This window comes from Bacteroidota bacterium, assembly GCA_039111535.1.
GTDB lineage: Bacteria > Bacteroidota > Rhodothermia > Rhodothermales > JAHQVL01 > JBCCIM01.
This window is the reverse complement of record JBCCIM010000005.1, coordinates 1-57671: the sequence shown is the minus strand read 5'-3', so window position 1 is coordinate 57671 and position 57671 is coordinate 1. Positions and strand designations below refer to the sequence as shown.

Genomic DNA, 57671 nt, shown 5'->3' with positions numbered 1-57671 from the left:
GCACCCAAAAACCTGTCACGTACCCTTGAAGACGCCGGCACGATCACTTCGCCGCTTATTCCATGGAATACCTGTGGGGCCTTTATGGCTTCCACCCTGGGTGTTGCCACGGTGGCCTATCTTCCATTTGCCTTTTTCAATCTGATGAACCCCATTATCGCCATGATTTATGGCTATACCGGTTTCAGCATTGTCAAACTCGACGAAGAAGGCCAGGAAGTAGCTACCTCTTAACCCGTCAAAATTAAGCAATCAACAATCTTCAATCAGGCTGCGGATTGTTGATTGCTCATTTTTTGTTTATTCCTGCATAACAAAAAGCTAAACAACCAATCTTTGTTTTGTTGGTAGTACTACAGCAAGATCTGCGTGCAAACCCTCCTTTACCCACGTTTTCTTATTGTCAGATACATACCTATGTCAAAAACGAAGCAACTGAATCACATCACAACAGAGAATGGCGACTTTGAAGGCAACGGATCTTATGGCAGGTATGTCTTCCTGTCGGGTTCGGGTTCGCGCGCAAAACGGGTAGCTGAGCACCACTTTTCAAACCTTGTTGTGCGGAAAAGCGACCGTGGTCATGACCTGTATCTGGGCACCCTGAAATCAGAAGGCGAGTCCATCGATGTTGCCTCCATTTCAACAGGTATGGGCGTGAGCAGTATCGAGATCATTCTGAGTGAATTGATCTTTGCCGGCGCCCGCCGTTTCCTGCGTATTGGTACCTGTGGGTCGTTGCAACCAGAGAAAATTCGCGTGCCCAGTGCCGTTGTTGTTACTGCCGCAGTGCGAGACGAACGCGCGTCTGCTGACTATGCACCCATCGAAGTGCCGGCTGTTGCTACACCTGAGTACGTAGAGTATCTCAACAAGGCGGCCATTGCCTCTGATTGGGGCGAGAATACGTACTGTGGTATTGTTCACTGTAAATCAACCCTGTATGGCCGCGAGTTTGGCTACAGTCCGCTCAAAGAAGTCCACGACGCCTACATCCGTAATTTGACCAATCTGGGCGTTCTCGCAACTGAAATGGAATCGAGCCTCCTGTTTATCCTCGGGATGTGCCACAACAAAAACATCAAGCCAATATCTGCTATAGATACGCCAGAGGATGCTGCCCAGGATATCTCTGTTGGTACATTGCTCGCGGTTATCGGTGACGATCAGCCGTTTTCAGATGCGCAGGAGCTTAAAGGTAAATCTGTTGAGAAAATCATCGAGATCGCACTGAATTTCGTGCGACTCCACTACCGCTCCGTTTGTGTGCCCGTTTGAGTGGTATGCCCTGATGGGTAAGGAAGCGCTGGCAGCCAGGTGGATGCCAGCGCTTCTTTTGTAAAAAGAAAAATTCTCAACAAGGGGTAGGGGTGACGTCACGCAGCAGGTGTACTCAAGTCAAACACCCATCGTGATATATTATTGAAAAATAGTAGTTAAGCCATGAAAAAAATTAAAACAATAGTACTCGTTATGCTGGGGCTTTTTCTGTTTATGCCGGCCCCCGTTGATGCGCAGGTCGCCCGCGTGAAAATCCAGATTGGCAGCCCCAAAGTGCGCGCTTTTGCATACAAACCGGGGCACTTGACCATTCGCACCGTACCCAACGTTACTGTTGTGAGCCGGCGCGCTGTTAAAAACGGTCACGCCATCGTTTATCGTGACAGGCCAGATTTTATCCTTTCCAGTTACCACAACGATTTTGTGAAAGTTGGATTTACCCGCGTCTCTGTGCGCAAAACACGTCGCGCCACTACCGTTATCTATAAAAATGGCGATGAGCGCGTCCGCCTGGTCTTACGGCCACACCGGAAGCATTGGGAGGCGCAGATTGTTGCGATTTGACCGGTGGTTCTTATCGCGAGAAAAGTTACTCGAACGATCCGGGCCGGCTATACAACAAAGAAGCAATAACACATTTTCTGTATAGCCAGAATAAAAATTGCCTGACCGGAAGTCGCCGGATTCTTTAATGATCAATAAGAGGTAAACCGGCGACCTCTGGCAGGCATAAACAGGTCATCACGGTGACCTGTTTTTTTATACAAAAAAATCTGGATATAAGTCTACTCCAGGTGTTACCGCATAATGATCCAAATTGGTTACACCTGCTTTTGCCAGCACTTCATCGTCGATAAAGAAGTTGCTCGTGGTACTGCTGCTTTCCTGCGTAAGGATCCAATGGGCAGCATCTGCGATGATTTCCGGCTTGCGGCTGTGCTTCATCACGCGGTCGCCGCCGAGCAGGTTTTGGATTGCGGCAGTTGCAATGGTTGTGCGAGGCCAGAGGGCATTTACGGCGATACCTGTTGACTTCAATTCTTCAGCCATGCCCAGCACGCACATGCTCATCCCAAACTTCGCCATGGTATAGGCGACGTGTGGGGCAAACCAGCGTGCTTCCATATTAAGGGGAGGGGAGAGGTTTAAGATATGTGGATTGGCTGCCTCCTTAAGGTGTGGAATGCATTGTTGTGAGCAGAGATAGGTCCCGCGCACATTTACCTGGTGCATCAAGTCGAACCGTTTCATTGAGGTTTCAACGGTGCCGGCAAGGAAAATGGCGCTTGCATTGTTGATCAGAATGTCGATACCGCCAAAATGGTTTACCGCTTTGCTGACGGCGTCAGCAACAACGTCTTCATGACGAATATCAACCACAAGCGGTAAGGCCTGTCCCCCTGCAGCCTCAATTTCTTCTGCAGCCGTGTAGATTGTGCCGGGCAATTTGGGGTGCGGTTCTGCTGTTTTTGCGGCAATAACGATGTTGGCGCCATCTTTTGCTGCGCGCAAAGCCATGGCTTTGCCAATGCCTCTGCTGGCGCCGGTAATAAACAATGTTTTATCTTTTAAGGTCTGCATGCGAGAGTACCTCTTGTTGTGCTGTGTTTGTGCGATGCTGGGTTGCTGCGCCTTGTTCAACGAAGTGAAGGGTGTTATGAATAATAAGAATCAGATAACAATAAACAAGGCGTGGCTGGCTGGTGGTATCCGAATAAATCGTGGCGTAAATTAGCGGCGTTTATCATGTGCAAGTTCAACGCTCGGCCACGCCGGCAGGCATCCTGTGGTCTGGCATCAAATCTCCAAAGTTACCAGAGGTCATGATTAAATTTGGTGTAGTGCTCTTTCCTGGCTCAAATTCAGATTACGACGCATTCTATGTTGCCAATGACGTAGTTGCACAAGAGGCGCGCATGATTTGGCACAAAGAAACCAGCGTGGGAGATGTAGATGTGATCATCATTCCTGGTGGCTTTGCACACGGTGACTATTTGCGCTGTGGCGCTATTGCCCGCTTTTCTCCCATCATGAAGGATGTTGTGCGTTTTGCAAATGAAGGTGGGTTAGTGATCGGGTTTTGCAATGGCTTCCAGATTCTTTGTGAAAGCGGATTGCTGCCGGGTGCTTTGATGCGCAATGCTTCGCTCCGTTTTATCTGTCAGCAGACAAAGCTACGCGTTGAACACGTTGATACGCCGTTTACCTTTTCGCTACAACCCAAAGCGCTGCTTACTATCCCGATTGCCCACGGAGAAGGCAATTATTACGCAAGCGAAGAAGAGCTTGACGCCCTTGAGGCAAACAACCAGGTTGTTTTTCGATACGTAGATGACAATGGGGAAGCCAATGCTGCCGGCAATCCAAATGGCTCAGCCCGAAACATTGCCGGCATTATCAACGAACAAGGCAACGTGCTCGGTATGATGCCGCACCCCGAACGCTGTGCAGAAGGATTACTTACGGGGACGGGCGAAGGGGTTAAGATATTTGAATCCATGGTGGCATACCTGACCGCTGAAGAAGCTGCGGTTTAGCCGGCAATGCACCCCTTTTATGTTTGCTCCTTTTGTGCAGCTTGCGCTGTAAATTGCCTGCGCGCCTACCCATTTGGTGTACGCGCCGCAAGGTAATCCCGCACACACGCTATCTGTCTTGTATTAACGCTCTTAATTTGCATGGCTGATTTATCAGGTACTCCCGTCACGTTGATTCTACTTGTAATCAACGTTTTCATCTTTGGGTATGCGATGTTTGTTAACGCAAATATCGTTGGTCGCCTGGCCTTCAGGCCCCGGCAAATTCTCGACAAGAAAGAATATTACCGGTTTATATCAGCTGGGTTTGTGCATCAGGAGTTGTGGCATATTGCATTTAATATGCTCACCCTCTACTTCTTTGGCCCTTTATTGGAAGGCCGATTTATAGATATATTTGGGCCCTGGCTCGGGATGGGGATGTTTCTGGTCTTGTATTTTGGCTCAGAGCTTACTGCACACGCCCTCACCATGTATTACCACAAAGATGACCCGTACTACTCGGCCATCGGTGCTTCAGGGGCAATAAGTGGGATTGTATTTGCGTATTGTCTCTATCTGCCTTTCTCCATGCTGTACTTCATGTTTGCCATTCCTATTCCGGCCATTGTGTTTGCGTTTCTTTACGTGGCCGGGTCCATCTATGCAATGAAGCGCTCTCATAAGGGGGGCGGCGGCCGAATTGCTCATGAGGCGCACCTTGGCGGTGCGATAGGGGGGCTGTTGTTGACGATGTTGATTGATCCGGAGTCGATCGAAATTTTTATCAGGAGTGTGCAGAGGTTTCTGCAAAGCGTATTTTAAGCTTGTCTCAATCGTTTATCCGTTATTGATAGTTCTTGATATCTCAGGAATTAGGTGATCAGTGGCTCATATACCGTTATTGATGGTTGCTATCTCCACACTTTTCGCGTAGATTCTTCTACCTAATACCTCATGCTGCCTGGATGCTTATAGAAATCCTCGGTCGCAAATTGTACATGAGCAGTAACAAGCCCGACGCTTTGTGTCGGGCTTGTTACGTTTTAAAAGGTTTTTGTTTATTCACAAACGCCTGTGGAAAACGTGTGGGTTGTTTGTGGAAGTGCAATGTTGCATAGTGGGGTTATACCCCGTACAATTATTACAGTGCTTAACGGCACTGTTCCTTGACGCGACTGAGTCTCTAGGCAACATGAGGTTAACCCTCAAAACGGTAAATCCACCTTAATTGGCTTGATTTGCAGGTTTTTTGCCCATGCCGCAGTTACGGCTGCGCATGCTACCAGTTTTGCCGGCTTCTCTGGTTTTAGATATATGAACGCTTACTGCTTTCTATATCGTCGGGCAATCACGAGAAGAACTGTGCGTTTAATCAGGTAAATCCCACTGTGGATAACTTGAGGAAAAGTACAACAGGCTGCTGATTTGCTATGTGGTGAAGGCCCACGGAAGTGCCTGCACGATTTGTTCTGCAAATGGTGCGGGTTTTTGCAAGGTTTTAGGGATAGTTTTTCGCCAGATGGTTATTTGCGCAGACAGCTCATGCTGTGCAAATAAGGTGATGCAAATAGAGTATTTATGTGCAACTTGCTGCTTTTGTAGCTTCTTGCGATGTAAACACCCTTCGATGTGTAACCCGAAATACCATCGCCAGCGTGCCGGACATGGTTCCTGCACGTGAGACACTCCCTCCCCCCCGATGAATCGGGCCCTGCTTGCATGCTTTATGCTGTTGGTATGCTCTATTCAGGGGAGGCTGTCGCGCCGAGGTAGCAGAAAAATTGAAAGCCGTCTCTTTGGGGAGAGACGGCTTTTCTTTTTTGTAATATTACTGATTAAATCAGAAAACTGGTGACGTCATCCCAGTTTCGCGCGTGGTGCACATTTGCTGGCGCTTCTTCTGTTTGCGGGGCATACCAGATGACGGTCCAGCCGGCCTGCTGGCCGCCTTTCACATCTGAGTGCATCGAGTCTCCCACATATACAATATTCTCCGGTGGCGTTTCAGCCTGTTCAGCGGCGTAAGCAAACAGTTTTGGATGTGGTTTCATGTAGCCAAACTCTTCGCTCACTACAATACTCGCAAGCTTGTCTCGCATGGTAGCAAACTGTGCCAGCTTCTTATGCTGTGTTTTTGCAAACCCGTTGGTCAACACGCCGACAGGGTATTTTTCTGCAATCTGGAAAAACGCCTGCTCAGCACCTTCAATGTAATCCCAATAGTGGGTGTAGCGCTCAATGTAGTACGCCCCCATTTTATCCGGATTAACCCCTTTGATGGCAAGGCCATCGAGCAAGTACTCAAACCTTTTGCGTTGGAGCTGCGGTTTTGTGATTTCACCTGCACCATACTGGTGCCAGAGTTTTACATTCCCCTCGTGGTATACATCTTCAATCGTTTTTTTGTTGAAGGTACCCAGTATATCACTATGCTGAACACGGACGTCAGCAAGGGCGCGTTTTTCTGCTTTGCGGTGGTCTAGGATGGTGTCGTCCAGGTCGAAATAGACAAACCCTGGTTCTGGCAGGCGAGCAGGCATAACATTGGGCTAAGATTAGAAATACAGGAATGCGTGTCATCACAGGCAGGTAGCCTAGAGCGACTTCTCGAGCATAACGTATTCTTTTTCGTAAGTTCCCCCAAAATCGATCAGCGCGTTCAGCATTGGTTTGTTGCTGTCGAGTACCCAGCTCATTTCGCTGCCGTAATACCCATTCTTGGGGCCGCCTTCAATTATTGCAAGGTTAAGAATGGCGTCAAATCCTTTGCCTTGATGAGATTGCTTGATGCCCATGAGTAAGGTGCGCCCATCATGAATACCGCCAAACTTTGCACGGAAGAGGAGTTGGAAAAGGCCTGTTGGCAGGAGCCGGCCATTTTTAACGTGCCGCAATGCAAGGTTGATGTTGGGCAGCGTAATGGAGAAGCCAATCGGTACGCCTTTTTCTTCCAGAATGTAGATCACGTTCGGATCTATAATCTGTTTGAGGTCCTTGGCCAGCTGCGCAAATTCTGCATCAGTCATCGGCACATGGCCCCAATTGTTGCCCCAGGCATCGTTGTAGATGTCCAGGATATGCCGGGCATCTTCGTCAAAGCGCTTCATGTCGAGGGAGCGCAGGTTCAGGTCGGGATACCGGCGCATCAAGAGGCCGACGCCGCGTTTCAGCTTGTCGATCTTGGCGTATTTGTAGTGGATGTAGTAGGCCCACATCGTCATGGCTCTGTCAAACCCGTAGGTTGTCAGGTAATCCATGTAGTAGGATGGATTGTACGGCATCATGAACGAGGGTTCTCGCTCAAAGCCGGCGACAAGTAAGCCTGATATTTCGTTCAGGGAGGGATTGGCCGGCCCGCGGACATGCTGCATACCTTGCTCCTTGAGCCAATTTGCAGCGGTATCGAGCAATTGCTCAGCAATACTGTAATCCTCGGTACACTCGAAAAAGCCAAAGAAGCCCGTCTGGTCGTTGTACTTTTTCAGGTGCATGCCATTAATGATGGCAGCGATACGGCCTACGATGTTGCCGTTTTTATCCTCGGCCAAAAACGGCTGTATCTGCCCGTGCTCAAAGAACGCATTCTTCTTGGGGTTGAGGATCTTGGTCACTTCAGAGCGAAGTGGGGCGACGTAGTAGGGGTAGTCCTGATAAAAGGTATACTGGTAGTTGATAAACCGTTTATAGTCCGCACGGGACGTAACCGGCCGAATTACAACAGGTGTAGACACAGCGGCTGGGCTTAAGACCGACATAAATCTTTGTATATAAAGGAATGCAGCTTTGCCGGCTGGTATAGCCCGCAAAGCTGCAAATATAAGATTTCAAACTGCAATTACAGTTCTTTGGGCGTACCGTTGCTGGAAATTACGCCGTTTTTGAGGCCAACCTTACGAAAAGCTTCGAGAATAAAGTCAAGCTCTTCGTTTGTGTGGGTTGCCATATATGAGGTACGCATGAGCGACTGACCCTGTGGGACAGCTGGTGGTGCTACTGCGTTGGCAAATACGCCTTCATCCAATAGGTCTTTCCAGAACTTGAAGCAGGTCATAAGGTCACCTACAACAACTGGAATAATCGGCGTCTGGCTGGTCCATACGTTAAAGCCTGCGTTTCTGAAGCCTTCGCGCATGTAATCTGAGATTTCCCAGAGGCGTTCGAGGCGCTCAGGTTCTTGCTCGAGAATGTCGAGGCACTTCAATACCGTTGCTACGTTTGCCGGCGGCATGGAGGCACTGAAAATGTGCGCAGAACTGGTATGCCGGATAAACTCGATAACGTCACGGTCGCCAACGCAGAATCCGCCAAGCGACGTAAAGCTTTTTGAGAAGGTACCCGTAATCAGGTCTACCTGTTCTGTGAGTCCGAAGACCGCTGCGGATCCTTCCCCTTTTGGTCCGATGACGCCTACTGCGTGTGCATCGTCCAGCATGAGCGCAGCATTGTGCTGTTCTGCCAGTTCAACCAGCTCAGGAATTTTTGCAATGACGCCGTTCATAGAGAAGACGCCATCAGAAACGATGAGTTTGCCTGCGTTTGGCCGTTCTCGATCCGCTTTCTCGAGTTGCAGCTTGAGGTGTTTCAGGTCGTTGTGACGGTAGCGCCATGTTTCAGCGAGGCTAACTTGCTGGCCGGCAATAATACAGGCGTGGTTATCCTTGTCTGAAAAAATGATATCCCCTTTTGATGCAATAGACTGCAGCACGCCCTGGTTTGTCATGTATCCTGTTGAGTACAGAATACACCCTTCTTTACCCATAAACGCGGCAAGGCGTTCTTCGAGTTCGAGGTGTAGGTCGAGGGTGCCATTCAAGAACCGGCTGCCGGTACAACCAGTGCCGTATTGTTCGATGGCTTTGATAGCAGCTTCCTTTACCCGGGGATCTGCTGTGAGGCCCAGGTAATTGTTGGAGCCGGCCATAATGATTTCACGGCCGTCCAGGATTGCGCGCGTACCTTCGTTTCGTTCGATCGGGTGGAAGTACGGATACAGGTCAGCATTTTTAACCTGTGCGTAATCACCAGAGGGATCGAAGAAGCGGTGCGTCTTCTTAAATAGGGAGGGTTCTTCCTTCACAAGGGTCGTCACTTCTGCCGGCTGTGTTTTAGCCAGCGTGCGATTATTTGTTCTAAATTCAGGCATCTACAAAGCTTACTATCAAAAGTTCTGAATACAAGCGGAGTCAAAAGCCAATACGCAGGTGTGCCGTTGCGCCGTTGGGATGGGGAAGAAACTGGACCGTAAGGTCCTCGCCCACGTCAAAATCGAGCAAATGTGCACTTACAAAGGCGTCTATAATAGACAGACCATATATTAAGCCGATGCCAAACCGCGAAAGGTCACGGTTCCGTCTAAAATTATCTCGTATTTGTTCAAGTTCGTTTGCTGAGGCGGTGCAGGTACCCTCACATTGCTCTATCAACACCTGCTCATATTCATCCTCAAATTCGGGGAACGGGTGGGTTTCTGCCCTGCCGGCATCCACCTCATCTTGCCAATCTTTGTACTGAAATGCCCGTGTGTAGAGCTTGTGGTTTTGGTTTGCCTGGATGGAACGCCACGTCATCACCCCCAGGCCTGCGTACACAATGGGTAGCTTCCAGTATTGTCGATTGTACAATTGGCCGCCACCAGGCAACACGAGTGCACGCCTTAGGGCGCGGCTTGGGCTATGGTTTACGGGTAGCCTGGCGTTGGTAACACCTGTGTCCAAAGAATCGGCAGACTGCGCACGAGCAATAGCCGGATGGATGCTCAAAAAGCACAGCGCGCAAACAAGGCGCAAAACGGTCGATCTGACAGCAGGCATGTAGATAATTTGCGTTCTTTACTATCGCGTACTGAAGCGTTAAGGGTTGGGTATATACGCTTATCCGTAGTTTTGTGCCGCCATATGCCCGTATTTAGGCGCAGTAAATGGTTGAAACACCCCCCAAACACAAGCATTCACTCCTCACTCCTCACTCCTCACTCCTCACTCCTCACTCCTCACGGCCCTAATAATACCCATCGCTATCGCAGGTTACCTAATCAGCGGCTTCACCCCTTACTGCTGTCCGAGCAGTTCCATGAGCCGTTCGAGGTCGTCATTTGAGTAGTAGGCGATTTCAATTTTGCCGCCTTCACCGCCTTTTTTGTGTTTGATTTGTACCTGGGTGCTGAGTTGTGCCCTGAGGTGATCTGCAAAAGCACGAATCTGTAACTGGTCCCGGTCTGCGTCAGCGGTTTCGAGGTTTTCAACGAGGGTGGGGCCTTGTTTATCTGGCGTGTCGCCATCTTGCCAGGCGCGTACACGTCGTTCGACGTCGCGCACTGAGAGTCCGGATACTTCGATCTCAGTCAGAATATCCAGCTGTACTTTTTTGTCATCAACCGGAATTAGGGCGCGGGCGTGGCCCATGGAAATGGACTCATCGCGGAGGGCTGCCTGAACAGGGGCCGGCAGCTTGAGGAGGCGGAGGAAGTTAGCAACAGTTGCGCGCTTCTTGCCAACTTTCTTTGCAATTTTCTCCTGTGTGAGGTCGCACTCTTCAATCAGGCGCTGGTAGCCAATAGCAACCTCAATGGGGTTGAGCTGCTCGCGCTGGACATTCTCGACGATGGCCATTTCGAGCATTTCTTCCGTATCGGCCTCACGGACGTAGGCAGGGATTTTTTCAAGGCCGGCGCGACGCGACGCGCGGAGCCGGCGTTCACCCGAGATTAGTTCAAATTGCCCGTCACCCAGGGTGCGCACGGTGATCGGCTGGATAATACCAAGCTGTTGGATGGAGGCCGCTAATTCTTCCAGCGCTTCTTCTTCAAAGACCTGTCGGGGCTGATACGGATTGGGGCGCACATTGGCAACCTGAATTTCGGCTACTTTACCCTGCAGCCGGCTTTTTCGGCCATCCTGAAACTTGTACAGCTTCCCGCCTTTGTCATCTCCTTCGAGGCCTTCTTCGTCTGAGTCAATGGTTGGGATGAGGGCCTTTAAGCCTTTGCCCAATGCAACTTTCTTTGCCATGGATGATGCTAATAATATTGGAGATGTTACTGTTTGGGCATGCCGCTTAACGTAAAGCTGGGCTAGCGCATTGTAGCTTTTACTATAGCACTGTCGCTAGAGTGCAAACCCGTTGGCCTGCGAAGGGGATGCGCCTTCTTCGAGCTCTGCTGCATTCTCTTTCAAGTATGCTTTGTTGCTGTGCAGAATTTCACGCGCCAGTGATATGTAATTTTTTGCACCCATACTGGCGGCATCATAAAGTAATACCGGCTTCCCGAAACTTGGTGCCTCCGAAATACGGACATTGCGCTGAACGATGGTATTAAATACCTTTTCGCCAAAATAGCGCCTTACCTCTTCAGCAACCTGGTTTGATAGCCGCAACCGGGCGTCAAACATGGTCAGCAACACCCCTTCAATTTCCAGTTCCGGATTCAAATGTTGCCGGACAATTTTGATGGTGTTTAGCAGTTGCCCAAGCCCTTCTAGCGCAAAATACTCAGCCTGTACAGGGATGAGTACCGAGTCTGCGGCGGTCAGGGAGTTTAGCGTAAGCAAGCCGAGTGATGGGGGGCAATCGATGACAATAAAGTCATACTTCTTGCGTGCGCTGGCTACTGCTTTTTTCAGGATGCTTTCCCGTTCAATGACGTCAATCATCTCGATTTCAGCGCCCACCAGGTTTATGTGGCTGGGGATGATATCAAGAAACGGCATATCAGTAGGGCGTGCACCTTCTTCTGTGGTGACTTCACCGATGAGCAACTCGTACGTTGAAGCACTGGCTGTGCGGGGGTCGATGCCAACGCCGGAAGAACAGTTCGCCTGTGGATCAATGTCGATGAGCAACGTTGGGTGTTCTGTTGCGGCCAAAGACGAGGCTAGATTGATCGCTGTAGTTGTTTTCCCTACTCCACCTTTTTGGTTAGCAACCGCAATGACTTTACCCATGGTACATGTATCGCTTGGTACTGTGCTACAGCGCCTTAAAACAGGCACTGCCTAAAAACGGTTAGGTACTCAGTTTCGGGGGCATGAAGCGTGATGACAGCTTTTCACGTGGATCTGCAACAATAAAGCCCGAAGCCATGCTTCAGAAGGTATGAAGAATTGTTGCGGCATACCAGTATTCCAAATGAAGAAATTCTGGTGGATCAAAGTTTTGATGTTAGCCGTGTATTCTTGATCTTGCTGAATCAGGCATGCACAAAGAAGTGGAGCACGGGAGTGCAGGTGCATGGCCTAAACAGCCAAGTATAGCCTGAATAACCAAAGGTACGGTCCCAAATGGCGCGTCGCTTTGTACTCAAGACCGACAATACGCCGGCCCAATCACGGCTGACAATTGATTATGCTGCCGAGTTGAATACGCAGCAGCTGGCGGCGGTACAGGCTCCTGGTGGACCTGTTCTCGTAATCGCTGGCGCTGGCACTGGAAAAACGCGTACGCTGGTTTACCGGGTTGCTTACCTGGTAGAAACAGGCACACCTCCTGAACAAATTGTGCTCCTTACTTTCACGCGTCGGGCGTCACGCGAAATGCTGGCTCGAGCAAGTACGGTGCTCGATGGTCGTTGTAACCGGGTAAGAGGGGGAACGTTTCATTCCTTTTGCTTGAACATCCTCCGCGAACACGCGCCGGCAATTGGCTTTTCCAAAAAATTCAGCATCATGGATGCCGCTGATGATGCTGATGTAATTGATGTGTTGCGCACAGCCCGCGGCCTGCATAAATCACAGCAGCGATTCCCGCGAAAGCGTACCCTGCAGTCCATTTTCTCTGCCACCGTAAACCGTGAGATGCCCATCGAAGAGGTGCTGGCATACCAGTATCCGCAGTTTATGGGGCATCTGGACGTTATGACGACCCTCCAATCTGAATATGAGGCCTACAAGCGTACCCATGGTCTCATGAACTACGATGACCTGTTGCGCTACACGCTGGAGCTCCTGCAAACAAGCGATAAAGTGCGTGTGCAGGTGGGTACGGTTTGCCGGCATGTGCTCGTCGATGAATACCAGGACACCAACAAGCTGCAGGCCCAACTCGTCGAATGCCTGGCGAGCGTCCACAACAATGTCATGGTTGTTGGTGATGACGCCCAGAGTATTTACCGATTTCGGGGCGCTGATTTTCGGAATATCTTTGCTTTTCCTGAGCAGTTTACTGGCACCCAGGTGCTCAAACTTGAGCAGAATTACCGCTCCACGCAGCCTATCCTGAACCTCGCCAACCATATCATGGAAGAGGCGCGGCAGAAATACGACAAGTCGCTTTTTAGCCGCCGTGAAGGGGATGAACTGCCGGGCCTCGTGGCCGCACCCGATGACCGGTTCGAAAGCAGGTTTGTATCCCAAATGGTTTTGCAGCTACGCGAGCAGGGTATCCCGCTCAACAACATGGCTGTGCTTTTTCGAAGCAGCGCAAATTCTTTTGACCTCGAAGTAGAGCTCGGGCAGCGGGATATTCCTTACGTCAAATACGGAGGGATGAAGCTGAGCGAAGCGGCACACATCAAAGACGTGATTTCGCACCTGCGTGTGTTGGAAAATCCGCAAGACGCAGTAGCCTGGAATCGCGTTTTGCAGCTGCTGCCCGGCGTAGGCCCTAAAACTGCCCAAGAACTCATTGGGTGGATTACAGATGCCTCTGGTGATCCATTTGAATTGGAAAACCGGCCTTTTTCGCCTCGGTATGTAGAAGCGCTGAAAGCACTGTTTAAAGTGATGCGGCCGCTGGTGAATCCGCAGAAAAGCCTCAATGTGCAGTTGGAGGCGCTTGTTACGTACTACGAGCCGCTGTTGAAAAAGAAGTACTTCGAAGATTATCCCAAGCGGCTGCAGGACCTGGATCACTTTGTGGCACTGGCAGAAAATGTGCAAAACCGCACCGAATTCCTGTCTTCGTTGGCGCTGGACCCGATCGAGCTGTCAGCGCTCGACACAAACCCGGTAGACGACGATGAGGCCCCCCTTGTGCTGTCTACCATCCATTCCGCCAAAGGGCTTGAATTCCACACTGTTTTCCTGATCCATGCACTGGATGGGATCTTGCCGTCGGGTTATGCGCTGAAGGAAGACGCTGGCATCGACGAAGAACTACGGCTTCTGTATGTTGCGATTACCCGCGCTGAGGACAACCTGTTTATCACCTATCCGGTATTGCAGTACCGCCGGCATCAGGGAGAGTTTTTGTCGAACCCCAGCCGGTTTGTCGATGGCATTCCCGAAAGCCTGCTTGAGCCCTGGTCACTCATCGAAGATTCTGCTGTTCAGGCAACCGACACACCACCCCTTATTGAAGACGCCGGCGAAAGTGATAGTGATGCAGAAGATCCGGAGCTCCCTGTGTTGCCCTTTTAAGACATTAATGTATTTTACTACAAAGCATGTTAACCGGTAAGTTGCCCGCTGGCTTGATTCCCATGCAAGACGCCATCCGCATTCAACAAGTAGGCTTTGAGCACCTGGATATAATCCGGAAACTCAATGTCACAATTTTCGAGGAAGAACGGGTCATTAATACGTTCGATCGGGAAGACTTGCTCATGCTACTGGCGTACTTGAAAGATGAGCCCATTGGGTTTAAAATCGGCTATCGCCAGGACATGGAGACGTTTTACAGCGCCAAGGGCGGGGTGTTGTCCTCTTACCGCCGGCAAGGCATTGCACGTGTCATGTTGTACGATATGATTGCCCGGGTCAAACAAATGGGTTTTGCGCGGTTTACGTTTGATACCTTCCCCAACAAACACCCTGGTATGACCATCATGGGGTTAGAGGAAGGATTTCATGTGTCCAAAGCCGATTTTAACACAGTCTTTCAGGACTACCGCCTACAGTTTGAGAAGGCGATCTAGCACTTAACCCGCCGGTTGTATCCCGCAGGCGCAACCAGTTGCCCGGCCATGCGTACGTTTTAGGACCACCTAGTGTTAGTCTCGGTTAGCTTTAATCTACCAGAACCACGCACCCTGTGTACATTCTTCTAGAACTTTGGGAAGGCTTGCGAATTGCGCTCCGTGCCATTCGTGCCAACAAACTACGATCGATACTCACCACGTTGGGTATTATCATTGGTATTACCTCCGTCACCGCAATGGCGACGATCATCAACGGGGTAGAGCAAAACTTCGAAGAGCAGATGTCCGAACTCGGGACGGATGTGCTCTATATCGAAAAGTGGCCGTGGACCCGTGGCCCTGGTTTTAAATGGTGGGAATACATCAACCGTCCCGACATTAAGCCGGATCTGGCTGAGGTGATCTCTGAAAAGTCTCGTTTTGCCGTGGCAGCGGTACCCGTTGTTAACACTGGGCGCTCGGTCCGGTTTGGCGACAAGACTTTGTCGGGTGTTCGCGTTCAGGGGTCGTCTGGAGATTATCCGAGGGTCTTTTCCGTAGAAATTGAGTCAGGCCGTTTTTACAGCGACATCGAAGACCGGAGTGGGCGCAATGTGTGTGTGATTGGTGCTGCTGTGGCGGAACAGCTTTTTCCTCTTGAAGAGCCGATTGGAAAGCAAATACGAGTTTCCGGTATTCGGTTTCAGGTAATCGGTGTGCTTGCTAAAGAAGGGTCGAACGCAGAGGGACAAGGGTCCGGGGATTTGGAAATACAGGTACCCATCACGGCGTTTAAAAACAATTTTGGTATATCGAAGCGCAGTTCTTCTATCCGGGTCCGTATTGTAGATTCGGGGGTGATGGATGACGCAAAAGATGAGTTAACTGGTATTGTGCGTACGGCGCGCCGATTGGATGCAGCGGACAAAGACAATTTTGAGATCAACGAGCAGCGTTCTCTGCGCGAGCAGTTGGCGCCTATCAAACTGACCATCTACTCCATCGGTATTTTCCTGACGGCGCTTTCCTTGTTGGTTGGTGGAATCGGAGTGATGAACATCATGTTTGTATCAGTAAAGGAACGCACGCGAGAGATTGGTATCCGCAAGGCCATTGGTGCCAAGCGCCGAACCATTCTTATGCAATTTATCATCGAAGCCATCGTCGTGTGTGTGCTGGGCGGACTCATTGGTATTGGCATCTCGATCCTTATAACTGCATTGATCAATGCCTTCCTGACGGCTGTATTGCCGGCCTCTACGGTCGCCACGGCGTTTATTATTTGTATTCTTATTGGCCTGGTTTTCGGCCTTGCGCCGGCCTGGACGGCGGCAAAAGCCGAGCCCATCGAAGCGCTGCGGTACGAATAACAGCAGGCTTCTGATAGCAATTAAAACACGACCCCGAACCAACACGCGATATGGGATTTTTTGAAGCTTTTCGGATGGCAATGTCTGCGCTGCGCGCCAACATGATGCGTTCTGCGCTTACCCTGCTTGGTATGGTTATCGGGGTTTTTGCCATCATTGTATCCGTTACAGCGGTGGAAGTGATTGACGTGTATTTCAAGGAGTCGATGCAATTCCTTGGCTCCTCTACCTACTCTGTTACGCGGTATCCCCAGATTCAGGACGGTGGCCGTAACCGGAGTGACCGAAATCGCCCCAGCATTACGTACGAGCAGGTAACACGCCTCAAACGTAGCATGCAGACCCCCGTGATTGTCAGCATCGTGGAGGATTTTCACCTGGGTGCCGTGCGGTATGGGACTGAAGACACAGAGCCCAACCTGGTTTTGCTTGGGACCGACGAAAACTTTTTGGGCAATTTCAGCTACGAGCTTTCGCAGGGGCGCTTCCTGACCGAGCAGGATGTCCAGTATGCGCGCCCGGTTGCCGTCATCGGAGCAGAGCCGGCAGAAGAGCTTTTCCCGAACGAATCACCCCTTGGCAAAACCATTCGGATGGACGGCCACCGGTTCGAAGTGATCGGCGTGCTCAAAGAAAAAGGCAGTTTTCTCGGCTTTAGCCAGGACAACCGCATTTTGGCGCCGATTACGCGCGGTTTTTCCCTGTATGGGATTCCCGAGCGTAATATGGCGAGCATTAGCATGCGGGTGGCGAGTCCGGAATTGTTGACGGCAGCACAGGAGGAAACGATTGGTCGAATGCGCGTGATTCGCAAAGTGCAGGCCGGCGAAGAGAACAACTTCGAAATCGAAACCAACGATACGTTTCAGGGTGTATTTGACGCGTTCACCGGCACCCTGACCATGGGTGGTGCTTTTATCGGTGCGATTGCACTGCTTGCAGCCGGCATCGGGATCATGAACATTATGCTGGTTTCCGTTACGGAACGTACCCGCGAAATTGGTGTGCGCAAATCTATTGGCGCCAAACGCCGCGACATTATGCGGCAATTCCTGCTAGAAGCATTTTTCCTGTGCCAGATTGGCGGTTTTCTGGGCATTTTGCTTGGTGCTGCTGTGGGTAACTATGTGGCCATCTACTTTGATATAACCCCCGTTTTCCCCTGGGACTGGGCGTTTTACGGCGTTGCCATGGTGACCATCATCTCCCTTGTCTTTGGTGGCTTCCCTGCCTTCAAAGCTGCCGGCCTCGATCCGATTGAGTCGTTGCGGTACGAGTAGGCGTATCGGATTCTCTACACTGCCGCTTGTCCACCCTTTTGATACGGCAAGTCGTTTGAGGCTTCAACAGCGAATAGATATACCTTATTCAATTTTTTGCACTTGCCGGGAAAGGACCAGGTTAACGTCCTCAAAGTGTGTTTTGACACTTCTCATTCCATGATTTGACCCTTCAGCGAACAATATCCTCGTAATATGGAGACATGTTCAACCATTTCCCATAGAGGGTTTGTTATGAAGGATTTTAGCGCAGTTTACGTTTTGCTTTTGCTCTTTGTGTTTGGCTGTAATGCAAAACGCACCACCATGGATGTAGCCACGTCCGATCAGCTGTCGGTCGAAGATTTGGCATTTCTGACGGGTACATGGGAAGGAGCCCTCGAATATTTGAATTACGGTGATGACAAAACACGTGTGACTTTGCCTACGCGTGCGGTGTATAGCCAGGAGGAAGATCATATCGTCTACCGGTTTGTCTATACGGAACCTGGAGGAGAAGAAGTTGATGGAGAAGGTGCAATAAGAATTGCCGGCGGTGATCGGGTGATGTTTAACGGGGCTTCACATAAGCTTATGAGCCACAAGATGGACGCAGATAAGAACACATTTGAGGTCAAAATTACCAGGAGGGGGCAGGACAATGACCGGGATGCGCAGATAGACCACGTCATTCAACGGCAAGGGGACAGCCTGTCGATAACTCGCTATATATTGCTGGATGGGGCCTCAGCACCGTTTGTTCGCCACACCTATACATTCAACAGGGCTGAGTAAAGCTGTGGGACTTGGTCTGCGTATTCTCTTGCCGATACTTCTTCCTGGAGCTAATTCTCATCAAAGCAGTTTCAGGAATGATTACTCATACATTGTCTGGCGTTATGGATGCAAACAAGCAGCAGGCTGCCAAAAAAGCAGTTGGGATTCACGCAGCACAACTCGTTGATAACGGTATGCGCGTGGGGCTGGGTACGGGGTCAACAACAGCGTTTGCAATACAGGAGTTAGGCCGGCGCGTGAAAGAGGAGGGATTAAAAATTGTAGGTACGCCGACATCCTTTGCTGCTGAGCGGTTGGGCCGCGAAATGGGTATTCCCATTGTATCCCTGGATGTTGTTGATCGCCTGGACATTGCGCTGGATGGTGCAGATGAAGTGGACGGAGCATTAAACCTGATCAAGGGCCGTGGTGCTGCACATACACGTGAGAAAGTGGTCGCGGCGCTGGCTGATATGTTTGTGGCGCTGGTGGATGCGTCGAAGCTTGTGGACCAACTCGGTACGCGTAAACCTGTGCCGGTGGAAGTGTTGCCGATGGCTGTAACACCTGTAATGCGATCGCTGGAGGCGCTGGGCGCTGTACCGGCCATCCGGATGGGCAAGCATAAAGATGGCCCCGTGGTTACCGACCAGGGATTCTGGGTTGTGGACGCGCAGTTTGCCGGCATCGAAGCGCCGGCAGTGCTGGATGCGGCAATCAAGGGATTAACAGGCGTGCTGGATCATGGCCTGTTTATCAACATGACCGCCCGTGTGCTTGTGGCCGAAGCGGATGGTAGCGTGCGGACGCTGCACAAAAGCTAAATGGTTGGGTATGTAACCTGCAGGGCTACCTATGGCTGGCGATCAAGTAGAAAACTGCCTTTGCTAATCTACGTCAAAAACGAAAAAAGCCCTGCTGCACGGCAACAGGGCTTTTTCAATAAACTTTCCGTCTAGCTGATTACTTCAGCTTGAACGTGATTGGCAGCGACATCTTTACAGGTACCGCTTTGCCGCGCTGGCGACCAGGCTTGAATTTAGCCTGTGCTACGGCACGTACAGCTTCTTCGTCACAGCCGGCGCCGATACCGCGTACAACTACGGGGTCTTCAACGCTACCGTCTACATTAACAACAAACTGTACAAATACACGTCCTTCAACGCCCGCTTTCTTGGCAATTTCAGGATACTTGATTTTCTTCTGGATTGAGCCAAGGCCGCCGATCAATTCCGGCATGTCTTCCACGATCATGAAGATCTCTGGCTCTTCCTCTTCTTCTTCCTCAGCTGGCGGCGGTGGAAGATTTACAATCTCCTCGTCGAGCTCAAGGGAAACGTCAAGGTCAAGGTCTTCGTCTTCAAGCACCTCGTCATCAGGCACTTCAATGGGCACTGGTGGCTTTGGTGGTGGAGGTGGTTTTTCAATTTGCTTGGTTTGCTGGATCTCCTCCATCTGTACAATTTCCTGTTGAACTTCAACAATCTGGAAATCAGATTCTGGAGTGAAATTGACGCGGAAAGCGCCAATCAGAACAACCAGTGCAATAATGAGCCCAAGTTGCACAAAAAGCGGGTATTTGCTGCGCAAGTCGGCGTTTTCAGATTTACGTAATGCCATGGTTTTACCTAATACTTCTCCAATGCACTTCAAAGGTGAGATCGAGAAGATAACGAAAGTTTACTGGCAAGGTCAATTGATTTGACGCCGTAAACACGAAATTCGTGATCCTTCAAGTAAAAGACCCGGCCTATTTGGCAAAGTTGCTGTTTTTTGCGACAGATTATTACGATGCAGATGATTAACACCCCTGACGCTTTGTGTTGCCTCTTAGGCGTGGTGGCAATTATTGTGATAAGACCGCAAAAGTTGATGTAACGGCCTAAAAAGGGTAAACTACGTACCATGCGAATTTATGAACCAAGACATGATCTAAGTTTTTCAGGTATTCGTTTTTTTCAGTATTGATAGAGACGCTATTGTATGCTATGCAAGCGCATCAATCGGCGTTAAATTCAACCCTTCCTCCAATCATTCACCAACACCGCCCCCTTGCCATGCCATCTCGTCGATCTTTTCTCAAACATACCGCAGCAGCGCCTTTGCTGGCTGTGCCTTCGATCTCAACCTCCAGAAAGTCTGCGCCAGACGACTTTATCACGCTGTTTGATGGGCAATCGTTAAACGGTTGGCACATCAACCCCGAGAAAATCTGGCACGGAACGGGAGGGAATTGGTACGTCGAAGACGGCGCGATTGTAGGAGAGCAGGATCCGCCAGGCTCAGGGAATGGTGGGATTCTGCTGACTGATCAGCACTTTGGTGATTTTGAGTTACATCTTGAAATAAAACCAGACTGGGGGATCGACTCTGGCCTTTTCCTGCGTGGACACGACGATGGGAAGTGCATCCAGATGATGGTGGATTACCTCGATGGTGGCATCGTAGGGCACCTGTATGGGGAGCGCACGGGTGCGTTTAATACGCGTTCTTTTAGTTTACGCAGCAAAAAAGACGCAGCCGGCAAACTGGTCGGCTTTGATAGCGTGGCGCATGACGCGTATGCAGAGGCGCCCATTTCACACGCCTGTACGGCAGATGAGTGGATTAACGCGTGGAAAATTGACGACTGGAATCGGGTGCGCGTGGTTTGTGTTGGCGATTACCCGATCATCAAAACATGGATCAATGATACGCTCATTGCTGATTTCAACGGGTCAACGTTTGCACATCCCAAATACGACCGGGAGAATGTACGGCAGTTGCTGGGGCGCAGCGGCTCAATAGCTGTGCAAATTCACGGCGGCAGCAATCGATGGGCAACGGGGGCAAAATGCCGCTGGCGGAATATTAAAATCAGACCGATGTAGTTAGCTACTTTCGTAGTCCGTAATAGAGAATGGCGATAAGCAACCCTGTCATGTTTGCCATGGCATCCATAGGGTCGGGGGTACGGTCCCAGGGTAACATGCCCTGGTATATTTCTGTGCCCACACCGTACAGAATCCCTGAAATGCCAACCCAGGCAAACTTCCCAGGCACTGTGTCGGGCAATGCCCGGGACCAGAGTAATCCGTAGACGAGGAAAAAAGTGAAATGGATTAACTTGTCCTGTTCAAACAGATCAAACCCTACGTCGGGAATGTCATTGCCTGGAATGGAGCAGCCGGCCAGGATCAAGAGGGTCCATCCGATTGCAAGCGCGTAACGACGCAACATAAATTCAGGATTTGTAAGCGTTCATAATGATATTGAAGTGTGCAATCAGATCGGAAGCCAGCATCGTGGCCGGATGATTGTGTTGCGTATAATGGTTGGCAGCCTCTCCGCCGAGATAGAGGGCCGCCAGGGCCGATTGTACAGGAGTAAGTCCTTGCGCAAGGAGCCCCACACAGAGGCCGGCAAGCACGTCGCCACTGCCTGCCGTAGCAAGGGCCGGGTTCACAATCGGACTGATAAAAAGCGCCCCTTCGGGTGTACCTACTACCGTTGGCGCTCCTTTCAATACCAGTACGCAATTCCACGCTGTTGCGTATTGATGTGCAAGCTTGAGCCGGTCTGCTTTGGCATCTTCGACACCAGTCAGTTTTCTGAACTCTCCCCAGTGTGGCGTCAGGACTACAGGCTGCCGCAAGTCCTTGAATGTATCGGTATACCCGACAAATGCATTGAGGCCATCCGCATCGATAATGGTGGGTAACGTGGTTTTATGGACGAGGTTGCGGATGAAATTCTGCGTTAACGATTTCTTTCCCATGCCACATCCTACCAGCAAGGCTGTTGCCTTTTTCTCGTGATCGGCAAGCAATGAAAGGGCTCCTTTGCCGTCGATGCCGTCTTGTGTTGTGGGAAGGCCAAGGGTCATGACCTCCGTCAGTTTGGTAGCCAGAACGGGTTGTAAGGCTTTGGGGGCTGCGCAAAGCACTGCGCCGGCCCCACTGCGTGCAGCAACGGTTGCGGCAAGGGTTGCTGCGCCGGCCATGCCGGCATCGCCCGCAACTACCACCGCCATCCCTTCAGCATATTTGTGGGTGTTTCTAGACCGTTTGGGTAACCAGGAAGCCACGGCTTTGCGTGTGGTTACATAGGGGCACGCATGCAAATCTGCTGCGCGGTCCAGTGCTATCCGTGGAATCCCGATTTCAGCAACCTCAACCTGGCCCGCGTGTGCCGGGCCTTCGTTGCACAACAGGCCAGTTTTAAGTGCACCCATGGTTACCGTAAGGTCGGCCCTGACCGCAGCACCGAGCACAATGCCCGAGTCGGTGTGGAGGCCTGTTGGGATGTCTAGTGCAATGACAGGGGCCGATTGCGCATTGATCCAATTCACAACCGCAACATAGCTGGCGCGCAATGGCCGTGAAACGCCCGTACCGAGTAAAGCATCGACAATCAGGTTGTAAGAGCCATCCGGTGGCAATGCTTCAGATGCTTGCATTACATGGATACTCAAACGTAGCGACGCGTCCTGCTCGACCAGTTTTTCGAGAATGGCGAGGTTGGTTTTGCTTTCAGGGGAGAGTTCTTCAGCTGGCGCAATCAGCCATATGTTGACCTGTGCGCCGGCGCTCGCCAGTACACGTGCTACCACGAGTCCGTCGCCGCCGTTATTCCCTTTCCCACAGAGGCAGAGTACTTGCCAGCCTGCCAATTCCGACAAGGTTATGTTGAACTGCTTCAAGATAGCCGGCAGTACAGCACGGCCGGCTGATTCCATGAGGGTGAAGCCCGGGATGCCAAGTGCTTCTATGGTAAACCGATCTGCTTCCCGCATGGCAGTTGCAGTCAAGGCCGGCAACATGGTACTTGTTGGCAGCTTCGGCATGTTTATCGTTGCTCGATCTTCAGGGTATCGGACAACGTCTGCTCCCAACGTGCACGTACCTGCAGGCTGTCGCTATACCATGCAAGGGGTTCGGCGTTTTGGTAGGGCAGCAATTGGCCACCATCCCAACGCAGATTGGCATTGTAATCCTGGAATGCGCGAAAACGGTATTGCGATTTGTCGGGCAGGCGAGAAAAGACAAAGGTGCCGGAGGTATCTGGTGTCTCTACAGCAATACGCTCGCGGGCAACTGGCCGCGTGGTTGGGTAGAGTTCTACCACAGCCTGGCCGACAGAATCTGCAGCAATCAGTTGCCCGCGCAATTCGCCGAGGTTTTCGTCGGTCAACTGCTGGAATAACTTGGTATAGGTGGTGTCTGGGGCACCAACACCTGCGCCGTCAACTTGTACGGTGAATGGCATACCGGCGGGCAAATCAGGGAAGGTAAGTTCATAAATAGAACCATCGGTAGAACGGCTCTCGAAAGCTTGCGGCGTTTGTGTGGAATCCTGGACTGTTACAAAGCCTGCAAGGGTTTCCGGGGTGACCGCCTGGTTCAGTCGAATGCCGGCATTGATGTCAGGTGGTAGCACAGATGCGCCAATTTCGTTGGGGGAAAGGTTCTCGGGCTGAAAACCAAGGAAACGCAACTGCAAGGTATCCGGGTTTGCGGATGGTCTGAAGGTAATAGCTGTTGTGTCTACAGGATTACCCGTTGAATCGGAAAGTCCGCCGGCCTGCAGTAGATGTGTTGTGGCAAAAAGCTCTGCTGTTTTAATGTAGATCTGTTTCGGGTCTTCGGGATACAGGTAAATGTCCTCAATCGGGAAAGTCTGGTTGCTTACAGAATCTTTCAGGCTCCACAACGCAGGATCGCGCCTGGTGATCTGAATGGACTCGGAAAGCCGCAACATGAACCGCTGGTTCGACAAGGCGCGCACGCGCTGAATTTTTGGGGAAATGGTATCTGTTTTGGTCACCAACCAGGTTAGTGCGCCATCAGGACTCGTCGTATCTGCATAAATAATTGGCACCGGAGGGACGGCAAAGGGCTCGATGCCATCAGGCATGCGGTTTCTGTTTAGATCTCGGAGCGCCACCACGAAATAGGGCTGCTCGCTCATATAGTCGAAAGCAAACGCGCCCTGGTCGTCTGTTTGAATGCGATAGGCCGGGCTATCGGGGAGCGAGTCAGGCAGGGTGGAATCGGCGAGGGCATATGCGAAGACATCGAAGCTGGCGACGCCCGTGCCTTCGAGGGGTTCGATAACGCGGCCGGCGATTTTGCCACGGTTGATCACGGGGCCGGTTGCAAAGGCAAACGTGATGGGTTGTGTAAGCGCAACCCGGTTCACATCGCGCAGTTTGGTGTCGATGGTGAGGATGTAGGTTGTATTGTCGCGAAGAGGCTCGGGGAAGGTGATATCAACCCGGTTTTTGCGCCACTTGTATTGCAGCGGACGATCAAACGCAGGAGTTACAGCAATGGCCTGTGCAAAAGAGGCCTGGTCGACAAATTCCGAGAAAACGATTCGGACGTGGTCTGTTGAGACGTTCACGCTTTCTGCTTTCGGTGTTGCATCAATGATGACAGGAGGCTCTTTGTCTTGCGGTCCGCCTGTAGGTAGAACAGGAATTGCGCAAGAGGTAATCCCCAACACAACGGCGAGTAAAAGGGTATATCGCTGTTGTGCACGGCGAATGAGGAGATATGTATGGCCGGCGTCAGTTTTCATCGCTGTTGCTATCGCTGCGCAGGGCAAAAAACAAGTAGACGGAAAGCGATGTTGCCGCGGTCAACATAACCGGTTGCAGGAAGCGGCGGACAAACCCTGATTGTACCGTGGGCCCCTGCGTCTCCCGGTAGACGCTGTTCTCAAGTCCTTTCAGTGTCGCAATGGCAACGGTGTCTACTGCCAGTTCGCTACAGGACTTATCTACCACCAAAGCGCCCTGGGTGTCGATAAGTGTAGCAGAGGCTGTCAGGGTTACGGATCGTTGCGCCCGTTTCTTCCTGAGTCGTTTATAGTCGATAGAAGTACCGTCTACCTGGTACCGGAGCGTAAGCAGGTTATCCGGTTGTGTGGTGTAGCTAGAATCTGCCAGATACACCTGGCGGCCCGATGCATCGAGCGCTTGCACAATGGCACTGCGCACATAAGGCATTCGGGCGGCCGGCGTGTCAATAATCAGGTCTCCAGATGAATCCTCAACAAAAGCGACACACTGCAGCGCGAGGTCCTGAAACACAGTAGTGTTTGCAGGCTGGGCAATTGCTGGGGAAGCAAGGCTGCCAAGCAAGACAAAAAGTAAGGCAGGGTGTCGCATGGGATGGAAAGCAAATCAAATTCCATCAAGGTATGCCCATCCCCGAATTCTGATCCGGATTGGGGCAACAAAACCCGCCTTTATCCTGCTTAAGCGTAGATGCCGCGGATCCGTAGTGCGCTGGCTACCTTATCGATAGAGAGCACGTAGGCCCCAATGCGCATCGAAATGTTGTGCTTCTCGGCTGTATCATAGACGCTATCAAACGCCTCGCGCATCATACGGTCGAGGCGCCTGTTGACGCGGTCGAGGCTCCAGAAATACCCATGTCGGTTTTGTACCCATTCGAAGTAGGATACGGTTACACCGCCGGCGTTTGCGAGAATGTCGGGGATAACCAGCACACCGTTTTCATTCAGAATGTCATCAGCTTCCGGTGTTGTTGGACCATTGGCGCCTTCAGCAATGATTTTTGCTTTTATGTTCGGGGCATTTGCTTTGGTGATCTGGTCCTCTTTGGCAGCCGGCACAAGGACATCCACATCTAACGTGAGCAATTCGTTATTCGAGATCTTTTCTGCGTTTTTATAGCCTTCAAGGCTGTACTTGTTGGCTGCAGCGTATTCGATCATGGTTTCGATATCAAGGCCGTCAGCATTGTAGTAGCCGCCTGATACATCGCTTACAGCAACAATTTTACAGCCTTGCTCTTGCAAGAGCCGAGCTGCCACGGAGCCCACATTGCCAAATCCTTGTACAGCAACGGAAGCTGAACCGGGCTTCATTCCAATGCGTTCCATGGCGGCAAGGGTGCAGCGCATCACACCGCGTCCGGTAGCCTCTTTACGCCCCTGCGAACCGCCAAGCGAAAGGGGCTTCCCTGTAACTACGGCCATGTCTGTACGCCGCGAGTGCATGGCGTAAGTGTCGAGGATCCAGGCCATGATTTGCTCATTGGTATTCATGTCTGGCGCCGGAATGTCTTTGTCGGGGCCAAAAACCTCAATCATGCTTGAGGTGTATCGGCGGGTCAGGCGTTCCAGTTCGCCCGGACTCATTTCTCGCGGATTACACACCACGCCTCCTTTTGCACCACCAAAAGGCACATTTACAACGGCACACTTCCACGTCATCCATGCTGCCAGCGCTTTTACTTCCGACAAATTGACGTCAGGTGCGTACCGAATCCCACCTTTGCCGGGACCAAGAACATCATTGTGGATTACTCGAAAGCCTTTGAACACCTTGATTTCACCGTCGTCCATTACGATTGGGTTGGACGTGATATGAATATGTGCCGGCGCGCACAGGTATTCGTAAAACCCTTTTTCCAGATTCAGGATGTCCGCTGCGATATCAAAGCGTTCAATCATCGCGTGGAACGGATCGTCCTTGTGTGCGAACGGGGAGGGCTCTTTATATACGGATTTGGCGTAAACGCCTTTCTTTGTTGGCATGTGTTAGGCTCAAAAAGATTTACAGATTGGTTGGGGATGGTGTCTCGACAGCGTACGCCCTTCGCCCTGTGCTTATGGCCGTGTATACTCCGCTTGTAAACTCCGTTGCTACACGATGTCGATACGTAAAAATGAAAGCGCAAAATATACGCACTGGAAGCGCTTTCTGTTTGGCTACTTTCAATACGAACAGATTCTTCAAAAAGCGGAATATTTGTAATGATCTTTTCGTCCCTTCAGGAAGCAAAAGGGCCTGATTTCTTCAGTTCAGCGTTGTGCGAAAATTTGGATGCAGCTTCTGCATAGATCATTCCAGAAAAAGACCTGGGCAGTAACGCAGGTTTTTCTGTGCCCAAAGCCCACTGGTATCCGGTTAGCACAATGTTGGCTGCCGCTTTTGTAACGCAATGGGGCGTTTTATGCGTGTAAATATTGTACTTTAGCAGCCGGCGCAGCATGATTGCAGCCCAGGCGAATATCAGCCCGAACAGACAACCGAACGTAAACGAACAGTGACACGCCGGCATTTATCAGATCAACGCCGCAAGGCCATCGCTTCGCTTGCCAGAAGAAAAGGTCGACAAACCCTGCAGCTCATGCTGATAGAGGGATGGCGCTCCGTTGCCGCTGCACTTGAGGCAGGCGCTCCGGTCATTGAAGTGCTGCTTACTCCAAGCATGGCTGTTGATACCGCTGTGCTGGAATTGCTTGATGGGCGGCAAGGTGTGGTTATTTACGAAATCACCGAAAAAGTAGCCCGGCAGATTTCTGCCGTGAATACAGCGCCCGGTATTTTTGCTGTAGCAGAAATCGGCAAAACATCGGTCAGTACATTGCACACTTTCCAAACCGTGCTCGCGTTGGATAGTGTGCAAGATCCGGGGAATGTAGGCACAATCATCCGTACAGCCGCCTGGTTTGGTATTGATGCGGTTTTGGGCAATGCTGATACAGCAGATTTTTTTAGCCCCAAAGTGGTACGGGCTACGATGGGTGGTATTTGGGATACTGCACTAGTACGCGAGCCAGCATTTGTTGAGGCGTTAGCGGCATTGAAGGCCGCCGGATTCCAGTTGGTTGGCGCTGATCTGGAAGGTACAGTGCTGCCGAAATGGCAACCTGCAGACAAAACTGTGCTGGTGATTGGTGGCGAAGCAAATGGCATTTCAGCCCCCGTCCAGGCCCTGCTGGATGACCGGGTGACGATTGTTGGCAATCAATCTGGAGCTGGCACAGAATCGCTCAATGCAGCCATTGCAGCGGGTATTATTATGCAACATTGGACTGCCGGCTAATCTTTTTGAAGTCCTTTTAAGAAAAAAAATTGGATACAGTGTCCAAAAAAACAACTGCCAGACGTTAAGGGGTGTCGATTGCATTGATCGGCAGGCATGTTAAAAAAATATAGAGGAGCATTATGTCCAAAACCTATCTTTGTATTCAGCGCAGCGCCCCCGGCGGCAGTCCCGGTTTGTCTCCAGCGCAGATGGAAGCGATCTACTCCAAATTTCATAACTGGAAAGAGAAATTTCAGGACAATATTGTTGACCTGGGAGGCATGCTCGGTGACGGCCGGGTTGTGCGTGAAGAGGGCGCGACAGATGGCCCGTTTGTCGAATCCAAGGAAGTTATTGGGGGCTACATGATTATCAAAGCGGAGACGATGGAGAAGGCTGTACAGGTTGCACACGAAAGCCCTGGCGTGCATGCTGGATCGAGCGTGGAAGTCCGGGAAATAGTCATCCCTGATCATGACTGAGTTGGCGCCGCACTTTTTCCGGCGCGCATACAGCCGGCTGGTTGCCCAGCTGTCGCGCCGGATTGGTGCAGCATATATCGAAGACATTGAAGATGCTGTTCAGACGGCATTGCAAAAAGCGCTGGAGTCCTGGGTTGTGGCGGGTGTGCCGCCCAACCCGGACGCCTGGTTGTACCGCGTAGCCCATAATGAGATCATTGGGGCCTTGCGGCAGGCTGCTGGCCGGCGTCGCTTGCTTCTACAGCAGACCACAGCGTTGCAGCCAGGGCGTACAGATGAGGAGGGTACAGCTACAGCTGAAGAGACCGACCTCTTGCGGATGCTGTTTGTATGTTGTGACCCGCACATCCCTGAGCCTTCCCAGCTTGTATTTGCACTAAAGATTCTCTGTGGTTTCAGTGCGCGCGAAATAGCCCTTCGGTTGTTTACCAGCGAAGCCAACGTGTATAAACGGCTGACACGTGCCCGCAATCGGTTGCGCGAAAACCCACCACAAACAGATGGCCTCACGAAAGGTACCTACACCGCGCGTTTGCCGGCTGTACATCGCATTCTGTACCTCCTTTTTACCGAAGGTTACCTGTCAGGACACGCGGCCTTTGCCATTCGGGAAGAGCTTTGCAACGAAGCCCTGCGACTGGCGAGTTTGTTGGTGGAGCATCCTGTGGGGCAAGTGCCCGAAACGTACGCTTTGCTTGCCCTGATGGAGTTGCACGCTGCGCGCATGACAGCGCGGCAGGATGCAATGGGAGGATTGCTCTTGTTGGAAGAACAAGACCGCTCCAGGTGGGACAAGGCGCGTATAGGACGTGGACTCTCCTGGCTGGCCAAGTCGGCTGCCGGCGGACATTACTCTCGTTACCATGCTGAAGCCGGCGTTGCAGCTGCGCATTGCATGGCGCCATCTTTTGAGGCCACACAGTGGGATAAAATTGTAGGATGTTATGAATTGCTCGAGCAAATGGCACCTTCAGCCATTCACCGCCTCAACCTTGCTGTAGCCATGGCGGAATGGAAAGGCGCCGATGCCGGGCTTGCTGTGTTAAAAACATTTGAGCCTCCAACATGGCTCACTGGCTCGTATTTATGGGTTGCTGTGATGGCAGATTTGCACCGGCGGATAGGAAATGTGCAGGAGGCGGCGCGCTATCGAGAAGAGGCCCTTAAACTTGCACCCACTCCCTCAATAAAAACCCTGCTGGAACGCCGGCTGCAGCCTTAGTTCATCTCGTTGTCTATCGCAACATCGATCCGCGGAGTGAAGCGATGACGGTGATGACCAGTAGACTAATCAGCAATTCCCGCATTTTCTCAAACGCGCGCTTGACCTGCATTTTGATGGCTGCTTCTGTTGAACCTACAATATTGGCTATTTCCTCGTAGCGGTATCCATATTCACGCAATTCAATAATGCGGCGTGCGCGGGGGGAGAGGGCGGAGAGGGCTTTTTCGAGATCCATCTGGGTTGGTGTGGTCATCTCGTCAGCATCCGGTTTCGGTGCGTGGTCCGGGTCGTAAAGCGTTTCTTTTGCGCTGTATCTGCCGCGATAGAGGTCTTGCAACTCGAACAGGGCGGCTTTCATGGCAAATGCTTTGAGACTTGACTGATCTTTCAGGTCTTCAAGTCCTTTGTGTACGCGCATGAGGGTATTCTGGACCAGATCGTCTACTTCCGACTTAAAGCCTATGCGCTTGATGAAAAAGGCGCGTAGCAGCGGGTCGAGCGCTTTCATTAGATGCTCACGAGCTTCAGCATCGCCTTGTTGCGCTTTTTTAACTAGCTTGCTATCGAACGCGTTTTTGCCGGCCATACCTGAAAATAGGGAACGGCGGACAACTGTGCATCTTTCAAGGCCATACCATGCGCATGTTCACTGGAAATCCTGCAAAATGCCGGTTTTTTTGAGTGCCGATTGTCGAATGCCGAGTGAATGATGTTGAATGAATGATAGCAGCCTGCTCCCGAAAATCGTCATTCGAAAATCGGCACTCGACAATTAACTCCCCCTTTATCCATCAAACTAAACCGCTCTTCGTGCCATTATCTGATCCAGATATTCTTTTTGCAATTACCGGAGATCCACGATACAATTCGCGGGCGCTCAAACAACTGGAGGTACTCACAGCAGCCGGATACGATGTTCACGTTGTTGGACTTGCTGCTGCACCTGCTTCGGAGATGCTCTACGAAAGGATCCGTCTGCAGTTACTGGAACGGCCTTCGGGGGGCGGGCCAAAGTTTTTCTGGCAGACACATCAGCTTTTTTCTGCGTACGTCGCCGGCGTGAAAGCGCGTGCGTACCATGCAAGTGATCTCTATGTGTTGCCGGCACTTTCCGGACGCGTAAAAAAAACAGGCGGCAAACTGGTCTACGATGCCCGTGAGCGTTATCCGTACGTGGCGTCAACAGTTGGCCGGCCCTGGGCGCGGTTTTTCTGGGAAATGCTCGAATCGCGCCATATACGCCGCGCTGATAGCGTCTTTACCGTGAGCCAGAGCATCGCTTCTCACATCGCTGCCTCCTACAACATCGCATTGCCGGACGTGCTGTACAATGTACCGGCCTTCAAAAAAGCAGTGCCTTCTGAACAGCTTCGAGAAACGCTGGACATTGCGGTATCGCAAACTGTCATTTTGCATCAGGGGAAAATGCAGAAGTCACGCGGGTGTTTGCTGCTGCTTCAGGCCATGCAACACGTGGCAGGGGCAACGCTTGTGTTTTTGGGAGATGGACCCCTGCGGCAACCCCTTGAGGTAGCGGTTGCACAATATGGACTTCAGGATCGGGTCAAGTTCAAGGCCGCTGTATTACCCGACGAACTGCACGCATTCACTTGCTCGGCAGATATTGGGGTCACCTTGCTGGAAGACACGTGTCTGAACCATCGATATGCGCTACCGAACAAATTGTTTGAATACCTGATGGCCGGCGTGCCTGTGCTGGGAAGCGACTTGCCTGAAGTGGGCGGTGTTATAGAAGACTACGGTGTAGGCCGCGTTGTAGATGCTTCGGACCCTGCGCAAATTGGTGCGGTATTGCAGGAGATGGTAGATGCGCCGGCTGATCGAGCAAAATGGGCTGCTGCATCCCCTGCAGTATTCGAAACTTTTAACTGGGAAAATGCATCACAGGTACTCCGGCGAAATTACAAAAACCTAATCCCTGTACCAGAACAGTGAAGCACATTTTTTCCTTTTTAATCATCGGGTTGTTGATTTCGCCCCCCGCCCTCAAAGCCCAAACCGATGATGGTAATTCTCCGATACCCCCAAACACGCAGCCACTTGAGTGGCAGGATTTTGGCGAGGCATTGGAGGCCGCAGAGGTTAGTGGACGAGCTTTGATGGTTGATGTCTATGCGCCGTGGTGTCCATGGTGTCAGCGGCTTCAAAAAGAAGTGTACGCCAAGGATGATGTGCGCGCATACCTCAATAAAAATTTTGAAACGGTACGGTTGGACATCGATGATGCTGATAAAGTCATCCATTTCAAGGGCTACGAACTCAGCGCATCCGAATTAGCCGCCGGCCTGGGTGCAGAAGGGACCCCAACCATTGTATTTCTGTCTTCAACCGGCGACTACATCACGCGTGTGCCCGGGTTTATCGAAGCGCCGGACTTTATGCACGTCCTCCACTACATCAATACAGGCGCTTTTCAAACCGAATCTTTTCAGGATTACCGCAAGCGCAACCCCTGATCATCTTACGTGATTAACGCACCGGGGCAGGTGTTTTGACCAGCGACCCATACTGGTCTGCCCGGCGGTGCTGGAAAAACAGCTTTTTAGCCGGCGATTCATTACACCGCGCAAGGTCGAGATCTGCATACAGAATGGCCTCTTCTGCTTTTGGCGCTTGCGCAACAACCTGTCCAAACGGATCTGTAACGAACGATTCCCCTGCAAATGTGAGTACGGCTTCTTTGCCGACACGGTTGGCAAGGGCCATGAAATACCCATTCTGGAAAGAAGCCACTTTTAATTCAGCCTCGTAGAGTCCGCCTGGCCATTCATCCAGTGCGCCGGCCTGCGGGACAATCACCAGTTCGGCGCCGGCAAGCGCCAGGGCTCGCAGGTATTCCGGATAGTGCCTGTCGTAACAAATGGCCACACCAATTTTGCCGACAGCTGTATCATAAACCGGCATCCCCGTATCTCCGGGTGTATAGTACCCTTGCTCATAGAATGCTTCGTAATCAGTGATATGCATCATGCGCGTTTTACCGAGCAGCGTACCATCTGCATCAATAACGGGTGAGGTGTCATAGGCGTCGTCACCATCACGCTCGTACAGATTCAGGACGACAACTACGCCAAGGCGTTTGGCTGCTTCCTGAAAAATGGCGGTAGTAGGACCCGGGATAGGCTCTGCCAGGTCTTTCGAAAGCGGTGTTGCGCAGTGTTGGGGGTAAAAGGGGGTGAAGGCCAATTCCGGGAAAGCAACAAGCCTGGCGCCTGCTTGCGCAGCTGTTTCGAGCGCTTCCAGTCCGCGTTTGATTGAAGCATTCAGGTCTGCAGTGGGCTGGTATTGAACGAGGGCTATTTTCATTTGAGCTAAGAAGGTTGACGTTGGTGGTGTGTCAGGACCAATTATTTGTGAACAGTATTGCTACGGCCAGTACGCCCGCACAAAACGGTCGCGACCAGTCAGGTCTTGCAATACCTGCGCGTTGATGAAGCCGGCATCTTTAAAGCAGTCAGCCGTAGCATTTGCATAGTCACAATGCGTTTCAACCAGCAGATGACCGCCTTGATGCAGCCTTTGTGTGGCTGCCTGGGCAATGGCCCGGTAAAAACGTAGGGGGTCATCTCCCGTAGTCAGCGCCAGGCCGGGCTCATGGTCCTTTACTTCTGTGTCGAGTGCCAGGTATTCCGTTTCTGGAATGTAAGGGGGGTTGGATATGATCAGATGGAATTTCTCTTCTTCTGGCAACTGAATTTTTTTGGTGAGGATGTCGTTGTGGAAGAAATGCACGTCCAAATCCAGTGCCGTAGCATTTTTCTTTGCAATGGCGAGGGCGTTGTGGCTTACATCACAGCTTGATACCCGGGCATCTGGCGCTGCGTGTTTGATGGCAAGGGGAATGCAGCCGCTGCCAGCACCAATATCGAGTACGCCGGCCTTCTGAATAGGCGAGAGTATTTCCGTAGCGCGCACAACGAGGGATTCAGTTTCAGGGCGGGGGATGAGGACGTCCGGTGTCACGTCGATTCTGAGTCCGCAAAAGATTGTATAGCCGAGAATGTATTGCAACGGTTCACGCTTTTGCCGACGGTCCAGCATGGCCTCAAATACAGGCAAGATGGCTGGCGGTATTTCCGCTTCAGGATGGGCATAGAGCGATGCACGATTGCATTTAAGCAATTCGCACAAGATCCATTCGACATTTCGGCGCGCATCTCCTATGTTTACCGCCTCTAACTCGCGTGTACTTTTAGTAATCAGTGACGCGCGCGTCCACCGTGTTTTGGTATCCCCCATAATTATTTCATATACGTGTTATTAATGGTTTGCAAAAATAACCGATAAATTCCGTAGCCCGTTCTGACATGCGGCAAACCCCATGTCTGCAGCGTATGTGAAATTGATACCAGGTTTACATATTGCATGGACTTAAAAGGTCCAACCCCCTGAAAAATACTACATGCGAATCCGGTGATCCGTTTGTTCGGCCCGCATTTGCCCCAAGGGAATACCCAAGAGGTATTCGCGTACCCATGTTCATGTTTAAAGCAGAAAATAAATGAGTATAAAAGACAAGCTGAATGAACTCGCCGGCAACCTGTGGTGGAGCTGGAATCCCGCTGCACAGGCCTTGTTTAGCCAGTTGAATCCTGAAGTATTCAAATCGACAGACCAGAATCCGGTTGCAGCACTGCAGGCTGCTGATGCAACTGTACTGAAAGATGCAGCTTTCCAGGCAGAAGTCGAAAAGGTTTATGAAGACTTCACGTCTTATATGAATACCAAAACTTCATATGCAGATGCGCCGGCCGTGACGTATTTCTGCATGGAGTATGGCTTCCACGAAAGCCTGCCACTGTACGCAGGCGGACTCGGTATCCTCGCAGGCGACCACACGAAAGCTGCTTCAGATCTCGGACTCCCGTTTACGGCGATTGGCCTCTTTCTGCGCGATGGCTACTTCCAGCAGTACTTTGATGCAGCAGGCATGCAGCAGGAAAAATATACCCGGCTGGATCCTGAAAAACATCCTATTTCTCTTGTCCGCGACGAAGACGGCAATCCGCTTCGCGTGACGGTACACCTTGCGAAAGCGCCTTTGCAGCTTCAGGCATGGCGCATCAATCTGGGCCGCAACCACGTGTATCTCCTCGATTCGGATTTTGATGCGAACCCGTCTGAGTTCCGCTCTTTAACCTGCCGGCTCTACCAGAACGGTCGCGCCGTGCGCATCCAGCAGGAAATTATCCTCGGTATTGGCGGCATCCGTTTACTGCGGGCAATGGGTATTGACACCGATGTATATCACATGAACGAAGGGCACTGTGCCTTTCTGGCGCTTGAACTCCTGCGTGAGTCGCTTGAGTCGGGCAATGTGTTGTCTGATTACAGCCTCAAAGAAGCAGAAGCCGGCGTACGCGACCAGTGTGTATTTACCACGCACACGCCGGTAATGGCTGGTCACGATCGTTTTGCGCCAGACATTTTCCTCGAGCAAATGGCAGCATTTCGGGAGCAAATGGGCTTTTCTGAGCATGATTTGCTGGCATATGGCCGTGTAAATCCGAACGATCCGGAAGAATCGTTTACAATGACCGTGCTTGCCTTGAACTTCTCCCGTACATCTAATGGCGTTTCGTCATTGCATGGAGAAGTGGCGCGCCGGCAGTGGCGACACCATTATGCAGACCGTACTGTGAGCGAAGTGCCTATCGGGCAGATTACCAACGGTGTGCATGTGCCTACATGGACGGCGCCGTCTGCCCAGCTCTTCCTCGACCAAAACCTGGTAGGCTGGAACGAGCATCGCAGCAACGTGGCATTCTGGGAGCAGCTCGATGCTGTATCTGACGAAGATCTTTGGGCGTATCGCAACAGCTTGCGGCACCGCCTGATTTCTTTTGTGAAAGAGAAAATTGGCTCGCAAACACTGAAATTTGAGGATAAGCTCGATCCAGAAGCCTTGACCATCGGTTTTGCGCGCCGTTTTGCGCCGTACAAAAGGGCTTCACTGCTTTTTGAAGACCTGGAAAAGGCGCGTGCGTTGTTCTCAGATTCAGATCGCCCGGTGCAGATTCTGTTTGCCGGTAAAGCACACCCGGCCAATGGCGAAGGCAAGCGCCTGATCCAGCAGTTGTTTGAGGTGAGCCGCGACCCTGCATTTGCTGGCAAGCTGATCATTCTCGAAAACTACAGCATGGAAATTGGCAGGATGCTGGTTTCTGGTACCGATGTTTGGCTGAACAACCCACGCCGGCCGTATGAGGCCAGTGGAACAAGCGGCCAGAAAGTGCCAGTGCATGGCGGCCTGAACCTGTCTATCCTCGATGGCTGGTGGCCAGAAGGGTATAATGAGAAGAATGGCTGGGCGATTGGTCACGAGTCGTCTGCTGATACCAAAGACCCTGAAATTCAAGATGCTGAAGACGTGAAATTCTTGCATGATGCGTTGCATGAGCAGGTAATTCCCCTGTTCTACGACCGCAACGAAGCGGGACTGCCCCTGGGCTGGATCGCAGCAATGCGCGATGCAATGAAAACACTGCCGGCTGCCTTTAGCGCAGAACGTATGGTAATCGACTACATCGACCAGGTGTACCGCGTACCAGAAACGGCAAGTGTATGATTTTTATTCGGAGGACGGATAAATGACAAAAAGGCGGGACGTGCGTGGTCCCGCCTTTTTTATTTTGCATACTTTACAAGGATGACACAACGTTGTCATAGTTAAAAATGAGCTTGCGGTATACACAATATTGAGCGGATCCAGCAGGAAAGACCATGAAAGCTACAGGCACCTTCGACGTGACCATGAAACCCATCGACGCCTACGCCGCCAGCAAAGCCGGCGCACAGCTTGGACGTATGTCCCTGGATAAAACCTTTGCCGGCGACCTCGAAGGCACCAGCCAGGGAGAGATGTTGACAGCGATGACGGATGTAAAAGGCTCTGCGGGCTACGTGGCGATTGAACAGGTTGAGGGTAGTTTGATGGGGAAGACGGGCACCTTCGTATTGCAACACTTTGGCGTGATGGCCGGCACAGACAGCCGGCTGATTCTCGAAGTAGTGCCGGATTCAGGTACTGATGAACTGGCCGGCCTCAGCGGCAGCATGGAAATTATCAATGAGGCCGGGACGCACTGCTACGTGTTTGCGTATGGTTTTGAGTGAGGAGTGAGGAGTGAGGAGTGAGGAGTGAGGAGTGAGGAGTGAGGAGTGAGGAGTTTTGTATAGGGGTGTGTTGAATTGTTCCGTTTTGTCATCCTGAGCTTGCGAAGGATCTGGCTGAAACGCAGTGTCCTGGTGAATCGAGGCGTTGACTTAGCGCATACCTAACCGCATCGCAGCCCCATATTACTGCTGTTTGTGTATACGGATGGCGCTGGCGACGCCCACATATCCAACAAATGCCAGTAGCCCAAGCGAGACAGCCATACGTGTCATGTGAAATTCGCCGTCCAGAACCAATTCAGACATAATCCCGACCAGCACAAAAAGCATCCCAAACACCAGTCCGCCAAACAGGACGGTGAACCACGACTGAAATGCTTGAGAGTTGAACATGTCGCTGGTGATTGTAGTGGACAGTAATTTATACCATACCACATCTCTCAACCAACTACAATGGAGAAACCGGTAGATACGTAAAGGCTTTACGCCTGCAGGGGCCGGGAGATTCGGCTAAAAGATCAAGCCGGCAATAATGAAGGCTACAATAGTGACTCCAGCCAGTCCGAGCGTATACGGCAACTGCGTATTTACGTGGTCCACATGATCGCAGGCAGCAGACATCGACGAAATGATCGACGTATCAGATAGCGGTGAAGCGTGGTCACCAAAGACGCCACCAGAAAGCACGGCACCAAGCATCAGGGCTGGACTCAAGCCAAGGCCTTCCGCCAGGGGGAGGGCGATGGGAATCAGGACCGCAAACGTGGTCCATGACGAGCCGAGAAAAAAGGAGACGAGGCAGCCGATGACAAAGATCAGCGACGGGATCCACCACGCCGGTGCGCCATCACCAATTAAATCAACAAGGTAAGGGCCCATTTCAAGCGCGCGAGAAACCTGGCCGAGCGCAAAGGCAAACACAATCAGGATCGTCACCGGTAACAGCCCGGATGCACCCTTTAGAATAAGACCGGTAGACTTAACTGGCGAGATCAGCATTTTACCTTTGCGCGGGATGGCATACATCGCCATGGCAACAGCAATGCCGGTAGCTACTGCCCAGAGTACCGAGGTTGAACCACTGCCTTTCATCAAGTTACCGTCTCCTGTGATGTACAGGCTGACGAATATCATCCCGATCATGGTGAAAATAGGCAGCAGCAGGTCGATCGTTTGATGGCTCGAGTTGGAAACAGGCTGGATTTCCGAGACGTCTTCCGAAATCATGGGGACTGAACCTTCTCTGATCAATTGGCCTGTTTCTGCCGCGCGGTTTTCGGCGCGGGCCATCGGACCGAAGCTCCAGCCGGTAAAGGCCAGCACAAACGCCATGATGATGGCAAAGATTGCAAAGAAGTTGAACGCAAGCGCATTGATCAGCAGGCCAACCGCTTCGCTATCCATCACGCCTTGCGCCGCCAGGAGTCCGAGGATGTACGCGCCCCAGCCATTGAGGGGTAACATCATGCAGACTGGTGCGCTGGTTGCGTCGCAGTAGTAGGCCAGCTTTTCTCGCGGAATTTGCAGCTTGTCAAAAAAGGACCGGCTAACGGCGCCGACGGTGAGGGAGGTGATACTGGATTCGACAAAAATGACCATCCCGACAACCCAGGCAAGCAGCTCTGCGCCTCTGCGGGTGGTGCCAAGGCCCCGTTTTTGCGCCCAGTTTACAAACCCGAGTACGCCCCCAGAAGCTTGAACCAGGGCGATGAGGCTACCAACAAGCAGACAGAAAAAGACAATCCGCGTATTGCCGGCATCGGAAAAAACGGTAACCAACTGGTCACCAAGCTCGCGCAGTCCCAGTATGGGGTTGCCGCCAACAAGAATCGTTGTGCCCAGCCAAAGGCCAATAAAAAGGGAAAGGTAGACTTCGCGGGTCCAGAGGGCGAGGCCAATGGCTACAATCGGAGGAAGCAGTACAATCCAGTCCATGCGCAGGAAGGTGGGTTTGTTGATGCCCCATTATAGCAAACAGTGGGGATCGATGCTTCACTTTGTGCGCGATCAGGCCGGCGCGTTGCCCGGATACCATTTGATGCTGCATCCCATGGAAGGGTGCTGTTGTGCCGGCCCTTTGCCTGTTTCGAGGATTAGATCGAGCGCGGCCTTCAATTCACTGCCATGTGCATCACCGAGGCCAGGACGCGTTTCATCCATGCGACCACGGTAGGCAAGGGTGCGGTTGGCGTCGTAGACAAAGAAATCTGGTGTACAGGCAGCGCCATAGGCATGTGCGATCTCCTGGGTCTTATCCCATAAGTAGGGAAACGGGTAAGCGTGTTCTTTGGCCCGGACAGCCATATGATCGAAGCTGTCGGTTGGGTATTGCGCAGGGTCGTTGGAGCTAATGGCTACAAATTGTACCCCCCGTGCTGCGTATGCTTTTGCGATTTGAATCAATTCAGCTTCTACATGAATTGCATAAGGGCAATGGTTGCACGTGAAGACCACGACCAGTACGTCGGCTGCATCGTACGCGGCCATGCTACGCGTTTCGCCCTGTTGGTCATCGATCCAGGGATTGGCAATGGGGAGGTCAAACGTGGTTGCTTGGTTGCCGAGTGCCGGCATGTTGGATGCTACTGCCATAGTTAAAGGATAGAAACTGGTGTTTTGTATAGTGACTTGCTAAAACGGTAGCCGTTTGTACGGCCTATTCGTCTTCTGGCCAGGCTGCTGTCCGCCGGATCTGGTCAATCGGCGAAACTACGGTCGAGGCTATATTGGCGATGTGTGCACTTACCCGGTTTAGCATACGTGCGCTCAACGCGTAAACGACGCCCTGGTTGCCGCTCAGGTTCTCCTCGCTGGCAAGGTTGATAATGTATGCCGCAACATCGCCTTTGAGGGTCTGATGCTTTTGCATAATCTGCTGCGCCTCGTCTTCGTTGCCTCTGAAAAAGCCTTCTTCAAGTTGTAAAAACATTTCTAGGATGATGTCCCTGAAATCCCGCAATGGCCTGACGAGGGCTCCCATGCGCGGTTGATTCGCCATATTGGCTACTTTTGCAATTGATTTGGCCAAATCACCAATTCGTTCTGCTTCGTTGACAATACTGACAAGCTTCAGACAGAAAATCAGATCTTGTTCGGGATGGAAGCTCAGGTGTTCAAATACCACGCGCCGGATATGCTGCTCACCATTGTTGATGAGCTCGTCCATTTTGCTGAGGTCTTCTTCGAGGACTTCGTTTTCGAGAAGATGCCCCGTAGCGGCCTCAAACATATACCGTCCCCGCCGCACCATTTCATGGATTTCGTCTGATGCTTCGCTTACAAGCGGTGGGAAATCATTTTCCCGGAAGATGCTGTCTAAAAATCCCATAAGTCCAAGGATTTAAGGAGTAACGACTGGGAGCTACCCCAGTAAAAGCAGGTATTCAACGCGAGACAGCTAAGAAAGTTAAATTCAACTGGAAATTGATTGAGGTTTTGGGGTTGGGAGTGAGGAGAAAGGAGTGAAGAGTTTGGGGGAAGAGGGATTTTTGTTTTGCTTGCTTGGTAGGGGTAACTGGCGGTATGGTGGGTGCAATACATGGCCGGCTTGTCATAACAATTATGGTTTATTACCTGTAATATGATGCAGACGATCTTTGTCCCATCAGGTATAGCGCTGCAAAACCATGAAAACAAACGCCCTGGATTATTGTGCTTCATCTGTAGCATGTAAGCAATTAATGCTTCTGATTTTTGTACTGCTGGCTGGTATCGGGCAGGTTAATGGGCAGGCTGTTGTGGAGCCTTCCGCAGAAGCACTGGCTACGCTTGATCGACGCGTGCGCGGCCATATGGCGGAGTTTAAGATTCCGGGTGCGGTCATTGCCGTGGCCTCGCGAGGTAAAATATTGCATCTCGAAACGTATGGACTTGCCAATGTTGAATTGTCGGTGCCGGTAAGTGACAGCAGTGTGTTCGAAATTGGGTCCATCAGCAAACAATTTGTAGCTGTGGCTGCCCTTTTGCAAGCGGAGGAAGGGAAGCTTGAGCTGGATGATCCCATCCACAAACACTTGCCCGACCTGCCGGGTGAGTGGCTGGGGGTAACCGTTCGGCATTTGTTGTCCCATACATCGGGCATACCAGACTATGAGACCATTCGCTCTTATGATGTCTACCGGTTTCGGCTTTTGCCAGAAGAAGTCATTCGCATTGCCCATAGCCGGCCCATGGATTTTGCCCCGGGACAAGGGTATTACTACAGCAATACGGGCTATTACATCCTCAGTATGATTGTTGAACGGCTGGATGGGCAGCCCTTGCGATACGTACTTCAAAAAAGAATATTTGAGCCGCTGGGCATGACCCAGACCCGTATGGCAGACCCTGAGGCCATCATCCCCCACCGGGCTTCAGGATACTGGGTGAACCGCGTTGACCAACTCATTAACAGAAATCCTACAGAATCTTCGTCAACTTTAGGTGCCGGCGGCTTGCTGTCTTCAGTGCACGACCTGATCAAATGGGACAATGCGCTGTATGGCGATGAATTGTTGACTGCGGCTTCTAAAGCGGCCATGTGGACCAGCACCGTGTTGCCCAATGGAAAAGATACCGAATACGGATTGGGCTGGCAGCTTCGTCCGTATCGTAGCGTGCTGCAAGTAGGACACGGGGGACAGGTTGCCGGCTTCAATACAAGTTTCACCCGGCTGGTGGAGCAAGAGCTGTGTTTTATTGTCTTCTACAACCGATACCGCGTGAGCGCCAGCTATCCGAAAATTGCAGCATACCATGCCTTTCTCTCTGGCATAGGCGAATTCCCGTTTGATGGTTAACGCAACACTGCGCTGGCAGCGGCTTCCTGAGACGCCGGCACATCGCTGTAGGCGCAAAAGGTGCGCATTGCCTCAGGGTAAGCTGCCAGGATGTGGTGATCGCCAAGCGAGACGAGGGTTGTCGGGAGTGTCCGGGTAACGGTGGTAACAAAGGCTGACAGGTTATCCGGCAAGCCGTAGGCGTGCCATGCAGCCGGCTTGGAGACAACAAAGATAAAGGCTTCATTGCAGTTCTGGAGGGCCTTGATGAGCGTGTCAAACGTTGCCTCCTCCGTATCTGCATCTACCTCATGGTAGGTCAGGGAGAGCGCAGGGTGGTTGGCTGCCCGCTGTCTGAGAGCTTCACCCAGTGGCGCTTCCGTGGGGTCGAGCCTTGTGCGGTATGGGGTGACAAATACGGCCATTTTCTTCCCTTCCACATTGGTTGCAGGCGCATCCGCTGAAATGGCACGTGCTGCAATGCCATGGGCCTGCTTCTGGTGTCCTTTGCATCCTACAAGATCTATGGGGAAAACCTCATTGGGATCCGTGAAAAACCCGCTGCCAAATTTTTTCGTAATGCGTCTGCGCAGTTTGTCAATTTGCGCAATTGCTGCATCCATCCGTGATTCGTTTAGGATACCAGTTGTTATAGCTTCGACAAGGCCTTCTACCATGGTGACCGGATGTAAGGGGTCCAGGAGGATGTCGAGGCCGGCATTGAGCAGGTTGGCAGCATAGCGGGCCATGTCGCCGTCTGCCGGCTGAATGGCTTTCATAATCAGGCTGTCTGAAATAACAGCCCCTGTGAATCCGAGTTTTTGCCGGAGGACACCTTGCAATATGGGTGCTGACAGGGTTGCGGGGGTGGTGGTGTCGTGTAGGCTGGGGAACGCAACATGGGCAGTCATGACGAGGTCGGTGCCCATCTTGATCGCCTCAATAAAAGGGGGGAATTCAACCTGACCGAGGGCTTGCGCGTCCCGGTTCACAACTGGGAGCATGGCATGGGAATCGGTCGCTGTATCGCCATGGCCGGGGAAATGTTTGGCCGTAGCAAGCAGGCCCACCTCCTGGCATGCTTTCACATATGTTGTAACGTGTTGCTGCACTTCCACCGGATCATGGCCAAAGGCTCTGATTCCGATGATTGGGTTCAACGGATTGGAGTTGACATCTGCGACGGGGCCAAACGTGATGTGGAGGCCACAGGCCAGTGCTTCTGTGGCCGTGATGCGCGCAAACGTTTGAACCGCTTCTGTGCCGGCAATTGCGCAAGCGCGGGCATGCGGGAAAAGCGTCGCACCGGCAATTTGTTGTCCTGTGCCGCGCTCAATATCGGAGGCAACCAGGATCGGACGGGCTGCATGTTGTTGAAGGTCAGCGAGCAATGCCGGCGTGTGCCGGGTGTCGCCGTTAAACAGCACAATGCCGCCAAATTGATATTTGTTTTGCAGGGGCCGGAATCGGTCGATGTCTTCCGCTACGCGCACAGGGGGCGGCATATTGGAGCCAAGCCTCGGAAATACAACCTGCGCCGCCTTCAATCTGAGGCGGTCCATGTATGAGCTAGCCATGGAGTTAAAGATTAAGGATTACAAAGCAGAGGTGCAGGCGGTTAGTCCTGATACAGTCCGTGTTGCTTTATATAGGCAAAGACTGGATCGGGTACAAGATGCCGGATAGATTGGTTTGATTTGATGCGCGCCCTTAGCGAAGCACTAGACACATCGAGTAGCGGGGCTTCTGCAAAATGTATACGATTCGGAAATAACGCCAGCGCTTCTGCTGTTTCATCAGCCCGGCCCGGGCGGCTGTAAACGAGCAGTTCTACTGCATCAACAATATCTGCCGGTCGATGCCAGGTCATAAAGTCCAGCAGGCTGTCTTCACCGATTACGAGCGTATAGGTGTTTTCGGGCTCATTGTTCTTGAGATCGGTTACCGTGTCGATGGTAAATGAGGTGCCTTTACGCGCAATTTCGATGTCTGATACATCAAAAAACGGATTGCTTGCCGTCGCCAACTCCACCATGGCTAGTCGATGTGCTGCATCAACCAGTCGCAAATGTGTTTTGTGCGGAGGGATATATCCGGGGATCCAGAGAACTTTATCCAGTCCAAACTGGTCTCTTACGGATTCTGCGACAACCAGATGGGCAATATGTGGAGGATTAAAAGATCCTCCATAGATCCCGATCTTCATGCAGTGTTAGTTCTCCGTCGATTCAGCTGCTTCGGTAGAGGCTGTTTTCATGGCTGCATCTTTTGCAGCATCCGCGTCTTGTAGCGCTTTGAGTTTGGCCTGAGCCTGCTCGTAATAGCTTTCAGCTTCTTTGTGATGTTCACTGGGTTCGAAGATCTGAATCAGGCGGTCGTAGTTTTTAATGGCTGAACGGAGGCGTTCTGGCTGACGCAGGGCAATACTCTGATCGCTAAAGGCGATATACATTTTAATTGCACCAACGAGCGCCGGCTGCGCCCACGGCGTATCCGGGTAGAGGTCGAATACAGATTCAAAAGACAGGGCTGCAGCTTCGAACAATTCGCGACGTTCGTAGAGCTGGGCCGTAAGGAATTGTTTCTCAGCGAGCTTTGTACGCAGGGCAACAACTTGCTCTTGCGCTTCACCGATGAGGTCATCATTTGGGAAACGGTCAATAAAGAGTTGGAATTCCTGAATGGCACGCTTTGTATCTGATTGATCCAGTGCTGGCGCGGGAGACATTTGGGCAAACGTTTCAGCCCGCTCAAAATTTACGCGTGCAAGCCGGGGATCAGCGCGGTAGATTTTTGTAAACCGTTCATATTCGTTTGAAGCCAGCAAATATTCCTTGTTGTCGCGGTAAGCCCGTGCAAGGTACAACTGCGCGTCAGCGGCCCATTGGTGTGTACGGCCGAAGCTGAAAACACCCTGGAAATACGTAATTGCTGCTGTATACTTTCCTTCTTCGTACAGCACTTTACCTTTGCCGAAGGCTTCTTGTGGGGTGTCATACGAAATACGGTTTGCACTGCCACAGCCGGCAACAAGCATTACCGTGCAGCACAAAGCGAGAAAAAGTCTGGATTTGAACATATGATAGAAGCCACTGAAAGATGATTCCAGGTAATAACGTCCTGCAATCCCAAATAGTATATACCCGCGGGCAAATACGCCTGGTCTTTCGTCGAGCCAGCTGGTTGTAGGTGTTAAGGTGGTGGGCGGATTAGCCCCGCATTAAACAAAGGGGGTATCGTCACCGTCGCTTTTGTTCAAAAGCGCGTAACGTGTAATCTGTAGCGGCCAAACGGTTCCGCCTGGTTAACGAATCAACTCTACCGTACCGCCGCCATAGCGATGGTAAAACATGGCTTCATTGACGTTGCCTTTCGAGAAATCCAGCCTGTTGGCATAGCCCTCGTACATGGGGGCCTGACGCATCACGAAGTCCAGGGGGCGGTTTTCATACAGTGCTCGCTGCATCTGTTGGGCCAGGAAATCCGTTACGTCGTAACCGCTATACGATAGGCGGGTGGGATCGGCGCCGGTTTGTGTGCGATAACGAATCTGGAATTCTGTTGTGAGCGAGTCTGTTGGGTTGGGGTAAAAATCGTTTGAATAGGTGGTGCTGTAGTTGCCGGCGAGGGAGACCTGGGAAATGTTATGCCATTCCACATTGCCAAGCAGGCGCAAGCGAGAGCCAAAACCCATCCGGTCCAGGCTTGTTAAGGCACCCCCAATAAGGGTTGAGGCATTGCCACCGTTAATGGGCAGGTAAATGGCATCTGCTTTCAATAAGGTGTCTTTGCTGATGCCTTCTGAAAGGCGAAACCATGTTCTGGCGTTGGCAATGCCTTCGTTGAACACCAGGTTTGCTTCCAATGCCTGCACTTCATCTGCAAAGGCTTTTGCCATGCGCAGGCTTTCGTTGTTATTCAGGTCGGCGATGATGCCAATTTCATTGATGCCCAGGCCAAGTACTGAGTGTCGGGCCATCAGCCGGCCGCGGGTTGCAATTGTTGGGTTGGCCTGGAATACGTATTGTTTGCTGCGAGAAACAGCGTCGTCAGTTGCAAGCGGTGCAAGCAACACAATGCCTTCCTGTTCCGCTATCTGTGCTGCAGCAAGGGCTTCGCTGCTAAACAGCGGCCCAATGATGGCATTCACCTGTTCTGCTGCGAGGCTGCGGATGGCAGATTGTGCGACCCCCTGGTCATTCTGCGTGTCCCGAAAAACCATCTGAATTTTTCTGGTAGGCCCCATCAGGCTGTCATAAGGCACCGCATTGTGGTCTTCGACAGCCATACGGATGCCATTAAACATCTGCTGTGTGAGGGCGGAGGCGTCGCCGTTGAGCGGGAGTGCAATGCCGAGCTTGAAGATCTGGGTATCCTGTGCGAAGGAGGCCGGGTCTTGCGTAGCCATCTGCATAATTTGCTCGGCATCCCGGATGTATCGGCTGGTGCGATAGGTTGCCGTGAAATCTTGTAATACCTCAACAGCCTGGTCGTATTCCCGGTTCATGAACAGCGCTTTACCGCGCATCAGCAGGGATGCGGTGGTTTTGCTATGCATGTCGAAGGTATTGGCAACTACGCCAAAAAGGCGTGCAGCAGTCTCGTAGTCCTGGTCTTCGTACGCCTGGATTGCTGTGGCAAATACCGATTCAGCTGATTCTATTACGGGAATCAGATTCTGTTGGGTCAGTTGTGCTGACGCTGGTTGTACGCTCCACGCAAGGAGTACAACAGAAATCAATAAAAATAACCTTTTCATTCCCACTCAATGGTTGCTGGGGGTTTCGAACTGATGTCGTAGACCGTTCTATTAATTCCCCGGATTTCGTTTACAATACGGTTTGATACGTGGGCCAGAAAATCATAGGGCAATTTTGCCCAGTCAGCGGTCATGCCGTCTACGCTGGTGACTGCGCGCAAGGCGCATACATTTTCGTAGGTTCGGCCGTCTCCCATGACGCCAACAGTTTGTACAGGTAAAAGTACGGCAAAGGCTTGCCATACGCTATCATAAAGCCCCTGGGTTTTCAGTTCTTCAATGAAAATAGCGTCTGCTTCGCTCAGAACGGCCAATGCATCGCGGGTGATAGGTCCGAGAATCCGAACGGCAAGTCCTGGCCCGGGGAAAGGATGCCGACCAATGATGGCCTCGGGAATATTCAGGATCCGGCCAATTTCACGCACTTCGTCTTTGAACAACTCGCGGAAGGGCTCCAGAATTTCAAACCCAAGTTTCTCTGGCAGTCCACCTACGTTGTGGTGCGTTTTGATGGTAGCAGAAGGGCCTTTAAAAGACACGCTTTCGATTACATCAGGGTAAAGGGTACCCTGGGCAAGGAACGCCGGCTTAATGCCCAATTCCTTGCTGATGGCTTCCGTTTCCTGTTCAAATACCTCAACAAAAGTGTTGCCAATAATGACGCGCTTGCGCTCCGGGTCTTCCACATCGGCCAGTCGGTCCAGGAAAATGTCGGTCGCGTCTACAGCGCGGAGGTTGATGTTGAACGTACCGCGAAACGTTTCTTGTACCTCTTCCCACTCGCCTTTGCGGAGCAGACCGTTGTTTACAAAAATACAGGTGAGCTGGGTGCCGATTGCTTCATGCAGCAACACTGCGGCAACGGAAGAATCAACCCCGCCCGACAAGCCTAGAATTACGTGTTTATCACCAACCGTTTCCCTGATTTCACGCTTTTTTTCATCGATGAAAGAGTGGGGAGACCAGGTGCCCGATGCGCCGCAGATATTGAGGACAAAGTTTTCAATGATCTGTTTGCCCGGTACGGTATGCACTACTTCCGGGTGAAACTGTACGCCGTAGTGTGGTTTGGTATTGTGTTTTACCGCAGCAATAGGCGCGTTTTCTGTGTGCGCGATGATGTCGAACCCGGCCGGCATGTTGGTAATGTGGTCGCCGTGGCTCATCCACACTGTAGCACCCGACGATACGCCGGCCAGCAAGTCTGTGTTGTCGTTGACAATCAGTGCTGCGCGGCCAAACTCCCTGCGGGCGGCTTGCTCAACGGAGCCATTGAGACAATAGGCCATAGACTGGAGGCCGTAGCAAATGCCCAAAACTGGCACTGGCGAACCATCTTGCCGCGTAAATGCCAGAAATTCGGGGTCGAGTGCGGGGGCGTCATCGTCGTAAACAGAGTAATGGCTGCCAGACAAAATGAGTCCGCCAGGATTGAGCGCCCTGATTTTTTCAGGGGACTCGGTACACGGGTAAATCTCAGAGTAGACGCCGGCCTCACGCACGCGACGCGCAATCAACTGGGTGAATTGTGAACCAAAATCCAGGATAATGATGCGTTCCTGCATGTCACTTATAAATTGGGCACTTCCCGTACCAGACTCGATGGGTCACGATTCCGGATACGCAGCAGGGCTAAAAGAAAGAATAGCTAAATTATTGACCAACCATTGTGGCATAGTCTGCAGCAGCCATCAACTCATTGACTTGTGCTGGATCATCCAGGCTAATTTTAACCATCCAGCCGTCTTCATATGGAGAATTGTTGATGAGTTCCGGATTGTCTTCCAGTGCATCGTTATGGGCGATGATGGTGCCGGCAACGGGCATAAATAGTTCTGAAACTGTTTTGACGGCCTCGACCGTACCAAAAGGCTCGTCTTTGCCGATGGCAGAATCAACATCTTCCAGTTCGACAAATACGATGTCGCCGAGTTCACCCTGCGCGAAGGCAGAAATGCCAACTACGGCTGTTTTACCGTCCTCTTCTACACGAATCCACTCGTGGTCTTTGCTGTACCGCAACTGATCTGGGAAATCCATAAACGTATCGATTTAGGTTACTCTGCTTCAGGTTTGAGCTCGAAAGTCTCAAGAAAATGGGTGTCGAAGTTACCAGACTGGAAGTCGGGGTGCACCATCAGTTGTTTGTGAAACGGAATGGTGGTTTTTACGCCTTCAATGACAAATTCATCCAGTGCCCGACGCATTTTTTTAATGGCAAGATCCCGCGTGTGTGCCCGAACGATCAGTTTGCCGATCATTGAGTCGTAGTGTGGCGGGATTTTGTAGCCAGTATATGCATGGGTATCCAATCGGATACCGTGGCCACCCGGAGGATGGAATGTGGTAATGGTGCCCGGTGAAGGGCTGAAGTTTTTGAATGGATTTTCTGCGTTGATGCGGCACTCAATCGAGTGGCCTTCCATTTCGATCTCTCGTTTGCGAATGGTTTCACCCATTGCAACGCGAATCTGGTATTCAATGAGGTCGCAGTCCGTTACTTCTTCCGTAACCGGGTGTTCAACCTGAATACGGGTATTCATTTCGATGAAATAGAAGTTCAGGTCAGCATCAACCAGGAATTCGACGGTGCCGGCGCCTTCGTAATTGACTGCTTCGGCCCCTTTGATTGCTGCTTCTCCCATCTGACGCCGTAGCTCTGGCGTGATGATCGGAGAGGGCGATTCTTCCACCAGCTTTTGGTGCCGGCGCTGGATAGAGCACTCGCGTTCGCCAAAGTGAATGACGGTGCCTTTGCCATCGCCAAGCAACTGGATCTCAACATGCCGCGGCTGGGTGACAAATTTCTCGAGGTACAAATCGCCATTCCCAAATGCAGCAGCTGCTTCTGATTGCGCAGCATTAAACTGGTTGGCAAAATCCTCTTCCCGTTCGATGACGCGCATGCCGCGTCCGCCGCCACCTGCTTTGGCTTTTACCAGTACAGGATATCCCATCTCTGCAGCCAGTGCCATGCCTTCCTGCGGATTCGCCAGGATGCCGGCAGAGCCAGGGACTGTCGGGACGTTGGCCGCCTGCATGGTCTGTTTGGCCAGGCTCTTGTCACCCATCAAGGTGATGGTGTGGGCTGAAGGGCCAATAAATTTAATGTTGTGATCAGCGCAGATGTCGCTAAACTCAGCATTTTCGGAAAGAAAACCGTAGCCCGGGTGGATGGCGTCGGCGCCTGTGACTTCTGCGGCAGCAATCAGCCGGTCTGAGCGGAGGTAGCTTTCGCGAGAGGCTGGTGGGCCAATGCAAACGGCTTCATCTGCAAAGCGCACGTGCAATGCATCCCGATCTGCGGTAGAGTAGACTGCAACCGTTTGGATGCCCATTTCGTGGCAGGTACGGATGATGCGCAATGCAATTTCACCCCGGTTGGCAATAAGAACCTTCTTAATCATACAGTTATCTGACTAATTCCGGCAGGTTCGAGGTTGAACCTGTTACGGAATTGGTATGGTCTAACAACGTAGCGCAGGGGGATACCCCCTCGCTTGCCTGTATAGTTCAAGCAATCCGACGCAATTACGCGGGCTCAATAACAAATAGCGGCTGATCGTATTCAACGGGTTCAGCATCCTGAATCAGGATTTCTTTGATGGTACCCGCTACTTCCGATTCGATTTCGTTCATTAGTTTCATGGCCTCAATGATGCAAAGTACATCACCCACCTGCACGGTGTCTCCTACCTTGACAAAAGCGTCAGCTTCTGGCGACGGAGCGCGGTAGAAGGTGCCAACGATTGGGGCCTTGATGGTATTGGCAGGATCAGCTGCCGGCGCAGGGGTAGCCGCCGCAGGTGCGGCAGGCGCTGCTGCTGCTGGTGCCGGCGCGGGTGCAACAGGTGCTGCCGGTGGTTGTGCATACGCCGGTGGGGGCGCATAAACAGGCTGCGGGAATGGGTAGGCTGGGGCCTGCGACTGTATTGACACGTTGGGTGTGTTCAGCCGAACGACCATTTTGAAATCATCTTCTTCGATTTCCACTTCAGCCACGCCACTTTCAGCAACGATTTTGAGAATTTCTCTAATTTGCGATAGATCCATAATATGCACACAAAAGTGTTAACAAAAAGTACGTTGCGTCAGGACGCAGAATTTACACGGCCGACGTAAGAACCTGTCTCGGTGTTGACCCGGATTACATCACCTTCATTGATAAACAGCGGTACATATACCGTGGCGCCGCTTTCAAGGGTAGCCGGTTTGGTTGCACCTTGCGCAGTATCTCCTTTAATACCCGGCTCCGTCTCCACAATCTGCAACTCGACATTGGTAGGGATCTCAGTGGTAAGGGGCTGATCCGTTTCTGCATGAAAAAGAATATCCACGATGCCACCCTCTTTAATGTAAGGCCGGCGATCTACCATTTCAGCCCGGAGGGAAAACTGCTCGTAAGTTTCTGTATTCATAAAGTGCAGGCCCAGGTCGTCTTCGTAGAGAAACTGATTGGGTCTTCTTTCTACACGTGCCGTCTTTACTTTCTCGCCCGCACGAAACGTGTTGTCTACAACACGGCCGGTTTTGACGTTTTTAAGTTTGGTGCGCACAAATGCACCGCCTTTGCCCGGTTTTACGTGCTGGAATTCAATAATCGACCAGAGGTCATTATTATACACGAGCGTTAAGCCATTCCGGAAATCGCTAGTATCTGCCATAACTTTCGAAAAAAAGAATCTATGCGTTAAATCTGACAGCTCCGCGTATAATACGAGCCATTTGGTTGGCAAGCAGCATTCCTTTGCGAAGTTTAATCAGATTTTAAGAACAACCTTGTTGCACCTTGCGAGCACGATCTTTGTGACGTGATCTCATCGCTTGATACGGGCGATTTTAAGCGGCCGGCGATGAACCCGGGTAGCGCGCCAATTGCTGTCCTTCAGGTGCACCGAACCCGTGCTGGCGGGCGTACTGGGGGATGATTGGTTAATAATAAAAAGCTTATCGAAGCTCCTGAAAATCAACCTTCTCTACCAATCCTAATTGCCAAAGACCCCGCCAAAGGTCCGTAAAAAAAGAAATTGCAACGAATTGAGAGAAAAAAAGTTTAACTCTCTGCACGCGCAAGTAAAGCGATGCTGGTTTGGCATTTGAGTTGGCGGCTGAAACGGATTGTTTCACCTGCCAGATCACACCGAGCGACGCACTGTTTGGTTCTTAAATGCTGATTTATGCGTCTCTCGTGAAAGTAGGCAAGTCGAACGGATTCGCGATGCAGGTTAGACTGTCGATTAAACAGGATACCTACGCTGAATCCCCTCAACGTATTACAGCTGTTCTTCTCGATATTATTTATTAATCAGGTTTTCGGCAGCTTTGACTTACGTCCCTAAAATCCTATCGGGCATCGATGTAGTCGACAAATCCTGGGGTGGTATGTACCAGGGTGGGTCATACATGTGCTATGGACATGCTTCCAACGGGAGAGGTCTACTGGGTATGCTGTTTCTGCAGACGGGTGTCGTGCTGGAGGAACAGACGCTGTTTCTATCTCCCGGCCGGCCCCAGGACTGGATGATTCAGGCTGCTTCGGTAAGTTTTGATCTTGATCAGGCACAGAAGCAGGGCCGCGTTAAAATGGTCTGGATCCCTGCGTCGGCCCCTGGCCCTAACATGTCAGATGCTACTGCTTCGCGTGCAATTGAAGAGTTGGTCCAGCTTATCATGGCTGAGCGGCCGCAACGGGTACTGATTAACGATTTTGTGCCTTTCTTGCAATTTCGCTCCTTTGACCGTTTTCGCCAGGTATTTGGCTGGATGATGGGGCAGTTGGCTACGGTGCAAACCACTGTACTACTGATGATGCCAGACATCATTAATGCGCAGTCGCAGCACATCATGGAATTCATGCGCAACCAGATGTCGGGCTCCATGCATGTTTCAATGCCCGAAGATGCCAAAGGTGCAGGTCCGACGGGCAGCCGCCGGCTGGTACTTTGGCCTGGCCTTGGGCACGTTACGCACGAAGTTGTAGATCCGTGGGATATTCCGATGTTGTCGCTAGCTGATAATCCTTCAGGAATGGCCGGCAGCCAACTTGGATCCCTGGGCACCCCGGGACACGACGTACCAGTCTCTCCTTTTGAGGCCTCGTCGACGACAATTAACCCGGAGAGCCTGTCGCTTGCCGGTATGCCGGTGCCCTCTGTCGCCGTAGATTCTTTGCGCGCGCTGGAAAATTCACACGCAGCTTTTTTTGCAAAGCTTAAGAAATCGTTTAAACAACGGGCCAGTAAAAAATACAAACCTTTCCTTCTCGTAGCGCTCCGCATGGAGGCAGAACAGTCCACGCCTGATGGCACCATTGGACTCGATATGTTGCTCCCTGCCATTGAGCAGATTGTTGTCCACCCGGAAGATATTCTGGTCGATATGGCCCGGGGCCGCATCATCGCTTTTCTGCCTAACAAAAAAGGAGACAACGTTCAGGAGTTTTTTGAATCAATTCAAGACCAGCTCAGAGAAAAATACCCGTCGGTGGCTGATCAACTGCCGCATGTTGTATCGGCTGTCGTTGTGCCTAACGGCGAACCTTTTGAAAATCCGGAAGATTTCCTCGCATATGCCCTCGAAGGCAACTAACAGGACACATTTCCACCTTTATTGCGCCCCCAATGCTGAAAGCGACTTGCGGCCCCTGTGTGCGGCATGGCTTTTGGATAGCATGATAGCTGGCGTATCAGATCCGCCTAACTGTTGAGAATTTACACCTGATGCAGCGCACTGATTACATATCACCATCCGCCGACAGCAAGATTGCCGTTGTGATGTCCGCTATGGTTGTTGCTGGTTTGATTTTACTGTGGATTGTTTCTGCACAATCTGCAATGGCGCAGGTGCCCGTTCAGCAAGTGGACGGCGTAGCTTCTTTTGATAGCCCGGAAGCATTACATGCGCACCTCGAACGTTCGCCCAACGACTTTCAGGCGCGCCGGCAATACGCCGACATGTTGTACGACAACAGCCGCTTTCGCGAGGCCGTTGGGCAGTATGAGCGGTTTCTGCAGCACATGCAGGGGTCGCCAGATACCATCCAGCGATACCTCATTGCAATTGCCGGTTACCCGGGTGATGAGGCACGGGGAGTAGCCGCAGCCGAAAAGTACCTCGCCATTTATCCTACCGACCATGAACTGTACATGCGGCTCGGCTATTTCCGCATGTGGCAGGGCAATTTTGATGCTGCGCGAGAAGCGTTTGGACAAGCCCTCAAGTTAAATCCGGACCACGCACTCTCTCAGCAAGGGCTTGCTGAGGCAACTGCGAGTGAAACCCTGGAGCAACGGCTGGAAAACCCGCCGCCCGCTTCTGTAGCTGACCCGGCAGACTATCCGCAACTTGATGAGCGCCGGTATCGCTTTATTTACGACTTGCTCAGTTACAACCGGTATTATTCGGCCCATGAACAACTGATGTTGCTTGCTGAGCGGCACGACGGCACGCAGCGCTGGCTTGAGCTTTTCTCGCAAATTGATGTAGCGCTTGTACGCGCGACAGGTAATTCGCCTGTCTATCCCATCGACCGATACCGGTATTTACTGGCCCACCAGCCCGACAACCTGCTCGTGCGGTATGCGCTGGTAGATGAGTACCTTGAAAAAGATCGGATCGAAGAAGCTTACCGTACGCTCCTGGTCCCCGAACACATCGATACGCAGGATGCAGGATACATGCACCGGTTGCAAATGCTCGACAGCCGGCGGAATACGTGGATCCAGGAACGCATTGTTGAACTGGAAAAACAACTTGCTGAAGAACCGGAGAACGAAAGTAGAATTTCGCAGCTCATCGGGTTTTTCCAGATTGCCAGGCGCCCGGAAGACGCAGTTGAATTGTACCGCCGTTGGCTGACCCTGCACCCTGAACTGGATGGTGTTCGCTATCAGTACGCCCGCCTGTTACTCGATATTGGCATGTACAGCGATGCGCTTGGTGAAGCTTCGACGTTGCTGGAATACAATCCTGAAAATGTGCAATACCTGCGGCTTTACGTGCGTATTGTGCTTGCCTGTGATACACCGGTCACGGATGCGCTTGTCCGGGTGAATAATTATCTGGAATCATATCCGGAAGATGTGGATGTATTGCTTGATTTGTCTGAATTGCATTTGCAGCAAGGCAATCCGCAAGAAGCTGACATGTTGTTGCGGCGGGCATTTACGTTTGGTTTGCCACAAGACCGCGGCCGGCTCCTCTACCTCGATCGCAGAATTGAGCAGGCCCTCCGCCGGGACGAAATTAATCGGGAAGTTGATGCGCTTGGTGAAGCGCGCGCCCTTGCCGTTGAAGGGCAGTACGATAATGCCATCGCGCAGTATGAGTCGTATTTCCAGATGAAAGGCACCCGGACACGCTCAGACATGCAAGAGTTTGCGCAGCTTTATTCGCTTTCAGGGGACTTTCAAACAGCAGCCAGTATTCTTGAAGCGATTCAGCGCAAAGGATACACCCTTTCTGTCGCAAAAGAGGTTGCCCGAAATCGGTATTACCTCGGGGATCACGCCGGCGCCATTCGCGAACTGGAGCAAGTGATCGATAAAAACCCCCGTGATGCGGAAGCCCGCGAGTTTCTCCAGCAGGTCTATCTGGAATCATTGCGTTACCGGCAGGCCGACTCCGTTTACCTTTCCCGCGTGGACCGGTTGGCTGAAAACTCTCGCCTTCAGGCTGAGTTCGAAGAGCGGCTTATACAACGCATTAGTCTCGTGGAGCGGGCTATCGACACAGATTTTGTAGGGCTTGTTGTGCCTGTATCGCAATATATCCGCGCTAAAGGCAGCATCACAAGTTATGAGCACTGGGGACAGGGGTTGCTTACCCAGGTTACTTTGCCAGCAATGCCGCGTCCATTTATGATCACAGCCGGCCTTGTCTCACATTTTGTGAACGGCACGCGCCGCCTGCTGCCTGGTACAACCAATACCCTGACGCGCATCAACCAGGTGATGGCCGGCAGCTATTTTGATATAACGCCGCCTGTTTACTCTGCTAATGCCGGCTACACCAACCGGCTATGGTTGCAGTTTGGCGTATTTGATTATTCTGGCGCCCGTACCGTCGGGTTTGCTGATTTGCGCTACCTGAAGCAGGTGCCGAACAAGTATACGGCGTCAATTGGCGCGCGTAGTACAGAAGCTGCGCTACAATTGTGGTCGCCTGCAGGGGGCGAGTTTGGATTGCGCCTGACCCAGTTTGATGTGAAGGCGCGAACAGTAAACGTTATGCCGGATTCGACCCTGCGCCTGAGCGCTTCTCTTGCACTGAACCTCGTCAATGGCCGACCAGACAGTACCTTGACGCGCATTCAGTATAACAGAGGGACAGACCTTCGACTCGAAGCCAGCTACCGGGTCCTGCGCAATACCTATCTCGGCCTGTCCTTTAACAACATTCATTATCGCCATACGCTTGAAACGTATTTCTCCCCGATGGGCTATCAGGCGTACGATATCTGGCTCGAATACGAAAATGAGGTGTGGACCAAGTGGTTTTGGCGCACACGTGCCACAACTGGCCTGGTATCATACCGTCGTGGTGCATTTGCCATGCGGCTTGAGTCAGACCTTATTTACCGATTTAACCCGCATCTTTCCTTTAGTTTGAGTGGAAGTGGCGGCTACTCTGTAAGATTTCTTGACGGACAGCAGTTCCTCCGTGACGAAGGGTTTAAAACGTTTGTCTTTTCCGGATCGCTGTATTGGACCCTTTAATGGCGTGAAAGTGTAGCGTTTTGATACTGCTGTACGGATACAAAATGAATTTGGAAACACCGAATGTAGACCGCTGCGGGTCTTGTTCGATCTTATGAAAGCATCATTTAGAAATATCTTTTCTTTCCTCTCCGGAGGCAATGAAGATGCAAAAGCATCTGAAGGGGAAGAGGTACGGGAAGACGAGAACAAACAAGATGCGCGCGTTCCTGCCTTTTCTGCGCCTTATTCACAGCGAACAGCGGTCATTCCGCCAGACGATTGGTTTCCTCGCCGGCGCCAGATGCCACTGGTGCGGAAGGCGTTTATGCCCGATGACCATTCTGATGCTGATGAAGTAGAGGACAAAGGGAAAAAGTACCGCCGCCGCATGCTAACCTACGGGTTGCTGTCGGTTTTTCTGTTTGCGGTTATTTACGTGTTTATGGAGGACCCGGGCGGTATTTTGCGCAACTGGACCGGCAAGCGCACAACGCTCACCTGGGAAGGACTTGGCGTGTATTCTTCGATTGTCGCCCTTGTATTCTTCCTTGTAGTGCTTCTGTTGCGTTATCTGGCGTTGCTCAATATTGCTTATCTGAATACCGCCAAGTACACCATTTCAGAGAAGTCCGCACAAGGATATCCACCGGTTTCGATTATTGTGCCAGCCTATAATGAGGGCAAGTTGCTCACCAATACGGTGCGTTCGCTCCTTAAGCTGAATTATCCTTCTTTTGAAATAGTTGTTGTAGATGACGGCTCTAAAGATGATACGCGGGCCGTTGCTCACAGTCTTGTTGGTGACTATGGCCACGCTACCGTGAAATTGGTTGAAAAGACCAACGGTGGGAAGTCTACGGCGCTTAATGCCGGCATTCAGGTATCATCGCACGACTTTGTATTATGCGTAGATGGTGATTCCCAGCTTTCGCCTGGTACCCTGCGCGAGGCCATGCGCCACTTCCGTGAGCCGCGTATTGGCGCGGTGGCCGGCAACGTAAAAGTGGACAATCGCAACAATATCTGGACAACTTTGCAGGCCCTTGAGTACGTAGAAGGGTTGAACATGGCCCGGTCTGCGCAAAGCCTGTTTAAACTCGTTAACATCATTCCAGGGCCACTTGGGTTGTTTCGGAAGCAGGCCATCATTGATGCCGGCGGTTATAGCTCAGATACGTTTGCTGAAGATTGTGATCTGACACTGAAAATTATCCGAGAAGGCTGGCGCGTAGAATATGAACCGCGGGCACAGTCTTTTACTGAAGCACCAGACAAACTTACCGACTTGCTGAAACAGCGCTATCGCTGGACGCGCGGTATTATTCAGGCCATTCGTAAGCACCGGGATTTATTTTTTAATCCAACCATCAACTTCGGCGGAACGATGGTTATGTGGGCAATGGCCTTTGAGTCATTGATCTGGCCGGTGATGAATGTGTTTGCAAACCTGTATTTCATCTTTATTGCCACCGCCTTTGGCCTGATTTACTTTCTTGCCTACTGGTGGCTGAGCCTTACAATTCTGGATCTTATCGCTGCGCTCTATTGCGTAGCGGTTGAGAAAGAGGAGGCCCGGCTCATTTTCTACTCGCTCTTTTACAGGCTGTTTTTCATCCTGATAATCGATGTTTGCAAAACGTTTGCAACCGTAGAAGAATTTTTAGGGCTTGGTATGGTGTGGGGTAAACTGGAGCGTATCGGTACGCCGGCGCGCTAGCCGCATGAAATGGTCTGCTTTTTGTAGCAGTT

The 57671-nt window shown here is 51.6% G+C and carries 52 protein-coding genes (1 of these 52 running past the window's edge); 23 read left to right on the top strand and 29 right to left on the bottom strand.

Annotation, left to right across the window (positions count from 1 at the left end):
* The 3 genes from nhaC to AAF564_01635 all read left to right on the top strand — a co-directional run.
* On the top strand, positions 1-234 hold the 3' portion of the coding sequence (nhaC, locus tag AAF564_01645; protein ID MEM8484216.1) for a Na+/H+ antiporter NhaC. Its footprint begins 1374 nt before the window's first position; 234 of the gene's 1608 nt are visible here — the last part of the coding sequence; its start codon lies off the left edge, out of view; its stop codon occupies positions 232-234.
* A gap of 183 nt (positions 235-417) precedes the next feature.
* Complete coding sequence (locus tag AAF564_01640) at positions 418-1278, top strand: uridine phosphorylase (protein ID MEM8484215.1); 861 nt, start codon at positions 418-420, stop codon at positions 1276-1278.
* A gap of 165 nt (positions 1279-1443) precedes the next feature.
* The gene (locus AAF564_01635) at positions 1444-1845 is read left to right on the top strand and encodes a hypothetical protein (GenBank protein ID MEM8484214.1); all 402 of its coding nucleotides are present in this window, start codon (positions 1444-1446) and stop codon (positions 1843-1845) included.
* Positions 1846-2040: 195 nt separating this feature from the next.
* Here AAF564_01635 and AAF564_01630 read toward each other — a convergent pair whose 3' ends face one another.
* Positions 2041-2862 (bottom strand): NAD(P)-dependent oxidoreductase, encoded by an 822-nt coding sequence (locus AAF564_01630; GenBank protein MEM8484213.1) that lies wholly within the window; start codon positions 2860-2862, stop codon positions 2041-2043.
* 245 nt (positions 2863-3107) lie between these two features.
* On the opposite strand from AAF564_01630, the gene purQ reads away from it, so the two are divergent.
* Positions 3108-3818 (top strand): phosphoribosylformylglycinamidine synthase subunit PurQ, encoded by a 711-nt coding sequence (purQ, locus tag AAF564_01625; GenBank protein ID MEM8484212.1) that lies wholly within the window; start codon positions 3108-3110, stop codon positions 3816-3818.
* Between the two features lie 141 nt (positions 3819-3959).
* Complete coding sequence (locus AAF564_01620) at positions 3960-4622, top strand: rhomboid family intramembrane serine protease (protein ID MEM8484211.1); 663 nt, start codon at positions 3960-3962, stop codon at positions 4620-4622.
* 1013 nt (positions 4623-5635) lie between these two features.
* Here the strand turns inward: AAF564_01620 and AAF564_01615 are convergent.
* The 6 genes from AAF564_01615 to AAF564_01590 all read right to left on the bottom strand — a co-directional run bounded on the left by AAF564_01615 (position 5636) and on the right by AAF564_01590 (position 11740).
* Positions 5636-6340, bottom strand: a complete 705-nt coding sequence (locus tag AAF564_01615; protein MEM8484210.1) for an HAD-IA family hydrolase — start codon at positions 6338-6340, stop codon at positions 5636-5638.
* A gap of 54 nt (positions 6341-6394) precedes the next feature.
* Complete coding sequence (locus AAF564_01610) at positions 6395-7555, bottom strand: hypothetical protein (protein MEM8484209.1); 1161 nt, start codon at positions 7553-7555, stop codon at positions 6395-6397.
* A gap of 80 nt (positions 7556-7635) precedes the next feature.
* Positions 7636-8943, bottom strand: a complete 1308-nt coding sequence (locus tag AAF564_01605) for a pyridoxal phosphate-dependent aminotransferase family protein (GenBank protein MEM8484208.1) — start codon at positions 8941-8943, stop codon at positions 7636-7638.
* A gap of 40 nt (positions 8944-8983) precedes the next feature.
* On the bottom strand, positions 8984-9610 hold the full coding sequence (locus AAF564_01600; protein ID MEM8484207.1) for a DUF5683 domain-containing protein: 627 nt from the start codon (positions 9608-9610) through the stop codon (positions 8984-8986).
* A 237-nt stretch (positions 9611-9847) separates the two neighbouring features.
* Entirely contained in the window at positions 9848-10807 is a 960-nt protein-coding gene (locus AAF564_01595; protein MEM8484206.1) for a ParB/RepB/Spo0J family partition protein, read from the bottom strand.
* Between the two features lie 96 nt (positions 10808-10903).
* Entirely contained in the window at positions 10904-11740 is an 837-nt protein-coding gene (locus AAF564_01590; protein ID MEM8484205.1) for an AAA family ATPase, read from the bottom strand.
* Positions 11741-12076: 336 nt separating this feature from the next.
* On the opposite strand from AAF564_01590, the gene AAF564_01585 reads away from it, so the two are divergent.
* The 6 genes from AAF564_01585 (at position 12077) to rpiA (ending at position 18861) form a co-directional block, all read left to right on the top strand.
* Complete coding sequence (locus AAF564_01585) at positions 12077-14152, top strand: ATP-dependent helicase (protein MEM8484204.1); 2076 nt, start codon at positions 12077-12079, stop codon at positions 14150-14152.
* Between the two features lie 26 nt (positions 14153-14178).
* On the top strand, positions 14179-14649 hold the full coding sequence (locus AAF564_01580) for a GNAT family N-acetyltransferase (protein MEM8484203.1): 471 nt from the start codon (positions 14179-14181) through the stop codon (positions 14647-14649).
* Positions 14650-14765: 116 nt separating this feature from the next.
* Positions 14766-16001: an ABC transporter permease gene (locus AAF564_01575; GenBank protein ID MEM8484202.1), complete on the top strand. Its 1236-nt coding sequence runs from the start codon at positions 14766-14768 to the stop codon at positions 15999-16001.
* A gap of 50 nt (positions 16002-16051) precedes the next feature.
* Entirely contained in the window at positions 16052-17281 is a 1230-nt protein-coding gene (locus tag AAF564_01570; GenBank protein MEM8484201.1) for an ABC transporter permease, read from the top strand.
* A 234-nt stretch (positions 17282-17515) separates the two neighbouring features.
* On the top strand, positions 17516-18055 hold the full coding sequence (locus AAF564_01565; protein MEM8484200.1) for a hypothetical protein: 540 nt from the start codon (positions 17516-17518) through the stop codon (positions 18053-18055).
* A gap of 77 nt (positions 18056-18132) precedes the next feature.
* Positions 18133-18861 (top strand): ribose-5-phosphate isomerase RpiA, encoded by a 729-nt coding sequence (gene rpiA / locus AAF564_01560; GenBank protein ID MEM8484199.1) that lies wholly within the window; start codon positions 18133-18135, stop codon positions 18859-18861.
* A 139-nt stretch (positions 18862-19000) separates the two neighbouring features.
* Here the strand turns inward: rpiA and AAF564_01555 are convergent, their stop codons facing one another.
* Entirely contained in the window at positions 19001-19657 is a 657-nt protein-coding gene (locus tag AAF564_01555; GenBank protein MEM8484198.1) for an energy transducer TonB, read from the bottom strand.
* A gap of 437 nt (positions 19658-20094) precedes the next feature.
* Here AAF564_01555 and AAF564_01550 point away from each other — a divergent pair, with 437 nt between their 5' ends.
* Entirely contained in the window at positions 20095-20907 is an 813-nt protein-coding gene (locus AAF564_01550) for a DUF1080 domain-containing protein (GenBank protein MEM8484197.1), read from the top strand.
* A 4-nt stretch (positions 20908-20911) separates the two neighbouring features.
* On the opposite strand, the gene AAF564_01545 is transcribed toward AAF564_01550, so the two are convergent.
* From AAF564_01545 to AAF564_01525, 5 genes are all read right to left on the bottom strand, one after another.
* The gene (locus AAF564_01545; protein MEM8484196.1) at positions 20912-21256 is read right to left on the bottom strand and encodes a VanZ family protein; all 345 of its coding nucleotides are present in this window, start codon (positions 21254-21256) and stop codon (positions 20912-20914) included.
* Positions 21257-21260: 4 nt separating this feature from the next.
* Positions 21261-22862 (bottom strand): NAD(P)H-hydrate dehydratase, encoded by a 1602-nt coding sequence (locus AAF564_01540; protein ID MEM8484195.1) that lies wholly within the window; start codon positions 22860-22862, stop codon positions 21261-21263.
* A gap of 2 nt (positions 22863-22864) precedes the next feature.
* Positions 22865-24598 (bottom strand): Ig-like domain-containing protein, encoded by a 1734-nt coding sequence (locus tag AAF564_01535; protein ID MEM8484194.1) that lies wholly within the window; start codon positions 24596-24598, stop codon positions 22865-22867.
* A complete protein-coding gene (locus AAF564_01530; GenBank protein MEM8484193.1) occupies positions 24588-25190 on the bottom strand; it encodes a hypothetical protein in 603 nt (200 codons plus the stop codon). Before AAF564_01530 ends, AAF564_01535 begins: the two co-directional genes overlap by 11 nt.
* A gap of 89 nt (positions 25191-25279) precedes the next feature.
* A complete protein-coding gene (locus AAF564_01525; protein ID MEM8484192.1) occupies positions 25280-26587 on the bottom strand; it encodes a Glu/Leu/Phe/Val dehydrogenase in 1308 nt (435 codons plus the stop codon).
* A 512-nt stretch (positions 26588-27099) separates the two neighbouring features.
* Between AAF564_01525 and AAF564_01520 the strand changes: the two genes are divergently transcribed.
* The 3 genes from AAF564_01520 (at position 27100) to AAF564_01510 (ending at position 29568) form a co-directional block, all read left to right on the top strand.
* On the top strand, positions 27100-27882 hold the full coding sequence (locus AAF564_01520) for an RNA methyltransferase (protein ID MEM8484191.1): 783 nt from the start codon (positions 27100-27102) through the stop codon (positions 27880-27882).
* Between the two features lie 122 nt (positions 27883-28004).
* Positions 28005-28346: a YciI family protein gene (locus tag AAF564_01515; GenBank protein MEM8484190.1), complete on the top strand. Its 342-nt coding sequence runs from the start codon at positions 28005-28007 to the stop codon at positions 28344-28346.
* Complete coding sequence (locus tag AAF564_01510) at positions 28339-29568, top strand: sigma-70 family RNA polymerase sigma factor (GenBank protein MEM8484189.1); 1230 nt, start codon at positions 28339-28341, stop codon at positions 29566-29568. The genes AAF564_01515 and AAF564_01510 overlap by 8 nt, the downstream gene beginning before the upstream one ends.
* Positions 29569-29581: 13 nt before the next feature.
* Here AAF564_01510 and AAF564_01505 read toward each other — a convergent pair whose 3' ends face one another.
* A complete protein-coding gene (locus tag AAF564_01505; GenBank protein MEM8484188.1) occupies positions 29582-30157 on the bottom strand; it encodes a sigma-70 family RNA polymerase sigma factor in 576 nt (191 codons plus the stop codon).
* Between the two features lie 224 nt (positions 30158-30381).
* Here AAF564_01505 and AAF564_01500 point away from each other — a divergent pair, with 224 nt between their 5' ends.
* The gene (locus tag AAF564_01500; GenBank protein MEM8484187.1) at positions 30382-31527 is read left to right on the top strand and encodes a glycosyltransferase; all 1146 of its coding nucleotides are present in this window, start codon (positions 30382-30384) and stop codon (positions 31525-31527) included.
* Entirely contained in the window at positions 31524-32048 is a 525-nt protein-coding gene (locus AAF564_01495; protein MEM8484186.1) for a thioredoxin fold domain-containing protein, read from the top strand. The genes AAF564_01500 and AAF564_01495 overlap by 4 nt, the downstream gene beginning before the upstream one ends.
* 13 nt (positions 32049-32061) lie before the next feature.
* Here AAF564_01495 and AAF564_01490 read toward each other — a convergent pair whose 3' ends face one another.
* Both AAF564_01490 and prmC read right to left on the bottom strand, forming a co-directional pair.
* Positions 32062-32898: a nitrilase-related carbon-nitrogen hydrolase gene (locus AAF564_01490; protein ID MEM8484185.1), complete on the bottom strand. Its 837-nt coding sequence runs from the start codon at positions 32896-32898 to the stop codon at positions 32062-32064.
* A gap of 60 nt (positions 32899-32958) precedes the next feature.
* Positions 32959-33831, bottom strand: coding sequence for a peptide chain release factor N(5)-glutamine methyltransferase (prmC, locus tag AAF564_01485; protein ID MEM8484184.1), 873 nt, complete (start codon positions 33829-33831; stop codon positions 32959-32961).
* 262 nt (positions 33832-34093) lie between these two features.
* On the opposite strand from prmC, the gene glgP reads away from it, so the two are divergent.
* Together glgP and AAF564_01475 are read left to right on the top strand one after the other, a co-directional pair.
* Positions 34094-36160, top strand: coding sequence for an alpha-glucan family phosphorylase (gene glgP / locus AAF564_01480; protein ID MEM8484183.1), 2067 nt, complete (start codon positions 34094-34096; stop codon positions 36158-36160).
* A gap of 155 nt (positions 36161-36315) precedes the next feature.
* On the top strand, positions 36316-36708 hold the full coding sequence (locus tag AAF564_01475) for a DUF3224 domain-containing protein (protein MEM8484182.1): 393 nt from the start codon (positions 36316-36318) through the stop codon (positions 36706-36708).
* Between the two features lie 183 nt (positions 36709-36891).
* Here the strand turns inward: AAF564_01475 and AAF564_01470 are convergent, their stop codons facing one another.
* From AAF564_01470 to AAF564_01455, 4 genes are all read right to left on the bottom strand, one after another.
* Positions 36892-37101 carry a hypothetical protein gene (locus AAF564_01470; GenBank protein ID MEM8484181.1) on the bottom strand — a complete coding sequence of 70 codons (210 nt, stop codon included), beginning with the start codon at positions 37099-37101 and terminating at the stop codon, positions 36892-36894.
* Positions 37102-37218: 117 nt separating this feature from the next.
* Positions 37219-38643, bottom strand: coding sequence for a Na+/H+ antiporter NhaC family protein (locus tag AAF564_01465; protein ID MEM8484180.1), 1425 nt, complete (start codon positions 38641-38643; stop codon positions 37219-37221).
* A gap of 72 nt (positions 38644-38715) precedes the next feature.
* Positions 38716-39300 carry a thioredoxin family protein gene (locus AAF564_01460; protein ID MEM8484179.1) on the bottom strand — a complete coding sequence of 195 codons (585 nt, stop codon included), beginning with the start codon at positions 39298-39300 and terminating at the stop codon, positions 38716-38718.
* Between the two features lie 64 nt (positions 39301-39364).
* Positions 39365-40036 carry a PhoU domain-containing protein gene (locus tag AAF564_01455; protein MEM8484178.1) on the bottom strand — a complete coding sequence of 224 codons (672 nt, stop codon included), beginning with the start codon at positions 40034-40036 and terminating at the stop codon, positions 39365-39367.
* Positions 40037-40334: 298 nt separating this feature from the next.
* On the opposite strand from AAF564_01455, the gene AAF564_01450 reads away from it, so the two are divergent.
* On the top strand, positions 40335-41486 hold the full coding sequence (locus tag AAF564_01450) for a serine hydrolase domain-containing protein (protein ID MEM8484177.1): 1152 nt from the start codon (positions 40335-40337) through the stop codon (positions 41484-41486).
* On the opposite strand, the gene AAF564_01445 is transcribed toward AAF564_01450, so the two are convergent.
* The 9 genes from AAF564_01445 to efp form a co-directional block, all read right to left on the bottom strand.
* Positions 41483-43042, bottom strand: a complete 1560-nt coding sequence (locus tag AAF564_01445) for a glycoside hydrolase family 3 N-terminal domain-containing protein (protein MEM8484176.1) — start codon at positions 43040-43042, stop codon at positions 41483-41485. The two genes, AAF564_01450 and AAF564_01445, sit on opposite strands and share 4 nt — an antisense overlap.
* A gap of 41 nt (positions 43043-43083) precedes the next feature.
* The gene (gene nadD, locus AAF564_01440) at positions 43084-43671 is read right to left on the bottom strand and encodes a nicotinate-nucleotide adenylyltransferase (GenBank protein ID MEM8484175.1); all 588 of its coding nucleotides are present in this window, start codon (positions 43669-43671) and stop codon (positions 43084-43086) included.
* A gap of 6 nt (positions 43672-43677) precedes the next feature.
* Complete coding sequence (bamD, locus tag AAF564_01435; protein MEM8484174.1) at positions 43678-44544, bottom strand: outer membrane protein assembly factor BamD; 867 nt, start codon at positions 44542-44544, stop codon at positions 43678-43680.
* A 225-nt stretch (positions 44545-44769) separates the two neighbouring features.
* Positions 44770-46224, bottom strand: coding sequence for an ABC transporter substrate-binding protein (locus AAF564_01430; GenBank protein MEM8484173.1), 1455 nt, complete (start codon positions 46222-46224; stop codon positions 44770-44772).
* A complete protein-coding gene (gene guaA, locus AAF564_01425; protein MEM8484172.1) occupies positions 46221-47789 on the bottom strand; it encodes a glutamine-hydrolyzing GMP synthase in 1569 nt (522 codons plus the stop codon). The genes AAF564_01430 and guaA overlap by 4 nt, the downstream gene beginning before the upstream one ends.
* Before the next feature lie 88 nt (positions 47790-47877).
* Positions 47878-48264 carry a glycine cleavage system protein GcvH gene (gene gcvH, locus AAF564_01420; protein ID MEM8484171.1) on the bottom strand — a complete coding sequence of 129 codons (387 nt, stop codon included), beginning with the start codon at positions 48262-48264 and terminating at the stop codon, positions 47878-47880.
* A gap of 17 nt (positions 48265-48281) precedes the next feature.
* On the bottom strand, positions 48282-49631 hold the full coding sequence (gene accC, locus AAF564_01415; protein MEM8484170.1) for an acetyl-CoA carboxylase biotin carboxylase subunit: 1350 nt from the start codon (positions 49629-49631) through the stop codon (positions 48282-48284).
* A gap of 124 nt (positions 49632-49755) precedes the next feature.
* The gene (accB, locus tag AAF564_01410; GenBank protein ID MEM8484169.1) at positions 49756-50277 is read right to left on the bottom strand and encodes an acetyl-CoA carboxylase biotin carboxyl carrier protein; all 522 of its coding nucleotides are present in this window, start codon (positions 50275-50277) and stop codon (positions 49756-49758) included.
* Positions 50278-50315: 38 nt separating this feature from the next.
* Positions 50316-50888 carry an elongation factor P gene (efp, locus tag AAF564_01405; protein ID MEM8484168.1) on the bottom strand — a complete coding sequence of 191 codons (573 nt, stop codon included), beginning with the start codon at positions 50886-50888 and terminating at the stop codon, positions 50316-50318.
* Between the two features lie 658 nt (positions 50889-51546).
* On the opposite strand from efp, the gene AAF564_01400 reads away from it, so the two are divergent.
* The 3 genes from AAF564_01400 (at position 51547) to AAF564_01390 (ending at position 57639) form a co-directional block, all read left to right on the top strand.
* Positions 51547-52812, top strand: a complete 1266-nt coding sequence (locus AAF564_01400) for an ATPase domain-containing protein (protein MEM8484167.1) — start codon at positions 51547-51549, stop codon at positions 52810-52812.
* Between the two features lie 131 nt (positions 52813-52943).
* Positions 52944-55940: a tetratricopeptide repeat protein gene (locus AAF564_01395; protein MEM8484166.1), complete on the top strand. Its 2997-nt coding sequence runs from the start codon at positions 52944-52946 to the stop codon at positions 55938-55940.
* Between the two features lie 94 nt (positions 55941-56034).
* Positions 56035-57639 (top strand): glycosyltransferase family 2 protein, encoded by a 1605-nt coding sequence (locus tag AAF564_01390; GenBank protein MEM8484165.1) that lies wholly within the window; start codon positions 56035-56037, stop codon positions 57637-57639.
* The last annotated feature ends 32 nt before the right edge of the window (positions 57640-57671 follow it).

Excerpts from the sequence above, each read along its gene's own strand:
- accC (MEM8484170.1), bottom strand. The coding sequence starts at position 49,631 with ATGATTAAGAAGGTTCTTATTGCCAACCGGGGTGAAATTGCATTGCGC.
- efp (MEM8484168.1), bottom strand. The coding sequence starts at position 50,888 with ATGGCAGATACTAGCGATTTCCGGAATGGCTTAACGCTCGTGTATAAT.
- AAF564_01565 (MEM8484200.1), top strand. The coding sequence starts at position 17,516 with ATGAAGGATTTTAGCGCAGTTTACGTTTTGCTTTTGCTCTTTGTGTTT.
- nadD (MEM8484175.1), bottom strand. The coding sequence starts at position 43,671 with ATGAAGATCGGGATCTATGGAGGATCTTTTAATCCTCCACATATTGCC.
- AAF564_01455 (MEM8484178.1), bottom strand. The coding sequence starts at position 40,036 with ATGGGATTTTTAGACAGCATCTTCCGGGAAAATGATTTCCCACCGCTT.
- AAF564_01530 (MEM8484193.1), bottom strand. The coding sequence starts at position 25,190 with ATGCGACACCCTGCCTTACTTTTTGTCTTGCTTGGCAGCCTTGCTTCC.
- AAF564_01390 (MEM8484165.1), top strand. The coding sequence starts at position 56,035 with ATGAAAGCATCATTTAGAAATATCTTTTCTTTCCTCTCCGGAGGCAAT.
- AAF564_01590 (MEM8484205.1), bottom strand. The coding sequence starts at position 11,740 with ATGGGTAAAGTCATTGCGGTTGCTAACCAAAAAGGTGGAGTAGGGAAA.
- AAF564_01555 (MEM8484198.1), bottom strand. The coding sequence starts at position 19,657 with ATGGCATTACGTAAATCTGAAAACGCCGACTTGCGCAGCAAATACCCG.
- AAF564_01615 (MEM8484210.1), bottom strand. The coding sequence starts at position 6,340 with ATGCCTGCTCGCCTGCCAGAACCAGGGTTTGTCTATTTCGACCTGGAC.
- AAF564_01535 (MEM8484194.1), bottom strand. The coding sequence starts at position 24,598 with ATGAAAACTGACGCCGGCCATACATATCTCCTCATTCGCCGTGCACAA.
- AAF564_01545 (MEM8484196.1), bottom strand. The coding sequence starts at position 21,256 with ATGTTGCGTCGTTACGCGCTTGCAATCGGATGGACCCTCTTGATCCTG.
- AAF564_01430 (MEM8484173.1), bottom strand. The coding sequence starts at position 46,224 with ATGAAAAGGTTATTTTTATTGATTTCTGTTGTACTCCTTGCGTGGAGC.
- prmC (MEM8484184.1), bottom strand. The coding sequence starts at position 33,831 with ATGGGGGATACCAAAACACGGTGGACGCGCGCGTCACTGATTACTAAA.
- AAF564_01465 (MEM8484180.1), bottom strand. The coding sequence starts at position 38,643 with ATGGACTGGATTGTACTGCTTCCTCCGATTGTAGCCATTGGCCTCGCC.
- AAF564_01550 (MEM8484197.1), top strand. The coding sequence starts at position 20,095 with ATGCCATCTCGTCGATCTTTTCTCAAACATACCGCAGCAGCGCCTTTG.
- AAF564_01600 (MEM8484207.1), bottom strand. The coding sequence starts at position 9,610 with ATGCCTGCTGTCAGATCGACCGTTTTGCGCCTTGTTTGCGCGCTGTGC.
- glgP (MEM8484183.1), top strand. The coding sequence starts at position 34,094 with ATGAGTATAAAAGACAAGCTGAATGAACTCGCCGGCAACCTGTGGTGG.
- gcvH (MEM8484171.1), bottom strand. The coding sequence starts at position 48,264 with ATGGATTTCCCAGATCAGTTGCGGTACAGCAAAGACCACGAGTGGATT.
- rpiA (MEM8484199.1), top strand. The coding sequence starts at position 18,133 with ATGATTACTCATACATTGTCTGGCGTTATGGATGCAAACAAGCAGCAG.
- AAF564_01570 (MEM8484201.1), top strand. The coding sequence starts at position 16,052 with ATGGGATTTTTTGAAGCTTTTCGGATGGCAATGTCTGCGCTGCGCGCC.
- AAF564_01640 (MEM8484215.1), top strand. The coding sequence starts at position 418 with ATGTCAAAAACGAAGCAACTGAATCACATCACAACAGAGAATGGCGAC.
- AAF564_01505 (MEM8484188.1), bottom strand. The coding sequence starts at position 30,157 with ATGGCCGGCAAAAACGCGTTCGATAGCAAGCTAGTTAAAAAAGCGCAA.
- AAF564_01585 (MEM8484204.1), top strand. The coding sequence starts at position 12,077 with ATGGCGCGTCGCTTTGTACTCAAGACCGACAATACGCCGGCCCAATCA.
- AAF564_01395 (MEM8484166.1), top strand. The coding sequence starts at position 52,944 with ATGCAGCGCACTGATTACATATCACCATCCGCCGACAGCAAGATTGCC.
- AAF564_01470 (MEM8484181.1), bottom strand. The coding sequence starts at position 37,101 with ATGTTCAACTCTCAAGCATTTCAGTCGTGGTTCACCGTCCTGTTTGGC.
- AAF564_01630 (MEM8484213.1), bottom strand. The coding sequence starts at position 2,862 with ATGCAGACCTTAAAAGATAAAACATTGTTTATTACCGGCGCCAGCAGA.
- AAF564_01620 (MEM8484211.1), top strand. The coding sequence starts at position 3,960 with ATGGCTGATTTATCAGGTACTCCCGTCACGTTGATTCTACTTGTAATC.
- AAF564_01580 (MEM8484203.1), top strand. The coding sequence starts at position 14,179 with ATGTTAACCGGTAAGTTGCCCGCTGGCTTGATTCCCATGCAAGACGCC.
- AAF564_01525 (MEM8484192.1), bottom strand. The coding sequence starts at position 26,587 with ATGCCAACAAAGAAAGGCGTTTACGCCAAATCCGTATATAAAGAGCCC.
- AAF564_01475 (MEM8484182.1), top strand. The coding sequence starts at position 36,316 with ATGAAAGCTACAGGCACCTTCGACGTGACCATGAAACCCATCGACGCC.
- AAF564_01595 (MEM8484206.1), bottom strand. The coding sequence starts at position 10,807 with ATGGCAAAGAAAGTTGCATTGGGCAAAGGCTTAAAGGCCCTCATCCCA.
- bamD (MEM8484174.1), bottom strand. The coding sequence starts at position 44,544 with ATGTTCAAATCCAGACTTTTTCTCGCTTTGTGCTGCACGGTAATGCTT.
- AAF564_01610 (MEM8484209.1), bottom strand. The coding sequence starts at position 7,555 with ATGTCGGTCTTAAGCCCAGCCGCTGTGTCTACACCTGTTGTAATTCGG.
- AAF564_01510 (MEM8484189.1), top strand. The coding sequence starts at position 28,339 with ATGACTGAGTTGGCGCCGCACTTTTTCCGGCGCGCATACAGCCGGCTG.
- AAF564_01445 (MEM8484176.1), bottom strand. The coding sequence starts at position 43,042 with ATGGCTAGCTCATACATGGACCGCCTCAGATTGAAGGCGGCGCAGGTT.
- guaA (MEM8484172.1), bottom strand. The coding sequence starts at position 47,789 with ATGCAGGAACGCATCATTATCCTGGATTTTGGTTCACAATTCACCCAG.
- AAF564_01490 (MEM8484185.1), bottom strand. The coding sequence starts at position 32,898 with ATGAAAATAGCCCTCGTTCAATACCAGCCCACTGCAGACCTGAATGCT.
- AAF564_01605 (MEM8484208.1), bottom strand. The coding sequence starts at position 8,943 with ATGCCTGAATTTAGAACAAATAATCGCACGCTGGCTAAAACACAGCCG.
- AAF564_01460 (MEM8484179.1), bottom strand. The coding sequence starts at position 39,300 with ATGGCAGTAGCATCCAACATGCCGGCACTCGGCAACCAAGCAACCACG.
- accB (MEM8484169.1), bottom strand. The coding sequence starts at position 50,277 with ATGGATCTATCGCAAATTAGAGAAATTCTCAAAATCGTTGCTGAAAGT.
- AAF564_01540 (MEM8484195.1), bottom strand. The coding sequence starts at position 22,862 with ATGCCGAAGCTGCCAACAAGTACCATGTTGCCGGCCTTGACTGCAACT.
- AAF564_01450 (MEM8484177.1), top strand. The coding sequence starts at position 40,335 with ATGAAAACAAACGCCCTGGATTATTGTGCTTCATCTGTAGCATGTAAG.
- AAF564_01635 (MEM8484214.1), top strand. The coding sequence starts at position 1,444 with ATGAAAAAAATTAAAACAATAGTACTCGTTATGCTGGGGCTTTTTCTG.
- AAF564_01515 (MEM8484190.1), top strand. The coding sequence starts at position 28,005 with ATGTCCAAAACCTATCTTTGTATTCAGCGCAGCGCCCCCGGCGGCAGT.